The organism is Yoonia maritima, from assembly GCF_003003285.1.
GTDB lineage: Bacteria > Pseudomonadota > Alphaproteobacteria > Rhodobacterales > Rhodobacteraceae > Yoonia > Yoonia maritima.
In genome coordinates this window covers 1-57671 of the sequence record NZ_PVTP01000012.1, presented here as the reverse complement: position 1 = coordinate 57671, position 57671 = coordinate 1, and the positions used below count along the sequence as shown (strand labels likewise).

Annotated in this window: 51 protein-coding genes and 1 pseudogene (1 of these 52 running past the window's edge); 27 read left to right on the top strand and 25 right to left on the bottom strand. The window is 53.8% G+C overall.

Annotated elements, in window-relative coordinates; translation table 11 throughout:
• The 3 genes in view from CLV80_RS15305 to CLV80_RS15295 are tightly spaced (at most 57 nt apart) and all read right to left on the bottom strand, a layout consistent with a single transcriptional unit that may run on beyond the window.
• Positions 1-464, bottom strand: the 5' portion of a protein-coding gene (locus CLV80_RS15305) for a branched-chain amino acid ABC transporter permease (protein ID WP_106358814.1). 448 nt of this gene lie to the left of the window's left edge; 464 of the gene's 912 nt are visible here — the first part of the coding sequence; its start codon is at positions 462-464; the stop codon falls past the left edge of the window.
• 1 nt (position 465) lies between these two features.
• Positions 466-1332: a branched-chain amino acid ABC transporter permease gene (locus tag CLV80_RS15300; RefSeq protein ID WP_106358813.1), complete on the bottom strand. Its 867-nt coding sequence runs from the start codon at positions 1330-1332 to the stop codon at positions 466-468.
• A 57-nt stretch (positions 1333-1389) separates the two neighbouring features.
• Positions 1390-2607, bottom strand: a complete 1218-nt coding sequence (locus CLV80_RS15295) for an amino acid ABC transporter substrate-binding protein (RefSeq protein ID WP_106358812.1) — start codon at positions 2605-2607, stop codon at positions 1390-1392.
• A 157-nt stretch (positions 2608-2764) separates the two neighbouring features.
• Here CLV80_RS15295 and CLV80_RS15290 point away from each other — a divergent pair, with 157 nt between their 5' ends.
• From CLV80_RS15290 to CLV80_RS15275, 5 genes are all read left to right on the top strand, one after another.
• Complete coding sequence (locus CLV80_RS15290; RefSeq protein ID WP_165793398.1) at positions 2765-3643, top strand: helix-turn-helix domain-containing protein; 879 nt, start codon at positions 2765-2767, stop codon at positions 3641-3643.
• Between the two features lie 189 nt (positions 3644-3832).
• Positions 3833-3997: a hypothetical protein gene (locus tag CLV80_RS18505; RefSeq protein WP_165793397.1), complete on the top strand. Its 165-nt coding sequence runs from the start codon at positions 3833-3835 to the stop codon at positions 3995-3997.
• Positions 3997-4167, top strand: coding sequence for a hemin uptake protein HemP (gene hemP / locus CLV80_RS15285; protein ID WP_106358810.1), 171 nt, complete (start codon positions 3997-3999; stop codon positions 4165-4167). The genes CLV80_RS18505 and hemP overlap by 1 nt, the downstream gene beginning before the upstream one ends.
• 72 nt (positions 4168-4239) lie before the next feature.
• A complete protein-coding gene (locus tag CLV80_RS15280) occupies positions 4240-5502 on the top strand; it encodes an imelysin family protein (RefSeq protein ID WP_106358809.1) in 1263 nt (420 codons plus the stop codon).
• Positions 5503-5574: 72 nt separating this feature from the next.
• Positions 5575-5826, top strand: a complete 252-nt coding sequence (locus CLV80_RS15275) for a DUF1289 domain-containing protein (RefSeq protein WP_106358808.1) — start codon at positions 5575-5577, stop codon at positions 5824-5826.
• A gap of 10 nt (positions 5827-5836) precedes the next feature.
• Here CLV80_RS15275 and CLV80_RS15270 read toward each other — a convergent pair whose 3' ends face one another.
• Together CLV80_RS15270 and CLV80_RS15265 are read right to left on the bottom strand one after the other, a co-directional pair.
• Positions 5837-6307, bottom strand: a complete 471-nt coding sequence (locus CLV80_RS15270; protein ID WP_106358807.1) for a Dps family protein — start codon at positions 6305-6307, stop codon at positions 5837-5839.
• 109 nt (positions 6308-6416) lie between these two features.
• Positions 6417-6872 carry a hypothetical protein gene (locus tag CLV80_RS15265; protein WP_243394595.1) on the bottom strand — a complete coding sequence of 152 codons (456 nt, stop codon included), beginning with the start codon at positions 6870-6872 and terminating at the stop codon, positions 6417-6419.
• Between CLV80_RS15265 and CLV80_RS15260 the strand changes: the two genes are divergently transcribed.
• From CLV80_RS15260 to CLV80_RS15235, 6 genes are all read left to right on the top strand, one after another.
• Complete coding sequence (locus CLV80_RS15260) at positions 6871-8463, top strand: di-heme oxidoreductase family protein (protein WP_106358806.1); 1593 nt, start codon at positions 6871-6873, stop codon at positions 8461-8463. The genes CLV80_RS15265 and CLV80_RS15260 overlap by 2 nt on opposite strands.
• On the top strand, positions 8460-9476 hold the full coding sequence (locus CLV80_RS15255) for an imelysin family protein (RefSeq protein ID WP_106358805.1): 1017 nt from the start codon (positions 8460-8462) through the stop codon (positions 9474-9476). The genes CLV80_RS15260 and CLV80_RS15255 overlap by 4 nt, the downstream gene beginning before the upstream one ends.
• 1 nt (position 9477) lies before the next feature.
• Entirely contained in the window at positions 9478-10554 is a 1077-nt protein-coding gene (locus CLV80_RS15250; protein ID WP_106358804.1) for a DUF1513 domain-containing protein, read from the top strand.
• A 124-nt stretch (positions 10555-10678) separates the two neighbouring features.
• On the top strand, positions 10679-11332 hold the full coding sequence (locus tag CLV80_RS15245) for a protein-L-isoaspartate O-methyltransferase family protein (RefSeq protein ID WP_106358803.1): 654 nt from the start codon (positions 10679-10681) through the stop codon (positions 11330-11332).
• Positions 11333-11384: 52 nt separating this feature from the next.
• The gene (locus CLV80_RS15240) at positions 11385-12758 is read left to right on the top strand and encodes a TolC family outer membrane protein (protein WP_106358802.1); all 1374 of its coding nucleotides are present in this window, start codon (positions 11385-11387) and stop codon (positions 12756-12758) included.
• Between the two features lie 67 nt (positions 12759-12825).
• Entirely contained in the window at positions 12826-13443 is a 618-nt protein-coding gene (locus tag CLV80_RS15235; RefSeq protein WP_106358801.1) for a hypothetical protein, read from the top strand.
• Here the strand turns inward: CLV80_RS15235 and CLV80_RS15230 are convergent.
• Together CLV80_RS15230 and CLV80_RS15225 are read right to left on the bottom strand one after the other, a co-directional pair.
• Positions 13440-14891 carry a cobyric acid synthase gene (locus CLV80_RS15230; RefSeq protein ID WP_106358800.1) on the bottom strand — a complete coding sequence of 484 codons (1452 nt, stop codon included), beginning with the start codon at positions 14889-14891 and terminating at the stop codon, positions 13440-13442. The two genes, CLV80_RS15235 and CLV80_RS15230, sit on opposite strands and share 4 nt — an antisense overlap.
• A 117-nt stretch (positions 14892-15008) precedes the next feature.
• Positions 15009-15332: a DUF6280 family protein gene (locus tag CLV80_RS15225; protein ID WP_008230719.1), complete on the bottom strand. Its 324-nt coding sequence runs from the start codon at positions 15330-15332 to the stop codon at positions 15009-15011.
• A 225-nt stretch (positions 15333-15557) separates the two neighbouring features.
• Here CLV80_RS15225 and efp point away from each other — a divergent pair, with 225 nt between their 5' ends.
• Positions 15558-16121: an elongation factor P gene (gene efp, locus CLV80_RS15220; RefSeq protein ID WP_106358799.1), complete on the top strand. Its 564-nt coding sequence runs from the start codon at positions 15558-15560 to the stop codon at positions 16119-16121.
• 85 nt (positions 16122-16206) lie between these two features.
• Here efp and CLV80_RS15215 read toward each other — a convergent pair whose 3' ends face one another.
• The 3 genes from CLV80_RS15215 to CLV80_RS15205 all read right to left on the bottom strand — a co-directional run bounded on the left by CLV80_RS15215 (position 16207) and on the right by CLV80_RS15205 (position 19554).
• On the bottom strand, positions 16207-16824 hold the full coding sequence (locus CLV80_RS15215) for a hypothetical protein (RefSeq protein WP_106358798.1): 618 nt from the start codon (positions 16822-16824) through the stop codon (positions 16207-16209).
• 215 nt (positions 16825-17039) lie between these two features.
• Entirely contained in the window at positions 17040-17771 is a 732-nt protein-coding gene (gene ygfZ / locus CLV80_RS15210; RefSeq protein ID WP_106358797.1) for a CAF17-like 4Fe-4S cluster assembly/insertion protein YgfZ, read from the bottom strand.
• Positions 17764-19554: an ABC transporter ATP-binding protein gene (locus CLV80_RS15205; RefSeq protein WP_106358796.1), complete on the bottom strand. Its 1791-nt coding sequence runs from the start codon at positions 19552-19554 to the stop codon at positions 17764-17766. The genes ygfZ and CLV80_RS15205 overlap by 8 nt, the downstream gene beginning before the upstream one ends.
• 127 nt (positions 19555-19681) lie before the next feature.
• Between CLV80_RS15205 and CLV80_RS15200 the strand changes: the two genes are divergently transcribed.
• Positions 19682-20881 (top strand): pyridoxal-phosphate-dependent aminotransferase family protein, encoded by a 1200-nt coding sequence (locus CLV80_RS15200; protein ID WP_106358795.1) that lies wholly within the window; start codon positions 19682-19684, stop codon positions 20879-20881.
• A 290-nt stretch (positions 20882-21171) separates the two neighbouring features.
• On the top strand, positions 21172-24672 hold the full coding sequence (dnaE, locus tag CLV80_RS15195; protein ID WP_106358794.1) for a DNA polymerase III subunit alpha: 3501 nt from the start codon (positions 21172-21174) through the stop codon (positions 24670-24672).
• On the opposite strand, the gene CLV80_RS15190 is transcribed toward dnaE, so the two are convergent.
• Positions 24669-24974 carry a hypothetical protein gene (locus CLV80_RS15190; protein ID WP_106358793.1) on the bottom strand — a complete coding sequence of 102 codons (306 nt, stop codon included), beginning with the start codon at positions 24972-24974 and terminating at the stop codon, positions 24669-24671. The genes dnaE and CLV80_RS15190 overlap by 4 nt on opposite strands.
• A gap of 147 nt (positions 24975-25121) precedes the next feature.
• Between CLV80_RS15190 and CLV80_RS15185 the strand changes: the two genes are divergently transcribed.
• Positions 25122-26237 (top strand): Hint domain-containing protein, encoded by a 1116-nt coding sequence (locus CLV80_RS15185; RefSeq protein WP_106358792.1) that lies wholly within the window; start codon positions 25122-25124, stop codon positions 26235-26237.
• A gap of 4 nt (positions 26238-26241) precedes the next feature.
• Here CLV80_RS15185 and CLV80_RS15180 read toward each other — a convergent pair whose 3' ends face one another.
• Positions 26242-26445, bottom strand: coding sequence for a SlyX family protein (locus tag CLV80_RS15180; protein ID WP_106358791.1), 204 nt, complete (start codon positions 26443-26445; stop codon positions 26242-26244).
• Between the two features lie 147 nt (positions 26446-26592).
• Here CLV80_RS15180 and hisS point away from each other — a divergent pair, with 147 nt between their 5' ends.
• From hisS to CLV80_RS15155, 5 genes are all read left to right on the top strand, one after another.
• Complete coding sequence (hisS, locus tag CLV80_RS15175) at positions 26593-28083, top strand: histidine--tRNA ligase (RefSeq protein WP_106358790.1); 1491 nt, start codon at positions 26593-26595, stop codon at positions 28081-28083.
• On the top strand, positions 28083-29156 hold the full coding sequence (locus CLV80_RS15170; RefSeq protein ID WP_106358789.1) for an ATP phosphoribosyltransferase regulatory subunit: 1074 nt from the start codon (positions 28083-28085) through the stop codon (positions 29154-29156). The genes hisS and CLV80_RS15170 overlap by 1 nt, the downstream gene beginning before the upstream one ends.
• Positions 29156-29845 (top strand): ATP phosphoribosyltransferase, encoded by a 690-nt coding sequence (hisG, locus tag CLV80_RS15165; RefSeq protein WP_106358788.1) that lies wholly within the window; start codon positions 29156-29158, stop codon positions 29843-29845. The genes CLV80_RS15170 and hisG overlap by 1 nt, the downstream gene beginning before the upstream one ends.
• A gap of 74 nt (positions 29846-29919) precedes the next feature.
• On the top strand, positions 29920-30459 hold the full coding sequence (locus CLV80_RS15160; protein ID WP_106358787.1) for a hypothetical protein: 540 nt from the start codon (positions 29920-29922) through the stop codon (positions 30457-30459).
• A 43-nt stretch (positions 30460-30502) separates the two neighbouring features.
• Positions 30503-31891, top strand: coding sequence for a pyridoxal phosphate-dependent decarboxylase family protein (locus CLV80_RS15155; RefSeq protein ID WP_106358786.1), 1389 nt, complete (start codon positions 30503-30505; stop codon positions 31889-31891).
• A gap of 3 nt (positions 31892-31894) precedes the next feature.
• Here the strand turns inward: CLV80_RS15155 and CLV80_RS15150 are convergent, their stop codons facing one another.
• The gene (locus CLV80_RS15150) at positions 31895-32326 is read right to left on the bottom strand and encodes a DUF1489 family protein (protein WP_106358785.1); all 432 of its coding nucleotides are present in this window, start codon (positions 32324-32326) and stop codon (positions 31895-31897) included.
• 148 nt (positions 32327-32474) lie between these two features.
• Here CLV80_RS15150 and CLV80_RS15145 point away from each other — a divergent pair, with 148 nt between their 5' ends.
• Positions 32475-34757, top strand: coding sequence for an adenosylcobalamin-dependent ribonucleoside-diphosphate reductase (locus tag CLV80_RS15145; RefSeq protein WP_106358784.1), 2283 nt, complete (start codon positions 32475-32477; stop codon positions 34755-34757).
• 728 nt (positions 34758-35485) lie between these two features.
• On the opposite strand, the gene CLV80_RS15140 is transcribed toward CLV80_RS15145, so the two are convergent.
• Entirely contained in the window at positions 35486-36760 is a 1275-nt protein-coding gene (locus CLV80_RS15140; RefSeq protein ID WP_106358783.1) for a ribulose-bisphosphate carboxylase large subunit family protein, read from the bottom strand.
• Positions 36757-38097, bottom strand: coding sequence for a four-carbon acid sugar kinase family protein (locus tag CLV80_RS15135; RefSeq protein ID WP_243394594.1), 1341 nt, complete (start codon positions 38095-38097; stop codon positions 36757-36759). The genes CLV80_RS15140 and CLV80_RS15135 overlap by 4 nt, the downstream gene beginning before the upstream one ends.
• A gap of 128 nt (positions 38098-38225) precedes the next feature.
• Here CLV80_RS15135 and CLV80_RS15130 point away from each other — a divergent pair, with 128 nt between their 5' ends.
• Both CLV80_RS15130 and nanR read left to right on the top strand, forming a co-directional pair.
• Positions 38226-39053, top strand: coding sequence for a phosphogluconate dehydrogenase C-terminal domain-containing protein (locus CLV80_RS15130; protein WP_106358781.1), 828 nt, complete (start codon positions 38226-38228; stop codon positions 39051-39053).
• Between the two features lie 95 nt (positions 39054-39148).
• Complete coding sequence (gene nanR, locus CLV80_RS15125; protein ID WP_243394593.1) at positions 39149-39865, top strand: transcriptional regulator NanR; 717 nt, start codon at positions 39149-39151, stop codon at positions 39863-39865.
• Here nanR and CLV80_RS15120 read toward each other — a convergent pair.
• The 6 genes from CLV80_RS15120 to CLV80_RS15095 all read right to left on the bottom strand — a co-directional run bounded on the left by CLV80_RS15120 (position 39843) and on the right by CLV80_RS15095 (position 46891).
• Positions 39843-41597 (bottom strand): D-apionate lactonase family protein, encoded by a 1755-nt coding sequence (locus CLV80_RS15120; RefSeq protein WP_207766599.1) that lies wholly within the window; start codon positions 41595-41597, stop codon positions 39843-39845. The two genes, nanR and CLV80_RS15120, sit on opposite strands and share 23 nt — an antisense overlap.
• Positions 41594-42610: a Gfo/Idh/MocA family protein gene (locus tag CLV80_RS15115; protein WP_106358779.1), complete on the bottom strand. Its 1017-nt coding sequence runs from the start codon at positions 42608-42610 to the stop codon at positions 41594-41596. The genes CLV80_RS15120 and CLV80_RS15115 overlap by 4 nt, the downstream gene beginning before the upstream one ends.
• Before the next feature lie 10 nt (positions 42611-42620).
• Entirely contained in the window at positions 42621-43685 is a 1065-nt protein-coding gene (locus CLV80_RS15110; protein ID WP_106358778.1) for an ABC transporter permease, read from the bottom strand.
• Positions 43686-45224 (bottom strand): sugar ABC transporter ATP-binding protein, encoded by a 1539-nt coding sequence (locus tag CLV80_RS15105; protein ID WP_106358777.1) that lies wholly within the window; start codon positions 45222-45224, stop codon positions 43686-43688.
• A 2-nt stretch (positions 45225-45226) separates the two neighbouring features.
• Positions 45227-45874, bottom strand: a complete 648-nt coding sequence (locus CLV80_RS15100; RefSeq protein WP_106358776.1) for a DUF2291 family protein — start codon at positions 45872-45874, stop codon at positions 45227-45229.
• Between the two features lie 69 nt (positions 45875-45943).
• A complete protein-coding gene (locus CLV80_RS15095) occupies positions 45944-46891 on the bottom strand; it encodes a D-ribose ABC transporter substrate-binding protein (RefSeq protein WP_106358775.1) in 948 nt (315 codons plus the stop codon).
• A gap of 503 nt (positions 46892-47394) precedes the next feature.
• On the opposite strand from CLV80_RS15095, the gene CLV80_RS15090 reads away from it, so the two are divergent.
• From CLV80_RS15090 to CLV80_RS15080, 3 genes are all read left to right on the top strand, one after another.
• On the top strand, positions 47395-48552 hold the full coding sequence (locus CLV80_RS15090; protein WP_133169784.1) for a hypothetical protein: 1158 nt from the start codon (positions 47395-47397) through the stop codon (positions 48550-48552).
• 72 nt (positions 48553-48624) lie between these two features.
• The gene (locus CLV80_RS15085) at positions 48625-48831 is read left to right on the top strand and encodes a hypothetical protein (RefSeq protein ID WP_106358773.1); all 207 of its coding nucleotides are present in this window, start codon (positions 48625-48627) and stop codon (positions 48829-48831) included.
• 185 nt (positions 48832-49016) lie between these two features.
• Positions 49017-52436, top strand: a complete 3420-nt coding sequence (locus CLV80_RS15080; RefSeq protein WP_106358772.1) for an AAA domain-containing protein — start codon at positions 49017-49019, stop codon at positions 52434-52436.
• 374 nt (positions 52437-52810) lie between these two features.
• On the opposite strand, the gene CLV80_RS15075 is transcribed toward CLV80_RS15080, so the two are convergent.
• From CLV80_RS15075 to CLV80_RS15065, 3 genes are read right to left on the bottom strand one after another with little or no spacing between them, the layout of a single operon-like run.
• A complete protein-coding gene (locus CLV80_RS15075) occupies positions 52811-53710 on the bottom strand; it encodes a plasmid partitioning protein RepB C-terminal domain-containing protein (protein WP_106358771.1) in 900 nt (299 codons plus the stop codon).
• Positions 53701-54606 carry a plasmid partitioning protein RepB C-terminal domain-containing protein gene (locus tag CLV80_RS15070; protein WP_106358770.1) on the bottom strand — a complete coding sequence of 302 codons (906 nt, stop codon included), beginning with the start codon at positions 54604-54606 and terminating at the stop codon, positions 53701-53703. Before CLV80_RS15070 ends, CLV80_RS15075 begins: the two co-directional genes overlap by 10 nt.
• Positions 54606-56162, bottom strand: a complete 1557-nt coding sequence (locus CLV80_RS15065; RefSeq protein ID WP_279338303.1) for a recombinase family protein — start codon at positions 56160-56162, stop codon at positions 54606-54608. Before CLV80_RS15065 ends, CLV80_RS15070 begins: the two co-directional genes overlap by 1 nt.
• Positions 56163-56249: 87 nt before the next feature.
• On the opposite strand from CLV80_RS15065, the gene CLV80_RS15060 reads away from it, so the two are divergent.
• The gene (locus CLV80_RS15060) at positions 56250-56630 is read left to right on the top strand and encodes a hypothetical protein (RefSeq protein WP_207766598.1); all 381 of its coding nucleotides are present in this window, start codon (positions 56250-56252) and stop codon (positions 56628-56630) included.
• A gap of 478 nt (positions 56631-57108) precedes the next feature.
• Here the strand turns inward: CLV80_RS15060 and CLV80_RS15055 are convergent.
• Positions 57109-57519, bottom strand: a pseudogene (locus CLV80_RS15055) (IS66 family transposase); the annotation flags it as partial.
• Positions 57520-57671 lie beyond the last annotated feature (152 nt).

The window sequence follows — 57671 nt, the reverse complement described above, 5'->3', positions numbered from 1 at the left end:
GCGGCACCTAGTGCTAGCATTTGCCAATAGATATCGCGTGCCGAGATATCGAGGAAGATATAGCGACCCAGCGTGCCTGTAACGTTAACTTCGTACCAGGTGATCAGCTGCCTAACGAGTTCCGCCAAGCCAAAGCTGAAGATCACGAAATAGACGCCCTGAAGGCGCAGCGTTGACAGGCCAACCAAGGCTGCCATCGTGGCGCCAATGCCGCCAGCGCACAGCAGAACAGCCCAATAGGGTAGCGCCTCGTTCAGGACGGCCATGCAATATGCACCTGTCCCGTAAAACGCGACCGTTGCAAGCGACACATAATGCGTGTGTCCAGAAAACAGCGCCCAAGCAGAGGCGAGGGTCACATAAGTCGCAGCACCGATAAGCAGGCCAAGCCCATAGGCCGAGACGAAATTGGGCGCAAAAGCCAGCGCAACGAGAGCGAGGAGAGGAATGATGAGTTTGGTCATATCAGCGTGCTCCGAACAGGCCTTGCGGGCGCCACAAAAGGACGACCAAGAAGATTGCAAATGTGGCTGCTAGGGTCAGGCCGGGATCAATTGCGGTTGCGACGAATGTCTCAAGCAATCCCAATGCGATGCCTGCAACCAACGCGCCTTTAACATTTCCAACCCCGCCCATGATGACAATCACGAGGGCCTTCATGGTGAACACGACGCCGTCAGTAGCCGAGAACGTTTGATACATAGCAATGGATGCACCCGCGACGACAGCAAGCGCTGTTCCCAACGCAAACCCTTGTCGCGCGACCTTGTTCACATCGATACCAACAAGCGGTGCAGAGCCGGGTGTTAACGCGACTGCACGCATGATCAGGCCCCAGCGTGTTTTTGCGAGCGCTAGAACCAATGCGCCGCCAGCAACAACACATATGCCAAATGCAATCAGCCGGTTCAGTGCGACAGACACGCCAAGAACATTCACGCCCCGATCGAGGTAGGAAATTGAGGTGAAATTTGCGCCGAACAACATCAGCAAAATGCCCTGGATCAGGAACAGCAGCCCAAAGGTGGCAAGGATACTATCGACCTCGAGTCGGCCGCGCGCACCTGACCGCTTAACCAATGGGCGCATCATACCCTGATAGAGGAACCACCCAAGCGCATAGCCCGCAGGCGCGATCAGTATCATCGCGATGAGTGGAGATAATCCGAGCTGTTGAAATACTGCAACGAGGACGAATGCGCCAACGAGGGTAAGCTCGCCATAGGCCAAATTCATGATCCTAGCGATCCCGTATTGTAGTGTTAGACCAAGCGCGAGAAGGGCATAAGTGCTGCCCAGCACAAGGCCGAGGATGAGTGTCGTTAAGATCATGATGTCTCTGCTTTTTATGGTGTGTGCGGCGGCGTTATCCGCCGCACGACGATCAATTTACCATTCAGGCTTTGGAATGATGGGGGTAGATGCGCCTTCGGCATCTGCAGGGTTGATCGCGCGGAACGCCCCACCTTGCCACTGACCTACCCACCACAAATCGCGCAGTTGGTTATCCTCAAGCTTCACCTCGCCTATGACTGTGTCAAAGGTGCCTGTCGAAATTTCGGTGGCCAAGGCTTCATGGTCGAGCCCGACACGTTCGATGGCCTGTGCCAGCATTTCAAGCGATGCATAGGTGATTGCAGATGCCCAGCTATCAGGTGGGTTGCCCACGAATTCGGTATGTCGCGCAAAGTATTCCTGAATCGCAGGGCTGTCGGCATTCACACCACCGATTGCCATGACACCTTCGGCTTTGCCGTCTGCGATCCCCGGATAGATCGGGAACGCGCCACCAACCGAGATGTAGAACGCTTTGGGGTTATAGCCCATTGATTGCGCGGTTTTGGTCATCCCAAAGCTGCCCGGTGGATAAGAAAATGCAACAAAACTGTCCGCGCCTGATCCTTGGGCTTCGCTCATGATTGCAGCAAAATCGGATGTACCAAGCGGGTAGCTTTCGTCATAGACCAGTTCAAAACCGGCCTCTTCAAATGCTGGCCGTGCACCGGAAATGAGGTCGATGCCAAAACCATCAGCAACAGACACCACGGCAACCTTATCGTTGATCGTACCAGCATCGCGTGCCGTTGACAGCACATCAACCAAGCCCGCAGCATAATCGTGGCCACCGCCAAGCATCCAGAAGCTCCGGTCCCAGCGCGCAGCGAATTCGGGCGCTTTGTCGGTGACTGCAGTGACTGCCAGTTGTGGATAGCCAAAACGCGCCATCAGGGGTGCGATAGCAAGGTTCGCGCCTGTTCCCCAAGGCGGCAGGATCAGATCGACCTCATCTTGCGAGGCAAGGCGCTCGATTGTGCGAACCAGATCTTCGTTCGACGAACGGTTATCGTATTCGACGACTTCGATCATGCGTCGTGAACCGTCGGGCATGGTCAGGCCGCCGGACTTGTTCACTGTATCTACCCAAAGCTCATAGTTTGGGATTGTCGTGATACCAGCGCCAGTCGCGTTGGGGCCAGTGCGAGCAACGGCATAGCCGATGGAAATTGTGTCATCTTGAGCGACTGCAGGCACAGCTGGCAGTGTAATTGCCGAAGCCACAGTAAAAGACAGTGCACAGATGGATGTGCGCCGCGTAAAACGTTTCATGGTATCCTCCCTAATGGTCCGGATTGCGCCGAACCTTTGTCTGTCCACCGCGCTTCTCCCGTGGCTTTGGCGGACCTGAGTGTAAGCATAGGCCGACAAACTGGTCGCCATAAATGCATATATGCGATCAATAATTGTACTTTTGATTGGTATTGCGATGCATAACGATGTTATTTGGGGCGAAATGTCTTTGCGTCCATCATATCCACGTCGTGAACAACCCAGCGTGAATCGTATCGAAAGCCCACTCACACGGTCTGGATACGCGTTGACTGACGGTTGGTCGCATTTGTTGCTGCTATACTCTGGTGCTGCGCAGGTAATTGACGGAGATGCGTTTGTCGGACCGCGTTTGGTTTGGTTGTCGGATGGAAGAGGGGAACTTGTCGTGGACAGCGGCGCTAGGGGCAGGCTGTTGTCAATGCCTCATGTATCGTTATTGCAAGCGCTGCCCGTGACGCCGCTTGGTGATCAAATGCGACAAATCATCAGTCGGGACCTTTCCGCCCCGTTAGAGGAAGAGGACAGGTTGTATACGTTGATTGAAGGGTTTTCGCGTGAACGAACAGAAGCGGGTCCCGGTGCCGACATCGCGCAGGCGCATTACCTTGGTTTGATCTTGGTGCAAGTATGGCGTCAGGCCCGCGCGGATATCGTGTCACACGTGCGGTCCCCGCAGGGCTTGGCCGAAAGGTTCGTTTTACTTGCATCGCAACGTGTTCGCGAGCATTGGACCGTAGATCGCTATGCATCTTCGCTGAATGTAAGCCGTGATCGGCTGGGTGTCGCAGTAAAGCGCGCAACTGGTGTATCGCCGCAAGCGTATCTTCATCGTGCCCTAACACGCGAGGCAATGGAGCTGCTGGCGAATACAGGCGCAACTGTAGCGCAAATCGCGTTTCGGCTTGGGTTTGGCGATCCAGCTTATTTTACGCGGTTTTTTAAACGACAAGTTGGTGAAAACCCTGGGGCATTTCGCAAAGAGAACCGGATTCAGGACGATGGTTCAACAGGTTCGTTTGCTGCTTGGCCTTAGGTGCTGATGTGTATCGGACTTGGTTTGGTTGGCATTGATCGACTGTTTTCCCCTTTTGTTGCTTTGATAATATGTAATCCGAGTAAAAAAGTCGGATTGACTTTGTTGATTAAATTGCTCAGGTAATAAGCATCTTATCCTTGGGCTGTCCAAGGATGCCGAAAGGCGACCCGCCAGAAGGACCTTGCGATGCAACAGGGAACACAACAGACAACCGAAAAAGCCGCTGATCGTGGTGCAAGTCGCCCCGCTCGGACAGAGTTTGTCGATGTGATGTATCAGCCTGCCACGTTCGAAGGTCTTAGCCTTGAGTGGGTTTTTGATCGGTTTGAGCGTCAAGGAGGACATGCGTAATGTCTGTACATCCGCTTCCACGCACAACTAAGCCAGCAGAACCACAGCAACTGCCAACATATTCAGCGTCCGATTTGACGCAAAATGGCGACCGTGCGCTGATCACGCTTGGCGACCAGACTTATACGCTGCGGATTACGCGGGCAGGTAAATTGATTTTGACCAAATAAGCCCCGCATTCCGTTCCGGACCGCAGCCAACGTTATCCTCATCACTGTATGTTTTACTAAAGGAACGACTACATGAAACGTATCTACCTGCTTTCAACTGCGCTGGGCCTTAGCCTTGCAACGCCTGCGCTGGCTGTTGAAAAGGCTGATGTCCTGAATACTTATGCAGATATTGCTGCGGCCAACTATGACGATGCATTGATCACTGCCAAGACGTTGCAAGCGACTGTAGACGCGTTGATTGCAGACCCATCCGCAGAGGCATTGCAAGCTGCGAAATCCGCTTGGCTCGCGTCGCGCGTTCCTTACCAGCAGACCGAAGTTTTCCGTTTCGGCAACGCGATTGTTGATGACTGGGAAGGCAAAGTGAATGCTTGGCCGCTTGATGAAGGTCTGATCGACTATGTTGATACGTCCTACGGCGGTGCAACGGACGAAAACGCATTTGCTGCGCTGAACGTTGTTGCGAACCCATCCTTCACGTTGTCCGGTACTGAAGTTGACGCGGCTGCGATCACACCTGAGCTGCTGGCAGAGACGCTGCACGAGGCTGATGGTGTCGAATCTAACGTTGCAACGGGTTACCACGCGATTGAATTTCTGCTGTGGGGCCAAGACCTGAACGGTCACGGCACTGGTGCGGGTAGCCGTCCTTGGACAGATTACGCCGCTGGCGATGACTGCACGGGCGGCAACTGTGACCGTCGCGGTGAATACCTGAAAGCAGCGACTGACCTGTTGGTGTCCGATCTTGAGTGGATGGCTGCACAGTGGGTTGATGGTGGTGCAGCGCGCGCAGAACTGACCGAAACCGAAGCAACTGGTATCTCTGCTATCCTGACCGGCATGGGTTCACTTTCATACGGTGAGCAAGCTGGTGAGCGTATGCGCCTTGGCCTGATGCTGAACGATCCAGAAGAAGAGCACGATTGCTTTTCTGACAACACACATAACAGCCATTATTACGACGGTTTGGGGGTGCAAAACGTTTATCGCGGTGAATACATCCGCGTAGACGGTACTTTGGTCACTGGTCCGTCACTGTCTGATCTGGTTGCAGAAACAGACGTAGGTCTGGACACCGAAGTGCAAACCAAACTGTCCACAACAATGCTTGCACTTGGCCGTATCAAGTCAGCTGCCGAAGCTGGTTTTGCTTATGATCAAATGCTTGAGCGTGGAAACGAAGCAGGTGAAGCACTGGTCATGGGGGGCGTGAACGGCTTGATCGATCAGACACGTTCGTTTGAACGCGTAGTCGCGGCGCTTGGTGTTGATCAGATTGCATTCGAAGGCTCTGACAGCCTTGACGATCCAGAAGCGGTTTTCGAATAGAAACCGGTTACTAATCACATTAAACTGGGGCGGCATTCCAAAGGGGTGCCGCCCTTTTCCGTCGGAGCCAACATGCCAAAGACCCCAAGCCCCTGCATTGACGTGTGCAAATTCAAGCGCGAAGGCCACTGTATTGGTTGTTCGATGACCAAGGCGCAAAAGTCCATCTTTAAGAAGTTAAAGAAAGACAGCCAGCGCGAAGGTTTCGTGACCATGCTGATGGCGCAGCAAGAGGTCATGGGGAAATACGCAGGTTGGCGCATTGCCTATGCGAAAAAGTGCAAGAAAAAAGGCGCCGAAGCGCCTTTTGAACTCGTTAACTGAACAAAAATACTTAAGCGAGGTGCGAACGTAGGAACCACGCGAACTTTTCGTGTGTTTGACCGCGTGCGATGCACAGGTCTTCGGTCAGTGTGTCGCCGTGTGATGCAGCCAGTTCACCGCAACCTGCCAATGTAGCAGCCAGCGTTTCCTGCGCGTCGAGCATCATTTTGATCATTTCCTTGTCGGTGGCTTTGCCTTCGAATTCGGAAACTTTGGACCGTTTGATCATGCCAGCAAGCGTACCTTCGGCGTGCGCGTCAATTGCTTTGATGCGCTCTGCGAGGTCGTCTTGGGCGACAAAATGGTCTTCGTACATTTTCTGGAAAAGGTCGTGCAGCGGGCCGAATGCCATGCCGGTGACGTTCCAGTGAAAGTTTTGCGCAAGCATCGTCGTGACCGCAGTTTCGGCGACTGTCTGGTTCAGTGCTTCTGCGATTGCTGCTTTTGCGTCGGTGCTAAGAGTGATGGCAGTCTGTGTCATGTCAGTTCTTCCTGCGATTCAAAATAAATGCTGGCTGGCGAAAAGCTGGCTTGCTTATCGCCTTATTTATAGCAGTTTTTGTAAAAGCCAAGAACTTTTTAGAATAATTCTAAACTTGAGAGAATTGCTCGGAAATTCCCCGGATCAGAAAACCTATGTGACGTTGGTGTTCACGCGGTACGCGTGATCGAACGAGGAATGAAAAACTATCGCCGTCGCCGCGCTTAATCGCGCTGAGAGCCTGCACAAGCCAAGCTTCATCAAATGAAATTTCTTCGGTTCCGGGCCGAAAGAACGTGGTTTTGCGACTCGTTACTTGGCGCAAGCATTTGATCAAGGCGCGGGCATGGGCATCGCGCACGGTTTCAGGTTGGGTGGAAAGCAGTGCACAAGCCTTGAACAAGTCCATCTGGGCCGCTACCCGGCATTCCAATGCAATCACGCGAAGCGCATTCAGAACGTCACGCCATTGTGCTGCCATATCTGGTGGGCTTTGGGGCTGACGCGCTGGTTCTTCGGACAACGGTCGTGCCACCATGTCGCAGCTCAGGATCGGTTTTGCCATGAAAAGTGACTCGCGCTTTTTGAATTCCGACTATAACTATCAGAAATATCCGAGCTTAGAAAGATATCTTGTGCGCCGTTCTGTTATTAATCTTGGCTTCGCGCTGATTTGTGCACCCGTTGCGGCCGTTTCGGGGGTGTTGGATGAGCCACATCTGAACATCATTCCCCGTACCGAAGCTGAAACTGCCCGAATCCAAGCTGTCACGGAACCGACAACGGATTTCAGCGCCGCCGCCCGGTTCGAAGAAAAATCTGCGGGCGCTGCCACTGTCCGCGCGCGGCGGGATGCAGATGCGTTTTCGCAATCCTCGGCGAATATCAGTTTTGAGGATGAGCTGACTTTTAAGGTTGGTAACGGTTTCTTTCGCAAGCTGTGGGTGTCATCGCCATCATCGACGCTTGCCTCTGACGGTTTGGGGCCGCTGTATAACGCGCGGTCCTGTCAGCGCTGCCACCTAAAGGACGGCCGTGGGCATACGCCCGAAAATGCATCTGATAGCGCGGTTTCTCTGTTCTTGCGTGTTTCCATTCCGGGCGGCTACGACGACAAAATTGCAGACATCGAAGACTACATCGCAACGCTTCCTGACCCGACTTACGGTGAGCAGCTACAGGATTTCGCCGTGCAAGGGCATCCGGCGGAATACCGGTTAGAAGTGACCTATGCCGAAGAAACCGTAACGCTGGCAGGTGGAGAAACCGTCAGCCTGCGCCATCCGACGTATCGCGCGGCTGACCTTGGCTATGGCCCACTTCACCCCGACGCGATGTTAAGCCCACGTGTCGCACCCCAAATGATCGGCCTTGGTTTGCTAGAGGCGATCCCAGCCGCAGATATCTTGGCAAATGCTGATCCTGACGATGCCGATGGTGACGGGATTTCTGGTCGTGCGAACATCGTTTGGTCTGTTGAATTTGATCAGCCCATGCTTGGCCGCTTTGGTCTGAAGGCGGGAGCGCCGACAGTTCGCCACCAATCCGCTGCAGCGTTTTCTGGTGACATTGGTATCTCATCACCTTTGTTCCCAAACGGGGCAGGGGAATGCACGGTTGCCCAAGTCGACTGTCTGGCTGGTCCGCATGGTGACGGTGATGCGCGCGTGACCGAAGTTGATGACCAGGGGCTTGATCTTGTGACCTTCTATAGTCGCAATTTGGGTGTGCCCGCCCGCCGGGATGTCGATGACCCGCGGGTTCTGCACGGCAAAGAACTGTTTTACCAAACCGGCTGTATCTCATGTCACCAGCCCAGCTTCGTAACGCATCGGCTGGAAGACCGACCTGAACAAAGCTTTCAACTGATATGGCCCTATTCGGACCTCTTGTTGCATGACATGGGCGAAGGGTTGGCTGATCACCGGCCAGAAGCCCGTGCGACAGGAACTGAATGGCGAACCCCGCCGCTTTGGGGTGTTGGTTTGACAGAGCAAGTCAGCGGCCACACATATTTCTTGCACGACGGCCGCGCGCGTAGCCTGCTAGAGGCAATTCTCTGGCATGGGGGTGAAGCGCAGCCTATGCGTGACGCAGTTGCCGCGATGCAAAAACAAGACCGCGACGATCTAATCACATTCTTGGAGAGCTTATGAGACCTCTATTCTTTTCCTTTGCAATGATATTGGCTGCAGTTCCGGCAGTGGCGCAGCCCATTTCGGAACTGACAGCGGACGCCGTGAATAACCACGTATTGCCAGGGTTTTCGCGTTTGGCGGCACAGTCACAGGTGTTAGCCGATGTTGCTCAATCCGATTGTGTATCTGGGTCGCCGCAGTTGCAGGCAGCCTATGGGGATGCGTTTGACGCATGGATTGGCGTAAGCCATCTGCGCTTTGGCCCAAGCGAGCGCGATGATCGCGCCTATGCGCTTGCGTTTTGGCCCGACAGCCGGGCGGTAACGCCAAAGACGCTTGCTGCAATGATCGCGTCAGAGGACGACATTGCGCAAAACCTTGATGATTATGCTGACGTATCTATTGCCGCCCGCGGATTTTATGCGCTTGAATTTCTGCTATACGACGACGTAATTGCGGTCGCAGGAACTGATGCATATCGGTGTACGCTTATTCGCACGGTGACCGGCGATATCGCGGCCCTGACAGATGCGATTTATGATGACTGGACCAGCGGTTATGCCGATCAGCTGTTGCACCCTTCGCCCGAAGCGACCTACCACACCGAAGAAGAAGCGGCCCAAGAGATGTTCAAAGCCGTTTCGACAGGGTTAGAATTTGTCGGCGATACGCGTTTAGGGCGTCCGTTGGGAACATTTGATCGTCCGCGTGCAACCCGTGCCGAAGCGCGGCGCTCGGGTAGATCTGCCCGCCATGTTGAGCTGTCACTCGTAGCATTGCGTGACCTTGCGATGCGATTGGCAGGCGACGATGTCGCGCTTGCCACCAATCTAAACAATGCATTTGATCGCGCGCAATCGCGTGTTGAACAACTTGACGATCCTGTCTTTGCAGGCGTGGATGACCCTATGACACGGTTTGAAATAGAGGTGGTGCAGCAAAATGTGAGCGCGATCAGAACTGTCGTGCGCAATGAACTGGGCCCTAAACTGGGGGTAATCGCGGGTTTCAACGCCTTGGACGGAGATTAACATGACGAGCAGGCGCCAGTTTTTAGCAGGGCTGCTGGCGACGGGGCTTGTCCCGACGCCCACTTGGGCCGATGCGGGGTCGCCACAGTTTCTATCGGCGGCGGCGCTGAGTGATGGCCGTTATGTCCTTTGCGGCATTGGTGCAGACCAAGACATATTATTCCAAATTCCATTGCCGGCACGTGGCCATGCCGCCGCAGCACATCCAACCCGACCAGAGGCCGTCGCGTTCGCACGTCGGCCCGGGACTTTTGCAATTGTGATTGATTGCTTGTCTGGAACGCCAAAGGCGACAATGACAGCGCCAGAAGGTCGCCATTTCTACGGACACGGTGCTTTTTCATCTGATGGTCAGTGGTTATTCACAACCGAAAATGACTATGAGGCCGGACAGGGGCGGGTTGGTGTCTGGGATGTGCTGGCAGGCTATGTCCGGGTTGAAGAGTTTGCGAGCGGTGGCGTTGGTCCACACGATATCAAACGATTGCCTGGCACAGAAACTCTTGTGATTGCGAACGGCGGTATTGATACGCATCCTGATAGCGGGCGTACAAAACTAAATATCGCGACAATGGCCCCTAATTTATCATACGTTCATAATGGTCAGCTTATCGAAACAGTCGCGCTTAATCCAAGTTTACACAAAAATTCGATCCGTCATCTTGATGTGTCAGCGTCAGGCGTCGTTGCGTTTGGTATGCAGTGGCAGGGCGATGGGGATGTCGCGATTCTTGCCGGGATGCACCAGATGGGCGGGGCGGTCGAATTGCTTGCTGCACATGCTGATCAATTGCGCGATATGCGCGGATATGTTGGTAGTATTTCTTTTTCACCAGATGCGACGTTGGTTGCAACGACTTCGCCTGTGGGTGGGGTTGTCCAGATTTATGATGTAGATGGCAAAACCCTGATGCACCGTATTACTGTCGCTGATGCAGGCGGCGTTGCTGCGTGCGATGCTGGTTTTATTATCACTACCGGTTTTGGTGAGTTGGGGGAGATTAATCAAGGCGCACTGCAGCTTGCCAAAGTCGCGGAACTGGCATGGGATAACCATATTGTTCCCGTCGGTGTCTAAAGGTCGCTATAAGTTTGTCGGCGACTGCTTGCTTTGAAGCCAGTCCATGACTAGATCAAACGTTGCCGCGCAAGCCCTTCTGTGGCATGAAGCAGAAAATAAACTGAACGAAAGAGTTTAGATCGTGACAGACTATGCATCCCGCCGCACAATGATGGTCGACACTCAGGTGCGCCCTTCTGACGTAACAAAGTTCCCAATCATTGACGCGATGCTATCTGTTCCGCGCGAACAATTTGTCCCTAACAGTCAACGTGAAGCAGCCTATGTTGGGGAAAACCTTGATATTGGCGGCGGTCGTGTTCTGCTTGAGCCGCGTACATTGGGGAAAATGCTAGATGTGTTGGATATTCAGCCACAGCATGTTGCGTTGGATTTAGGATGCGGTCTTGGGTACTCTGCAGCGATCTTGGCAAACATGTGTGACTTTGTTGTTGCGGTAGAAGATGACGAAGCGCGCGCTGAAGAGGCACAAAGCCTGCTTTCAGAACTGGGTATCGACAACGCAGCAATTATGGCTGGTCCATTGGCCGAAGGTTCCAAAAAGTCGGGCCCTTACGATGTTATTATGATTGAAGGCGGCGTTCAGACAGTGCCTGACGCCGTGCTTGCGCAATTGCGCGAAGGTGGCCGCATTGCGTGCGTTTTCGCCGAGGGAAACCTAGGTGTCGTTCGCGTGGGTCACAAGTTGGATGGTGTTATCAACTGGCGCTTTGCGTTTAACGCGAGCGCGCCCGTTTTGACTGGTTTTGAAAAAGAAGCAGAATTCGCGCTCTAACGCGTTCATATCATATGCGCGGCGCTAACTAAAAAAAGTGAGTGAGAAAAAGATGAACAAACGCAAAGGGTTCGCTGCTATCGCGGTAGTCGTCTCGATGATTTCCGGAGCGGCAGCGCAGGCAGAGACACTGTCAGATGCGCTAACGGCGGCATATACTAACTCTGGCTTGCTTGAGCAAAATCGCGCTTTACTGCGCGCCGCGGATGAAAATGTGGCACAGGCGGTGGCAGCTACTTTGCCAGTTATTAACTGGTCAATGTCGGCGTCCAGTTCAATCAATAACGCGTTGCCCGCGTCACAGCGTGAGGCGACGAACACAGCGCTTGCTGCAATTAGTGGTAGCCTGACGCTCTATGATGGTGGTTCAAACCGTCTTGCTGTTGATGCCCAAAAGGAATTGGTTCTTAGTACGCGTCAAACGTTACGCGATGTTGAACAAGATGTTCTTTTGCGCGCCGTGCAGGCCTATATGGATGTGCGTCGCAACCAAGAATTCGTGCAATTGCGCGAAAGCAACGTGCGGGTGATTACGCAAGAATTCCGCGCGGCCCAAGACCGGTTCGAGGTTGGCGAAGTCACACGGACTGATGTCGCGTCTGCTGAGGCGCGTCTTGCTGCTGCACGTAGCTTGCTTGCTGCCGCACAGGGTGCTCTGGTGCAATCGATCGAAGAATACCGTGCTGCGGTTGGTCGTGCACCGTCGAACCTCGCAACTGTTTCTCCTGCGCCTGTATCCCAAAGCGTAAACGAGGCAAAAGATTTCGCTGTCCGCAATCACCCCAGCGTTCTTGAGGTTCAGCACTCAGTTGCAGCGGCCGAGTTGAATATTCGCCGTGGTGAAACTGCTGTGATTCCGACAGTGTCACTGAGCGGATCAATATCAACAAACCAAGATTCTGTTGAAGCTGGCCAGATTGGCATTGATGTTGGTGGGCCGATCTATGCCGGTGGCCAAATTGCCAGCGTGATGCGCCAGTTGATTGCAAGCCGTGATGCGTCACGTGCTGGCTTGCACCTTACGATGACATCGGTCGAACAACAGGTTGGAAATGCATATGCGTCGCTTCAAATTGCGCGCGCGGCTCGTCAAGCGTCTGATCGTCAGATCAGTGCAGCGCGTGTTGCGTTCGAGGGGGTCCGCGAAGAGGCGACACTTGGCTCACGTACCACTCTTGAAGTTCTAAACGCAGAGCAAGAACTGTTGGATGCGGAAGCAAGCCGCATTTCGGGTCAAGCTGACGAAGTTATCGCGTCATATGCTGTGTTGTCAGCGATGGGCCTTTTGACGGCGGAGCACCTGAATCTGCCTGTGCAGCAGTACGACCCGTCCGCCTATTATAACATGGTCAAAGATTCACCGCCGCTTTTGTCTGAGCAGGGCCGGTCATTGGATCGGGTGCTGCGCGCAATCGGCGAGGAATAACCAAGCTGTTGTTTAGATCCGCCTTTTGGATTAATCTTTAAGGCGGATACATAGCGAGGAATGCACCATGTCTAGCACAGCACGAACGGGCGACATTGACGACGCTTTGCTAAGATCTGTGCGCAATCTCATCTCTGTGCGTACCGGCGAGACACCCCCGCCTGCGCCCGAGCGTTTGATACTTACTCCTGCGCTGCGGGTGGACGTGGAACAACCCTCTGCAGAGCCTGAAATGGTTGAAGAACCTGCGTTTCGTCACGCTGATGAAGTCAGTAAAATTTTGGTGCTGGAGCCTGCTAAGCGGACTGATCGCGCTGGGTTAGAAGCCACAATTGCCGAGTTGGAAGCCGCTGTTACGTCTCAGTCAGAGGACTTTGAAGCTGACGAAGGTGAGAACTTTGACGATACAGCGTGGGCTGCAAGTGCATTCCAGTCTCGCATCCTCGATTCGTCGGAAATTCTAAACGGTCCGCCGATTATCCGCGAAATAGCAGAGGATGAGCGGGAAACTGCTGATCTGGAGGTGCCGAATGCGGGAATTGATGAAGACGCCCTACGCGCCCTTGTCGTCGAAATTGTGCATCAGGAACTGAGCGGTGAGTTGGGTGAGCGTATCACCCGTAACGTGCGCAAATTGGTGCGTCGCGAAATTAATCGCGTGCTTGTCAGTAAAGGGCTAGATTAAACCGGCCCAGCCAAAGCGATAAGCTGGCTAATATCCATATGCGTTTCAAGATGCTCTGCGAGCGCGTCAAGCGTTGCATCGACGCTGTCCGCATATCGATGATCAGTCAGCGGTTTGCCAAGGCGTGATAAGAACGCCGCGCGAAAACTGTCGGCTTCGAATAATCCATGCAAATAGCAGCCCATAACCTGACCGCTTGTGTTGCTGGCCCCTTCACCGCGCCCGTCAAGCGATAGCCACGCGCGTTCGCAATCTGGGCCAGTTGTCTCACCTATGTGAATTTCATAGCCGCTGACCGCATCGCCTGTAGGCTGGTAGGTTGCCGTTGATCGCGCGAGCCGTTTTTGTGGTTTCATCACAGTCTGTACGTTGAGCAGTCCCAGCCCTTCAACGCGGCATGGTGTGCCTTCAATGCCGTCTTCGTCGATGATCGATGTGCCTAGCATCTGATAGCCGCCACAGATACCCAAAACATGCCCGCCACGACGGACATGAGCGGTTAGGTCAATATCCCATCCTTGGGAGCGAAAATGAGCCAAGTCAGCAATAGTGGATTTCGATCCGGGAATGATGATCAGATCGGCGTCTCCGGGGAGCGGTTGGCCGGGGTTGATAATTTCGACGCTGATGCCTGGGGTGGCGGATAGCGGATCAAGGTCGTCAAAGTTTGCGATACGATTGAGGCGGGGAACCGCAACCTTAATGTCTCCGCCGGTACGGCTTGCGATGTCCATCACGTCTTCGGCTGGTAGCCGCCAGGCATCTGCAAACCAAGGAACAACACCAAGGCTGGCCCAGCCGGTGCGTTGTGCAATGATGTTTAGGCCTTCGGCAAACAGTGTGGTGTCGCCGCGGAACTTGTTAATTGCAAAAGCTTTGATTAGCTCGTTGTCGGGATCTGATAGAACAGCATGGGTGCCGACGAGCTGCGCAATGACACCGCCACGATCAATATCGCCGACCAGTACGACCGGCACATTGGCGGCCTCTGCAAAGCCCATGTTTGCAATGTCGCCAGCGCGCAAGTTTACTTCGGCAGGGCTGCCGGCCCCTTCGATGATCACAAGGTCGCGGCCCACGCCAATACGCCGAAAGCTGTCGAGCACGGCAGGCATTAGCTGCGCTTTTTGTTTTCCATAGTCGCGCGCCTTTAGCGTGGCAAATCGCTGGCCTTGTACGATGACCTGTGCGCCCGTGTCTGTCTCTGGCTTAAGCAGTACGGGGTTCATATCCACAAGGGGCTCTAGGCCGCAGGCGCGGGCCTGTAGCGCCTGTGCGCGGCCTATTTCGCCGCCATCGGCAGTAACGGCTGCATTGTTCGACATGTTTTGCGGTTTAAAGGGGGCTACCGACAGTCCGCGCTTTACGCAGGCACGCGCAATTCCAGCGACCAACATGGATTTCCCAACGTTGGACCCTGCACCTTGGATCATAATCGCTTTGGTCATCGCGCCTCGCTTTCGCGGCGACAATAAGGGCGCATACAGGCAGGCGAAAGTACAAATGAAAACGCAGCCCCAAAGAGCCGCGCTTTCATAAAACCATTACATTGGTCTGTGCATTGCTTACGCAGCGCGTGCTTCCTGCTCGGCCGCGTTGCGACGTTCGCTTTCTTCACGAGACAGGGCAACTGATGTACGTACACCCTTGCCAACGAATTCCATCAGGCCACCAACAACACGTTCGTTCGGGTCAATACCCGCGCAAGACAACACTTCGCGTCCGTCGCGTGAACGTGCCCAGCGGGCGATTTGTTCGGGGCCATTGCCATATTTTTTGTCATCAGCGATGGCGTCATCAAGTGCAGCAAGCACCACAGCAGCAAATAACTTACGAGCACGGTTGCCTTGTTCATTGTTAAACGCAGTACCGTCGACGAAATCTCTCATCATGCTTCCTTCTTTTTGCTCTTGTAGTCCCCGAGTGACGGGCAATATGCATGTTTGAACCCGATTCGGGGGTTCTCTTTTGGAATGGCAGCTATGCGATTCTTGCATAGCTTGATGTCATGCTCGCGCCGCATTCCATGATCTTGCCAGCTCACTACTGTGGATATATAGGCTTGGGGCAACGATAATCAACCTTGCCCCTTTAACGCGGAATGAACACAGCCCATGCCCAAAATAAACGGTAACGAAATTCGTCCCGGTAACGTTCTTGAACACGAGGGTGGTCTTTGGGCCGCCGTTAAAATCGACCATGTTAAACCTGGTAAGGGCGGTGCATTTGCACAAGTGGAACTGAAGAACTTGCGCGATGGTCGTAAACTGAATGAACGTTTCCGTTCTGCGGATAAAGTGGAACGTGTGACGCTGGAACAAAAAGACCAGCAGTTCTTGTTCGAGGCAGACGAGATGCTGACGTTCATGGATACACAGACCTACGACCAGATCGCATTGCCAGCAGATATTCTGGGCGATCGTCGCCCGTTCTTGCAGGATGGTATGACCGTTAAAATCGAATACTACGGTGAAGAAGCGCTGAACGTCACCCTGCCACAGAAAGTCGTCTGCAAAGTCGCCGAGACCGAGCCTGTCGTAAAAGGCCAAACCGCGGCGAACAGCTTTAAGCCCGCAACATTGGACAACGGCGTTCGCGTTATGATCCCACCGTTTGTTGGCCAAGACGAAAATATCGTCGTGAATACTGAGATTTTTGAATACGTTGAACGCGCCTAAGCTGCATTTGCATTCTTGATCCTAAGGCCGCCTTTCGGGCGGCCTTTTGCGTTCTTTGGTAAGAACGGATTACTTCTTAGGCGTTCTATTCTTCGACGGTCAGGATCACGCCGCCAACATCAACTGTTGCTCCGCTCGCTGGCTCAATTGTCCCTGAAACATATCCGGACACGCTCTCTTCGCCAAATACGCCTTCAAAGTCACTTTGCAGATCAATATCGGTGTTGGCGTCGATGCCGAACATGTCGACAGGCGCATTCAGCGTCCCAGTTAGTTCGGTCAAAATCTGAGGATCACTTGAAGTCGCTGTGCGATCAATGAACCCATTTTCAAAAGTTAGCGTTCCATCAACAGAAGGGAGTTCTTTGCTTTGGTCAGACACATCTTCTGCGTAAACAAAATCATTGACGGTGCCCGTTACGCTATCTGTTTCGAATGCGACATCGATCTGCGTCTGCCCCATAAGGGCCCGAGTATTGGAGGTGTCAACAAGCGCAAGAACACCCAAATAAGATGCGGTTCCCATCGTGGGAATGTCTGCTGTTTCAAGTACAACGTCATTTTCAGTTACCTCTGTAAGCCGGTCAACCTCGGCAGAAATATCTGAATAGCTGGTACCCGACCCATCATCACCAAATTCACATGCGCTCAACGTGGAGACGGCAATTAGCAGAAATGCTTTGGCGGGGCTGACTATATGCAAATACTTGATCCATTCTAATATGAGGATGTGGTTTTCTGGCTTTGTCTAAGCTTTCCAATTGGGTAGAACAGGCTTGAGGACCGGTCCACCTGTTATCTTTTTTGTGGCTGGGATCAGTGGTTATTCGCTCATAGCGATAGCTTCGCTTCGTTAGAAAAGCGAAATCGGGCCCTGTTTTGCCCAATGCATTTGCATTCTGTAATGGCGCTGAGAAGTTAAGCTGCGACCACGGCTGTGCCAGCGCACAGCGTACCCGTTGCACGATCAAAACGAAGGTATGCAATTGCATGCCCGTTTGATTGTGTGAAAAGTGTACCTACGGCTTTGTTGTCGGCGTTTTCAATCGGTGTCCCGATTGGTGCTGACCCGGTTATCGACACCTTTGAGAGACCTTTGCGCAACGTCGTTTTGTGCTTCATACGTGCGATGATTTCTTGGCCGACGTAGCAGCCCTTTTTGAAATCGACCCCATTCAAGGGTTCAAATCCTGCCTCAAGAATATAACTGTCTGCGGTGAGTTCGATACCTGTTTCTGGGATCAAGTGTTCGACGCGCAGCGCATCCCAGTCAGTATCGTCACTGACGTTAGTGTCGCCATATAGCCGCCAGCCCATTTGTGAATGGCGTGGGTCGGACACAGCGCCAGAGGGGGCAGTCCCGGTGCCGCGCGATACGATTAGGTCGGTCTCTTCAATGACCACGGCCGCACGCAACCTGTACATCATTAGCCGCTGTGCCAGTGTCGGCGCATGTGATGTCGCAACATCGATTAGCAGGCGGTCAGATTTGCCAATTACAAAGAAGTCAGCAATGTATTTACCTTGTGGGGTCAAAAGTGCCGCGTAGATGATAGTGTCGGCGGCCTTTTCTACATCGTTTGTGATTAAACCTTGCAGGAATGATATACGGTCATCACCGCTTATGGATAAAACAGTCCGGTCAGTCATTGTCGCCGCCTTCAGATTGCGAGAATTGCAGATTGTATAGATCGGCATAGATGCCACCACGTTCAAGAAGCTCGTCATGTGTCCCTTGGTCCACAACGCGCCCATGATCCATGACCACGATGGAATCCGCATTGCGGACAGTGGATAGGCGGTGAGCGATGACCAGCGTGGTGCGTCCAGTCGAAAGCTGCTCTAGCGCTGCCTGTACAATCGCCTCTGACTTGGTGTCGAGCGCGCTGGTGGCTTCGTCAAGTAGCAAGATTGGGGTGTCGCGAAGCAATGCGCGCGCGATAGCAACACGTTGGCGCTGGCCACCCGAAAGATTGGAACCACGCGGGCCAGCAGGGCTATCAAGCCCATCTGGCAGCATCGGTAAAAAATCGCTGACATGCGCGGCATCCAGAACCGATTTTAGGTGATCTTCTGAAATGTCTTCACGACCAAGCAAGATGTTGTCGCGCAGGGTTTCATCAAAGAGCGCTGCGTCTTGGTTCACCACTGAAAAGAGGCCGCGTAGATCAGATAGAGCAAAGTTCTTCGTCTCGGTTCCGTCGATGGTAATCGCGCCGGATGACGGTTCAACAAGGCGGGTCAGAACATTAAAGATCGTGCTTTTCCCCGCACCAGAGGCACCCACTAGCGCAGTGGTTTTACCTGCCTTAGCAGTGAAACCTGTACCGCGCAGCACAGGCAGTTCACCATAGTTCATTTCGACCTGATCAAGGATGATTTCCGGGGAACGTGTCACAATTTCCTTTGGCTGTGGGGGCGAAAGGATTGTTGGCTTTAGGTTCAATACCTCTTGAAGCCGTTCTACGCTGGCGGCAGCCATCTGCCATTGCCCGCTCATTTGGCCAAGGCGGCGCAGTGGGTCAAAGGCCAGCGACATGGATGTAAAGAAAGCCATAAACTGACCGTTGGTCTTTTCACCTGAAATAATCTCGGCTCCGCCGTAAATCATCACACCGAAAAAACCCAAGCCCGTCATAATATCAATCAACGCGGGAACCGCGGCTTGCCCGGTGGCAGTGCGCATATTCGCGGTGACGCCTTCCTTAATCAGCCCGTCATAGCGGTCGGCTTGGTAATTCTCTAATGCGTTCAGTTTGATCGGGTTGATCCCGTGAAATACTTCGTCCAAACGGGTTGATACTCGGCCTGCAATCTCTCGGGCGTTGCGGGCACGGCGGCGAATATAGGCCTGCACAAGCAACGAAGGAAGCACCAGCAATGGAATGCCAATGATGGCAATTAACGTCCACCGCCAGTCGATCCACAGTGCGACGCCAAACAGCCCGATCAGTGAAATCAGATCACGACCCAAGGCCGTGACGATGCTGCTCCAGACTGAATTGATCGAAGTGACGTCACCTTGCACCCGTTCAATCAGCTGACCGGGCGGGTGGATTTGGTAAAAGCCGCTATCAAGGGTCATCATGTGCCTTAGCAGATGTTTGCGCATGCTTGCAGAGGTCAACTGCACAACCAATGTCATCAACAATCGCTGCCCAGCAGAGGTGATTGCCCTGACGATGAAAATGGCCAAAATACCAAATGCAACGAAATAGAGCGCACTGTCATCAGCCGCTGCGAACACGTCATCAAACATCGGCTGAACCATCCGCGACAAAAGCGCGAGCATTGACCCCTCGATCGCCATCAGGATTAGCGCGGCAACCAACAGCCATTTGTGCGGGCGCAGGTAGTCTTTCCATAGCCACCAAAACAGGGAAAACGCTGATTGGGATTTGCTCTTGTCTGTCGGGGGAATAGGCGCGGGCATCGCGGATCTTTCGGTTCAGGTTTCCAACGGTCTAATCTTAAACAGGGGGGCGGGGCAAGTTCACTACGCTTGACCTTGGGTATCTCAGGCGTACTGTCCTCTAGTAACCACTATCGAAAGCATTCCCATGTCCTTGTCTAATGGTCGCCCATATCTGGCGATTCCCGGCCCGTCTGTCATTCCAGATGTGGTTCTGCAGGCGATGCATCGCGCTTCGCCAAATATCTACGAAGGCGAATTACACGACCTGACGCGTAGCCTAATCCCTGATTTGAAGTCCGTCGCAATGACAGACCACAATGTCGCGATCTATATCGGCAACGGCCATGCCGCATGGGAGGCCGCATTATCGAACGCCATCGGCCCCGGTGATACGGTGCTTGTTCTTGCTACGGGTCGCTTCGGCATAGGTTGGGGGGAAATTGCTACGGGTCTTGGGGCAAAGGTCGAGGTCATCGATTGCGGCGTACAGTCCCCGATTGATTTGGCACGGGCCGAGGAAAGGCTCGCTGCGGATACAGCAGGGCAGATCAAAGCTGTGCTCGCTGTGCATGTCGATACATCAACTAGCGTCAAAAGCGACGTTGCAGGCTTGCGCGGTGTCTTGGACCGTACTGGCCACCCGGCACTGTTAATGGCCGACTGTATCGCCTCTTTGGGATGTGATCGGTTCGAGATGGACGCATGGGGCGTCGACATCATGGTCGCCGCTTGTCAAAAAGGGTTGATGACACCGGCCGGGATCAGTTTTGTTTTCTTCAACGACAAAGCTGACGATGCGCAGTCCGCACGCGTCTCCCGCTACTGGGATTGGCGACCACGGGTAGACCCTGCCGTTTACTATCAGTATTTCGCAGGAACCGCGCCAACGCATCACCTTTACGGCCTACGCGCCGCGCTGGACCTGATCAAAGCCGAAGGGCTCGACGCTGTATTCGCACGCCACGCAAAGCTGGCACAGACTGTCTGGGCGGCAATCGATGTCTGGGGCTCTGACGGGCCGATGTCATTGAACGTGCCAAACGCGGAACATCGGTCGCATGCCGTAACATCTATCGCGATCGGTTCGTCAGTTGGCCAAGACCTGCGCGAATGGACCGAAACCAAATGCGGGCTGACGCTCGGGATCGGGTTGGGTCGCGAACCAGAGGACGCATATTTCCGGATTGGTCACATGGGCCACGTCAGTGGGCATATGATAATGGGGGCTCTCGGAACGATCGACGCGGGGCTGAAAGCACTCAACATCCCACACGGACGAGGCGCGCTTGAAGCCGCGTCTGAAGTGGTTGCCGGTACAACAGAGCGTAGGACAAATGATGGCTGATTGTTTCTCTTTCCCATGCGTGACCTGCGAGACCGTAGTTCAGCTTCTCTATGTAATCTGATTTGGCGTTAGAAGTGCGCCACAGCATGCATATGTCAGAGTGGAAGCTAAGTGTCTCCAAATTGTTTAGTGCCACGCGCGTGCTTCTAAGGTTTGAGGTGTGACTCTACCGTTGCTATGATTTGTGATGCGTGGGGATTAGTAGGGACCGTGCGTGACTGCTGAACTGGATACCCAATACATATCCTTTGTTATCTTGTGCGCGGCCCAGCATCAGATAGTTTGGCCGCATGAGTACAAATCCCCGATTCATCCACCTGCGCGTCCACACCGAGTATTCCCTGCTGGAAGGCGCTGTTCCGGTTAAGAAATTGCCCGGCATGGCCGCCGCCATGGATATGCCCGCTGTTGCTGTAACTGATCGCAACAACATGTTTTGCGCGTTGGAATTTTCGGAGGGTGCTTCAAAGGCCGGTATTCAGCCGATCATCGGGTGTCAGGTTGATCTGTGCTATACGACGCCAGAGCCAGGTAAGCGCCCCGAAGATCCCGCGCCTATCGTTCTGCTTGCCCAGACTGAGGCGGGTTATATGAACCTGATGAAGCTGAACTCTTGCGAGTATTTGGATGCGGGTGGGCAGTTGCCGCAGGTCACTTTGGATGACCTAAGCCAATATCATGAAGGGTTGATTTGTCTGTCTGGTGGTCCCGATGGCCCGGTTGGTCGTTTGCTGCGTCAGGGTCAGCGTCCCAAGGCCGAAGCGCTGATGGATCGTTTGGCTGTGACTTATCCAGATCGTCTGTATGTGGAACTTCAGCGTCATCCGATTGATGGTGGTCTGCCAGAGGCAGAGCGCCTGTCAGAGCGCGGCCATGTCGAGATGGCATATGCAAAGAACCTGCCGTTGGTCGCGACCAATGATGTCTATTTTCCTAAGACGGGTCTGTATGAAGCACATGATGCACTGTTGTGTATTTCTGAAGGTGCGTATGTCGACCAACAAGAGCCGCGTCGTCGTCTGACTCCACAGCATTATTTCAAGTCTCCGCAAGAAATGGTGACGCTGTTTGCCGACCTTCCAGAGGCCATTGAGAACACGGTTGAGATTGCAAAGCGCTGTGCGTTCAAGACTTACAAACGTGATCCGATCCTTCCTAAGTTTGCTGATGACGAGGTCGCGGAATTGCGGCGTCAGGCCGAGGAAGGTCTGAAAGCCCGGCTAGCGATTATCCCGCACGCCGCTGAGGTCGCTGAATACGAAAAGCGGCTTGAGTTCGAGCTGAGTATTATTGAGGGCATGGGGTTCCCCGGCTATTTCTTGATCGTTGCTGACTTTATCAAATGGTCCAAGGATAACGGGATTCCCGTCGGTCCGGGGCGGGGGTCTGGTGCGGGGTCATTGGTGGCATATGCGTTGCTGATTACCGACCTTGACCCACTGCGCTATTCGCTTCTGTTCGAGCGGTTCTTGAACCCCGAACGTGTCTCCATGCCCGATTTCGATATCGACTTTTGTATGGACCGCCGCGAAGAAGTTATTCGCTATGTTCAGGAAAAATATGGCCGCGATAAGGTGGGGCAGATCATCACCTTTGGTGCGCTTCTGTCCAAGGCCGCCGTGCGCGATGTTGGTCGGGTTTTGCAGATGTCTTATGGGCAGGTCGACCGTCTGTCCAAGATGATCCCTGTTGAGGGGGTGAAACCTGTTTCCATTGAAAAGGCGCTCGCGGACGAGCCACGTCTACGCGAGGAAGCGCAAAACGAAGAAGTCGTTGATCGCCTTTTGAAATACGCGCAGCAGGTCGAAGGCCTTCTGCGGAACGCATCAACCCACGCTGCGGGTGTTGTTATTGGTGACCGTCCGTTGGACGAATTGGTCCCGCTGTATCAAGATCCGCGCTCTGACATGCCTGCCACCCAGTTCAACATGAAGTGGGTTGAGCAGGCCGGTCTGGTTAAGTTTGACTTTTTGGGTCTGAAGACCCTGACTGTTATTCAGAACGCCGTTGAGCTGGTCAAAAAGAATGGCCGCACGTTGAATGTGGCTGCAGATGGGACTGAATTGTATCAGGCCCCTGTTGGTTTCGAATACGATATTGGGGCAATCCCGCTGGATGACGAGGCATCCTATAAACTCTATTCCAGCGCTAAGACTGTCGCGGTGTTTCAGGTGGAGTCCAGCGGCATGATGGATGCGCTGAAGCGCATGAAGCCGACCTGTATCGAAGATATTGTTGCGCTTGTGGCGCTGTATCGCCCCGGCCCGATGGAGAACATCCCGACCTACTGCGAGGTTAAGAACGGCCAGCGCGAAATTGAATCGGTGCATGAATCCATTGACTATCTGCTGGCAGAAACCCAAGGCATCATCGTTTACCAAGAACAGGTTATGCAGATCGCGCAGGTCATGGCTGGTTACAGCCTTGGTGGTGCGGATTTGCTGCGTCGTGCGATGGGTAAAAAGATCGCCGAGGAAATGGCCAAAGAACGTCCCAAATTTGAAAAAGGGGCGATGGAAAATGGGGTCGATAAGAAAAAAGCGGCCGAGGTTTTTGACCTTCTCGAGAAATTCGCGAACTACGGTTTTAACAAATCGCACGCTGCGGCCTATGCGGTGGTATCGTACCAAACCGCATGGCTAAAGGCGAACCACCCGATCGAATTTATGGCCGGTGTAATGAACTGCGATATTCATCTGACCGATAAATTGGGTGTCTATTTCCAAGAGGTCAAAAAGGGCCTTGGTATCGAATACACTCCGCCTTGCGTGAACAGGTCACAAGCCACGTTTGACGTATTCGAAGGCAAACTTGTCTATGCGCTGGGCGCGTTAAAAAACGTCGGTGTCGAGGCGATGAAGCTGATCGTCGAAGGCCGTGGCGACAGTGAGTTCGTGAACCTTTTCGATTTCGCGCGCCGGGTTGATTTGAAGCGCGTCGGTAAACGTCCGCTGGAGATGCTTGCACGGGCAGGGGCGTTCGACGTACTTGACCGAAACCGTCGCCGCGTGATGATGAGCCTTGATGCGTTATCCGGATATTCGGGTGCAATCCACGATCAAAAGTCATCCAATCAGGTGTCGTTGTTTGGCGAGGCTGGCGATGATCTGCCCGAACCCCGGCTTGCGGGGGGCGACGATTGGTTGCCCGCAGAACGGTTGGCCGAGGAATTCAAGGCAATTGGTTTCTACCTGTCTGGTCACCCGCTTGATGACTACATGGGCGCGCTAAAGCGCAAACAGGTTCTGACACTGGACGAGGTCACAGCAAAGGCAGAGCGCGGCCCTTGCGTTGTAAAAATGGCTGGTACTGTTTCTGGCAGGCAGGAGCGCAAATCTGCACGCGGGAACCGCTTTGCCTTTGCGCAGCTGTCTGACCCGACCGGGCAATATGAGGTCACGTTGTTCTCTGATACGCTAGAGGCTGCGCGCGATTATCTTGAGACAGGTAGCCAAGTTGTGCTGTCTTGCGAAGCCACGATGGAAAGCGACCAGCTAAAGCTTCTGGGTCGTTCTGTAGCGCCGATTGATAACGTTGTTGCTGATGCGGGCGGTTCTGCGCTGCGGGTGTTTATCGACACGCCGGACGCCATCGAATCCGTGGCGAGTATCCTTGCAAACGCAATCAAAGATGGCGTGCGGGCAGGGCGGGGGCCTGTTTACTTTAACCTGATTCACCCCGATTTGCCGGGTGAGGTTGAATTAGACCTTGGTGAAGATTTTCCTGTGAACCCGCAAATCAAAGGTGCGCTGCGCAGTCTGAATGGCGTGATCGAAGTCGAAGACGCTTAGGTTTTAGTTTTTGCAAAGGGATCAATCCGCGCGATGGCGCGTTCGTTTTTGATGATGCAGTAATTCCTGCGATCACCTTCGAATTCGGGGATACTGTTCGTAATCATCGCGAGGGTAGGTGCTGCGAAAATCATGGCTTCGCCTTCGTCGCCGCCAAACTCTTGCGTTTCTTCGGGCGTAAAAAACAACCCCATCGCAACGTCAGTCGCCGGGAACACCTTTGCGCCGTGTTCTGAGATCAGCTGATCGATTCGTGATCGCAACCTTTGGGCGGTTTCATGTGGAAAAGTGACGACAACCAATAGTTTTTCCCCCTTGTCAATTGCGCCTAGGCCTAAATTGTTGAGCTGAATCCTGTACTTTGGTACAATTATTAACTCTTGGGTCTGTAAACGACGGAAAAACATTGTACGTCATGTCGTGAAAATTGTGAAGTAATGGATTAAAAGATGCCGTTCCTATTTGATTGGTCTACATTTTCGAGTCCGAATGGGTCGACTACCATCAATGATGGTGTGAACAGCACGAACTTCACGTCAAGCGCGTTCAGTTCTTCGGGGGCGAACAACCCGGGTTTCTTCTCGAACTTTGGCGGATCCATTTTTGCTCAGCGTGTTCAGGCAGGCGAGGAATCTGGTGTCCAGATGAATTTCTCAACGTCGATCAAGAACCTCAGCTTTGAAATATTCGATTTGGACGCAAACGGTAACGGTTGGGATGATCAGGTGCAGGTGCTTGCATATGATGTGGATGGCAATCTGCTCACACCGACTTTTTCAAATCTGACCGCCAACCACACGATCGTAAATGGCACAACTGTAGAGGCGAGTGGCAACGACAGTGCGGATACCGAAGGTCCCGGCGCGGCAGATTCGATAACTGTAAGCTACGATGTTCCGGTCGCGTCTGTCAGAGTCATTTTTTCTGGAAGTGACACGAGCGGCGTGCGTTCTGGTAACGTTGGTATGGGGGACTTTACCGGCGACGTGGTATGCTTTGGTCACGATACTCTCATTGAAACCGACAAAGGCAAGGTCGCCGTCCAAGACCTGCGCCAAGGTGACTTGGTCATGACGATGGATAACGGGCTTCAGCCGATCCGCTGGGTTGGGTCCCGGACTGTTGATGCCGTTGGGAAATTTGCACCAATCGTTATCTCCGAAGGTGTTGTCGGCAATACCCGTGAATTGGTTCTATCACCGCAGCACCGTGTAATGATGCAGGGCTGGCAGGCAGAGCTACTGTTTGGTGAAGCCGAAGTGCTGGTCGCCGCGAAACAGTTGGTCAACGACAAAACCATCGTCCGCCGCGAAGGCGGTGAGGTGACTTATTACCATATCCTGTTTGATCGCCACGAAGTGGTTTATGCAGACGACGCCCCATGTGAAAGCTTTCACCCGGGTCATGTCGGCATCAACGGAATGGACGAAGCGCAAAGCGCAGAGATATTTGCGCTATTTCCAGAGCTGGAAGACGATGTTCTTGCCTTTGGCCCGACCGCACGTTTGGCAGCCAAAGCCAGCGAAGGCGCGTTGTTAGGGTCTTGGGCGCTGCGCGCTGCCTAGTAACCTACCAATGTGGGGGGCGCTGGTCGGCGAGCGGCACGGTGCCACCTGCGTCTAATTCGCGCGACGCTTCGCGTTCCATCAGCATTGCCAACCGCCGCATGGCAAGCGCCAGTTCGGTTTCTTGTCGCGCGACGATATCTGACAGTTCTTCGACTGTGCGTGTCAGATGGGCGATTTGTTCTTCTAGGTGCAATGTATCGGTCATGTTGCTGCATTAGCGGAACAAGGCTGGCCTGCATAGTCCGGGATTTTCCCAAAACCACACGCTGCGGCAGTTTTTCTATGACTGCATTGCTCCTGTGACGTAGCCGCGTTAAACGGCGACCTATTATCCGCGAAGATAGGACCCAATATGGCCAAGGTTAAAAAGCAGCCCCGCCCAAAGGCGCAGACACCAAAAGGTTTCTGCGACTATTTTGGTGCAGAGGTGGCAGAACGCACCGAAATGCTGACCAAGATTGCCGGAGTCTATCATCGTTACGGCTTTGACGCGCTGGAAACATCGGCTGTTGAAACGGTCGAAGCATTGGGCAAATTTCTGCCCGACGTTGATCGCCCGAACGAAGGCGTGTTCGCGTGGGAAGAAGACAACGACTGGCTTGCCCTGCGCTATGATCTGACAGCCCCATTGGCGCGTGTCGCGGCGCAGTATCGCAATGATCTACCGTCCCCTTATCGCCGCTATGCGATGGGCCCGGTTTGGCGTAACGAAAAGCCTGGTCCGGGCCGGTTCCGTCAGTTCTATCAGTGTGATGCTGATACTGTTGGCGCGTCCAGCGTCGCAGCTGATGCTGAAATCTGCGCGATGCTGTCTGATACCCTAGAGGTCGTAGGCATTCCGCGCGGCGATTACGTTGTGCGCGTGAATAACCGCAAGGTGCTGAACGGTGTGATGGAAGTCGCGGGCGTCTTGGACCCAAGCGACCCAGATCGTTTTGCATCCGAGCGCGGCATCGTTCTGCGGGCGATTGATAAGCTGGATCGCCTTGGCGTTGATGGCGTGCGTGCGTTGCTGGGCGAAGGCCGAAAAGATGACAGTGGCGACTTTACCAAAGGTGCTGGCCTTTCTGCTGAACAGGCTGAAATCGTCATGGGCTTTATGGATGCCAAACGCGACACAGGCACGGCGACTGTCGCCCGCCTGCGCGAACTGGTGACTGGTTCCAAGGTCGGCGGTGACGGTGTTGCCGAGCTTGAGACGATAGCCGAATTGCTGGACGCTGGCGGCTACAGTTCAGACCGCATTGAGATTGACCCTTCCGTCGTGCGTGGTCTTGGCTATTACACCGGTCCGGTGTTCGAGGCTGAATTGACGTTCGAAGTCACCGATGAAAAGGGGCGTCCGCGCAACTTTGGTTCGGTGTCCGGCGGTGGTCGTTATGACGATCTTGTTAAACGCTTTACCGGCCAAGAAGTGCCTGCAACGGGCGTATCCATCGGCGTTGACCGTCTGTTGGCCGCACTGCGCGCCAAGGGTCGTTTGGACACCGTTGCTGCTGGTCCCGTCGTTGTGACAGTGATGGATCGTGCGCGTATGGCTGACTATCAGGCGATGGTGGCAGAACTGCGTAACAACGGTATACGTGCAGAGGTTTATCTGGGTAACCCCAAGAACTTTGGCAATCAGTTGAAGTATGCGGACAAGCGCAATTCGCCTGCCGCTGTGATTGCGGGTGGCGATGAATTCGACGCGGGTAAGGTCCAAATCAAGGATCTGATCCTTGGAGCAGAGATCGCCAAGAACGCCACCCTTGAGGAATGGAAAGACCGCCCGAGCCAGTACGAAGTGCCGCGCGATCAAATGGTCGCGAAATTGCGCGAGATTTTGGACAGTCAAAGCTAATGCCAAATTCACCTGAAACTCGGGCCGAGGCCCGCCGCCTGCGCGATCTGTTTGCCGCCCAAGGTGCGCAAGTGATCGAAGCGGATGTGCTGCAATCGGCAGAAACGCTGCTTGATCTTTATGGCGAAGACATTCGTGCGCGCGCTTACCTAACATCTGATCCGCTACGCGGTGAAATGGTGCTGCGCCCAGATTTTACTGTGCCAGTTGTGCAAATGCATATGGAAAGCCACGCTGACCCCGCGCGCTATGCCTATGCGGGCAAGGTGTTCCGTAAGCAAGAAAACGACGAAACCCGTGCGAATGAATACATGCAGGTCGGCTACGAGGTATTCGACGGGCAGAACCCTGCCGCCGCAGATGCCGAAGTCTTTGCCGTGATCGCCGAAGGTCTGGCTAGGCTGCCAGTACGTGCTGCGACTGGCGATATTGGCATTCTGACAGCCGCTGTGCGTGGTTTGCAGACCACTGATGCTCGCAAGGCGGCGTTGTTACGCCATATCTGGCGGCCGCATCGTTTTAAGACACTGCTCAAGCGTTATGCGGGCGGTAAGGTTCCAGCGACGCGCACTGCGTTGCTTGCGGCTGATGATCCGTTTGCAAATGCGGGTTCCGATATCGGTTTGCGCAGCCGTGCCGAAGTTGAGGCCCGGATCGCTGCATTGCGTGACGATGCAGAACAGCCACCGATTTCTTCGGATGAGGTGATGCTGATTGATGCGATTTTGGATTTGCGTGAAACGACGCCCAATGTCCTGAGCCACTTACGAGACATCGCAGTGGATATGCCGGCGATTTCGGATGCCGTCGCCCGGATGGAAGCACGCGTGAATGCATTGGATGCACGTGGCGTTGATGTCGATAACCTTGAATTTGAAGGCAGCTATGGCCGGACGTCGTTGGAATATTACGATGGGTTCGTATTCGGGTTCTACGCAACAAAACGCCCTGATCTGCCGCCAGTCGCGACAGGTGGCCGTTATGATGCGCTGACCGCCCGATTGGGCGAGGGGCGTGCGGTACCGGCGGTCGGCGGTGTGATCCGTCCTGACTTAGCCTTGGGGGGTGCGTGATGCTAAAGCTTGGTGTGCCGTCAAAAGGACGGCTAATGGAAAAGACGTTCGACTGGTTCGGAAGCCGGGGCGTGACCCTGCGCAAGTCTGGATTAGATCGCGAATACGCGGGTGCCGTCGAAGGTATCGAAGGCGTTGAACTGGTGCTTTTGTCTGCCGGTGAGATCCCACGTGAATTGGCATCTGGGAACATCCATCTTGGGGTTACGGGGTCTGACCTTGTCCGTGAAAAGCTGGCGAATTGGGACAGCCAAGTTGGTGAACTTGCACCGATGGGTTTTGGTGGTGCCGATCTGATTATCGCTGTGCCGCAGGCTTGGGTCGATGTCGATACGCTCGACGATCTAGACGCCGCCGCCGCTGCGTTTCGTGCAAAGCATGGGTTCCGTTTGCGGATTGCGACCAAATACCACCGTCTTGTCCGTGAGTTTTTACGCGAACACGGCGTTGCTGATTACCAGTTGATTGACAGCCAAGGCGCGACCGAAGGTACCGTCAAAAACGAGACTGCAGAGGCAATCGCGGATATCACCTCGACGGGCGATACGCTGCGTGCCAATGGTCTAAAAGTCCTTGATGATGGCTTGATCCACGCCTCCCAGGCGACCCTGTTTCGTGGACGTCGTAAGGACTGGACCGATGAGCAGCGTAAGACACTAAAAGCCCTGCAGACGATGTTAGCGATTTAATATGGATCGTTCTTAATTTGGTCAGGATGTATTGCTAGGGTGCTAGCATTACATTTGAATTTTGGGGCCACCTTATGAAATTCGCTTTTGCCGTTTTTACATTACTGCCAATAGCTGCGCATGCCGACACTGAATACTGGGATTACAAAGACTGGCGTGTCATAGTCGAAACCGTCGATACCGGAGAAGATACGCGTATCGACTGCACCGCGTTGACAGGTGGCGATGGCATGCCGTCTTTGCGCATTGAAGTGTCAAATGGTGACGCATTGCCGCCAGCATACTATCCCGCGCCGGCATTATACGAAACTGCGCCGCGCGGTTACGATACGCTGATGAAAGACAGGCAGCGCGTGCTGTTTGAATTTGACCCAGACAACGTGACCGAAGGTTTTGTGACCGCCGGGTTCGATGACGACGGCATTCGGTTTGCTTATGCGCAAGCACATCAAGACGATAGTCTTTGGCTGTTACAAACCATGCGTCAGGCAGGCCAGCTTTGGATCACGCTGGATGGTGAAGTCGTCTATGGCGCGTCGCTCGCTGGCTTTACCGCCGCCTACGGAAAGATCGCAGAGCAATGCGGGTTTTCGACGGCTGGGGTGATCAACTAACCAAAGGGTTGTTCCCGCCTGTGCGGTATGGCTAAGTGCTGCGATGACACATGATGAATTGTTAGAATGGTCGCGTCGCGCGGCTGAATGGGCGCTTGATTATCACAACGGATTGCGTGATCGACCTGTAAGGGCGCAAGTTGCCTATGGGGATACGGCGGCAAAGCTGCCAGCTGTCGCCCCTGACGCGCCTGAACCAATGGAACAGATTTTTGCGGACTTTGAGGCGACCGTGCCTAACGCAATCACGCATTGGCAGCACCCAAGGTTCTTTGCTTATTTCCCTGCAAATGCATCACCTGCATCAATGTTGGCCGAGCAGCTAACCAGTGCTATCGCAGCCCAAGCCATGCTTTGGCAGACTTCGCCTGCCGCGACCGAGATCGAACAGGTCATGGTCGGTTGGTTGCGTGCGGCTTTGGGGCTTTCGGATCATTTTACGGGGACGATCCATGACAGTGCGACCACTGCAACATTATCGGCGGTGCTTACCATGCGTGATCGGGCGACAGGATGGCGTTCGGTCGAAGACGGACTGTTTGGTGGACCGCGGTTGCGGATATACGCATCGGCGCAGACGCATTCGTCGGTAGATAAGGCTGCGCGCGTTGCAGGCATCGGGCAGGCCAATTTAGTCAAGGTGCCGACACGTGCCGATTATGGCATGGACCCTGATGCGCTTGATGCTGCGATCCGCGCGGACATAGCCGCAGGACATAAACCTGCCGGGGTCGTTTTGTGTACTGGCGGAACGTCGATCGGCGCATGTGATCCGATTACTGAATGTTTGGCTGTCGCAAAGCGGCACGATCTTTACACCCATGTAGACGCGGCTTGGGCTGGGTCCGCGATGATCTGCGCAGAGTTTCGCGATCTATGGGGGGGCGTTGATCGCGCTGATAGCGTTGTGTTCAATCCACACAAATGGCTGGGTGTGCAGTTTGATTGTGCGGTTCAGTTTCTTGCAGATCCCGCGCCTCAGATTAGGTCACTTGGATTACGGCCAGAGTATCTGCAGACCTTGGGGCAGGACGAGATCGTGAACTTCAACGAATGGACCGTACCATTAGGGCGACGGTTTCGTGCGTTGAAGGTTTGGTTCGTGTTGCGGGCCTATGGGTTGGATGGGCTGCGTCAGCGCATTAGAAATCATGTAGCTTGGGCAGGGGAACTGGCCGAAGCGATCAAGCAAATCGAAGGCTGTGAAATTGTGACGGGGCCAATTTTGTCACTGTTCACGTTTCAATTTGGTGATGATGCTAAGACCGAAGCTTTGCTTGAACGCATAAATGATGATGGTCGCGTATATTTGACGCAAACACGTCACGAAGGGCGGTTTGTGATCCGAGTGCAAGTAGGGCAGTTCGACTGTACCCGCGACGATGTGATGACAGTTGCAGAAGTGGTGTCACAAATTTCCAGAAATTTGTGACGTCTAACGCACACCAATATCTGCGAGTGCCCTGGATAGTTCGGGGGGCAATGCTTCTTCGTCTTGTTGCCCAGCAGTTAGGTCCTCTGGGGCATCGTCAGCGGGCAGATAGCGCCAGCCCTGAAACGCGCGGCGCGGGGTTGCAGCAACGCGGATTAAGCCGGGTTTACTGACGATAGCGCAACGGCGGATACCGTCTTCGCCAATGACTTCATCGAGGCGGATGATGGGCTGGCGGCATTGGATCACACCTTTGATCACCCAATAGATTGACCCACCGTTAAGTATTTCGGCCTCGCGCTTGGGCCACATGCGGGTTATGTGCCGGGGATACCCATCGGCAGACTGCGCGTGACGCGTGTCTTGCCATGCAGCCAATCCCGCGACATCATCAGTGCCAACAGACAGCTTTACTATATTTACGCATTTTGTCACATTTGACCCCTAGATGTGGTATCATCATCCCGATATAGACCGGTTCTCACGATTCTGAAAGTAGGGCCGCTGCCCTTGCTTTCAATCATTCACCGCTTATGCTTTGCAGCCTCGCTGCAGCCCATCAGAATCAAACAAGGATCATCCCATGACCGCTTTTGCCGCCCCGATTGCCGAACAAATCTGGGATATGAAGTACCGCTTCAAGCAGGCAGATGGAACGCCAATCGATCAAACGGTCGAAGATACATGGCGTCGTATCGCTAAATCTTTGGCTGTGGTCGAAAAAGACCCGGCGGTTTGGGAAGAAAAATTCTATGGCGCGTTGTCAGATTTTAAATATCTGCCCGCTGGCCGGATCACTGCAGGTGCAGGTACAGCGCGTTCTGTGACGCTGTTTAACTGTTTCGTCATGGGCACTGTGCCTGACAACATGGGTGGCATCTTTGACATGCTGAAAGAAGCTGCACTGACCATGCAGCAGGGCGGGGGGATCGGTTACGATTTTAGCACCATTCGCCCCAAAGGCGCATCGGTAATGGGTGTGGCTGCGGATGCCTCTGGCCCGCTGTCGTTCATGGACGTCTGGGATGCGATGTGCCGCACGATCATGTCAGCAGGTTCGCGTCGTGGTGCGATGATGGCGACCATGCGTTGCGATCACCCTGATGTCGAAGACTTCATCACGGCAAAATCAGACGCAGCCCGTCTGCGCATGTTCAACATGTCCGTACTTATTACTGATCCTTTCATGGACGCGGTTAAGGCGGACGGACCTTGGGATTTGGTGTTCAACGGAAAGACATATCGCACCGTTCAAGCCCGCGAATTGTGGGATGCCATCATGCAGTCGACCTATAATTATGCCGAACCCGGCGTGATCTTTATCGACCGCATCAATCAGATGAACAACCTGAGCTACTGCGAAACCATCGCCGCGACGAACCCATGTGGTGAGCAACCTTTGCCACCTTACGGCGCGTGTCTGCTTGGCTCGATTAATATGGCCCGCCTTGTCAGTAATCCTTTTGAAGCCGGTGCTGCGCTTGACCCGGATGCGATGACTGATCTGGTCGCGACCGCCGTGCGCATGATGGATAACGTTGTTGATACATCGCGCTTCCCGCTTGAGGCACAAGCGCAAGAGGCAGCCGCCAAGCGCCGTATCGGGCTGGGCGTCACTGGTTTGGCCGATGCGCTGCTAATGGTTGGCCTGCGCTATGGATCAGAAGAGGCGGCGCGTCAGACGGACGAATGGATGCACGCGATTGCCCGCGCCGCATATCTGGCGTCGGTGGATTTGGCGAAGGAAAAGGGTGCGTTCCCGCTGTTCGACGCTGACAAGTTCTTGGCAAGCGGCGCAATGCAGGACATGGATGATGATGTTTGTGATGCTATTCGTCAAAATGGCATACGAAATGCGCTGCTCACCTCAATCGCGCCAACCGGTACCATCAGCCTTTATGCTGGCAACGTATCATCCGGGATCGAACCCGTGTTTGCCTATGCTTATACCCGTAAGGTTCTGCAAAAAGATGGGTCGCGAACTGAGGAAGAGGTCGTCGATTACGCCGTTCAACTGTGGCGTGACCTAAAAGGCGACGCGCCTTTGCCAGACTATTTTGTGAACGCGCAGACGCTTGCGCCACTTGACCATGTACGCATGCAGGCCGCAGCGCAAAAATGGATCGACAGCTCGATCTCAAAGACGATCAACTGCCCCGAAGACATCAGCTTTGACGATTTCAAAGAGGTCTACATGGCTGCTTGGGATCAGGGCTGTAAAGGCTGCACGACCTATCGCCCGAACGATGTGACAGGTTCGGTTCTGTCCGTGTCATCCGAAGCATCGCCGTCTGAGGTTCCAGAGCAAGTGCGTGAAGGCGACGAAGGATCTGAGATCATCTATATGTCAGAGCCTCTGGACCGCCCGAACGAGCTAGAAGGTGCGACTTACAAACTGAAATGGCCAGATTCTGAGCATGCGATCTATATTACGATCAATGATCTGGTCATCGCTGGTCATCGTCGTCCGTTTGAAGTGTTTATCAACTCCAAAAACATGGAACATTTCGCGTGGACCGTGGCCCTGACCCGGATGATCAGCGCAGTATTCCGCCGCGGCGGTGATGTGTCATTCGTTGTTGAAGAATTGAAAGCGGTCTTTGATCCGCGCGGAGGTGCATGGATGCAGGGCAAATATGTACCCTCAATCCTCGCAGCGATCGGCGGCGTAATCGAAAAGCACATGATCGCAACCGGCTTTCTAGCTGGCGAAGGCATGGGGCTAAAAAGCGACCCTCAAGCTGACGTAGTGTCTTTGAATAGCAAACCACGCGGAAAGTCCTGCGGATCGTGCGGTTCTTACGACTTGCGCATGGTCGAGGGCTGCATGACCTGCGGGTCGTGTGGACATTCGAAGTGCGGCTAGTTGTGGGACACACCATTTGTCAGTGTCTTTTATTCTGACCACCAATTAGTGGCCACCGGCCGGGTCAGAATAGCCAATTTGCAAGCATAAGAAGTCTATCGGGCGGAAACGCCCGATTTTCTTGTTTTTAGCGCCTGAAGCATAATGCCCGAGGTTCGACTCTGTCCTAGGGGATATGGTTCGGAAGGAATGCCGTCCAAAACCGAATTTGAAGAAATTCCTGTCCAGTTTGGAATTCTCCAGGGCTGGGGGGTAAGTTTATTGCTGCTCGAAGAATGTGAAGCTGTTAAAGCCTGAGTGTTGGGGCGTCCGGAACAGCGTAGCTTCCATGAGATCAACGCTTTGAGTGGCACGGTCTTGTCTGCTGTCAGGCAATGAGTCGTCTCAGGGACAAGCAAACCCCGATGAGCCTTGAGCTGAGAAGATCTTTCGGGGGCGGAAACGCAAAAGGGGCGGCCAAAGGCCACCCTATTTCATCTTCGTTTTATTTCCGGCTTACAGGCTGCTTGCTGTTCGTGCGCGTAGCGCGGCCTCTATCCGCGTATAGCTTAGCTGAAATTCAGGCAGTTAGAAGCCTGCAGAGTAAACAGAATTGACGCCGCGGCCACCTTAAGAGGAGCGACGAGTATCGCGCAGGTCTTGCCATGTGTGCATTCGTATGAACTCCAACCTGGCCAGAGCACCTATCGGAGGGCGGCGTTCGAGTTATACTCATTTCGGGCTACGGCTTAGAGATCAGAAAGCGTTAGGTGGGGTTTTTGAAAGGTCTCGATCGCTTTTCTGAGCGGGGAATTGGGCTTGGCAAAATCTTCGAGTGGGATGCCCAAGCGCGCGGCTTCAGCGGCGTCTCTTAAACTTTTGACTCCGTCCGAAACGCCGCCGGGATGGCTCATTATTCCGCCGCCTGCGCAATAAATAAAGTCGTCATTGCCAAGCAACTTTCGTGCCGGATCAACTTGCCAAATGGTTTGCCCCGATGAATACACTGGCATGGCGGTATGGGCCGAACCACCATTTTTAGAAATGGGTTGTTGTACGGATCTGGCCGCGCGGGCGACGGTGTTATCGCTTTCGGTAAATTTGTTCGCGAGGCCGTTAACGTGCAGATGATCGGCCCCAGCAAGACGCCAGAGTTTCTGCATCACCCCAAAGTCGATGCCAATGTCAGGCGACCGCGAGAATATACCCCAACCTGCGCGGTGCCCGTGGATTAAGACCTTGCTTCGATCACGCACGGCGCGCAGTCCTGTCTGCCCGACAGAATTTACGCATACCATAGCGCAGGTCGCACCAGCACGGTCCATCATGTCGAGATTACGCCACATCTGGTCTATCTCGTCGGTGATGTTCACCGCATATAGAACCTTTTTTCCGGTTCGATCTGAGTGATTATTGATGACACGCATGACGGCGTTCAGGCGATCTTCGAACGGGCAGTCAGGGCCGTTGGCCTGAAGTTCATCGTCCTTTATAAAATCGATGCCCGCAGTCACGAGTGTGCTTACGAGGTCAGCGGTTTCGTCAGGCGTAAAACCGATGCTGGGTTTGATGATCGTGCCAATCAACGGCCCCTTGTCGTGGCCCATAAATGCGCGGGTTCCCTCGGCACCAAATTGCGGGCCGGGATGATCGCGGGCAAACTGCTCTGGCAAATCGACGTCAATCAATCTGATGGCTGACAGCTCTGCTAGTTCGAACAGGTTGCCCGCAAGGGTGGACATCAACGTGGGCAGGGACGTTCCAAAATTGCCGATTGGCCAACTAATGGTGACAAGGCCTCGCTCGTATTTTTCGCCTGTTTTGCGGCTTGGCAATGACGGTGTTTTCGAGGCTCCGGTTAGTGTCACGCTTTCAACGCGCGCGCCTGATCGCTCTCGCAGTTCATCGGTTTCACTGACGAGTCGAACAAAGGTGCCGGTTGACTGTTCACCTGCCAATACGGCGGCCGCGTGGGCAAGCCCCGAAGGGGTTTCGATGTCATAGGTTGCCGTAATGCGGGTCATCGTTGTCCTCCTCCGTCGCGAATCCAGCCAAAATAATCGGGGCTGCCCATCTGGCCACCCTTTAGCGCAAGCTCCAAACCATCCATCGGCCCGTCCGCGTGACCCTTGCATAACGATGCGCCTGGAATTGTCGGGGCCAGCGCTGACAGCGCGAAAATGCCAAGCTGTTTAGTGGCGTAGCCTGACGTATCCCCGCCAGAAATAACAGCGCGGCGGATGCCGCTTCTGGTCAGGATACGATCCAGAATTTCGCCCAAGGCTTGACCGATTTTTCGGTTCACTTTTGCCATGTCGGCATCCGAGTTTTTAACGGCGCCATGCAGGCTTGCAACGGCGGGATCATCGGGCCCTTCGGCGGTGAATATCAAGGGGTCGCGCCCCGCCTCAATCGCGGCAAGGGCGTCCTGCACGATGCGATCAATCTCAGCGGACAGTGCATTGGCGTCCCCGACTGCCTGTGTGGCGTCAAAGCGGACTGTTTCAAACCCGTTTGCGCGTGACCATGAAATCTGCTCGGCGGTGGTTGGTGATACTGAGCCTGACACAGCGACCATGCCATCGGCACGGCCTGCACCCTTGGGTGGGGCGGCCTGTTTCAACGCGTCCGTTTCGGTCCAGTGACGCACCAGCGCGTATTCAACACCCTGGGAGCCGACAACAAACCTGTTCGCATCGCGGCCTTCCCAGATCATCCGCCCAGCCGAGGTTTCGCTGGCGGCATCTTGGCTGTCGAGAGTGACCACTTGAACGGCATCGGGACGCGATGGCAGGCGCTTGCCTGCCCAAAGTTCTGCGTCGATCTTGTCTGATTGGGCCGCGATATGACGTGCGACATCGGATTCAGACATAGGCGTTACGGGGTGGCGTGCCATGACGGGATGTCGGTCAAGTCGGTAAACCTGATCACCAAGTCCCGCAAACAGATGGCCAAATACCTGAAATCTCTTCATCTGCGGCGCTGCGATCAGGACCGGAACCATCTGTGGTTCCGTCAAGTCTGCGCCAATTTCGATGGCCCGTCCGATTGATCCAATGTCGGGCGAAGAATCCAAGGTTGAGCAAACTTTATAATGAAGAATAGCTGGGTCAAGCGCGAGAAGCGCTGCGAACGCAGGTGTTAGGGACTCGGTGATTTCATCAGGAGAACTCGCCCGTGCGGTTGAAGCGACACCAACCGCGCGCAGATCAGGGTACTGTGCAAGCTGCGCTTGCGTGGGCACATCCAAATACAGCATCGCGGGGATGCCCGAGAAAGTAAGAACCTCCATCACTGCGGCGGCACCGGTGAAATCATCACCATACCACGCAACAAGAAATCCGTCGGGGAGAGAATTCATCTTCAGTTCCTTTTCAGGCGTCGACCATAAATCGGGCTCTTGACACTCTGGCATACTTAGTAACTTATTATACCAGTTGTCAATTCGGATATCTGAGCGACCGATTGACATAAAATTGGAGGTGTCGTGTGACAAAACTAGCTTTGTTTGGTGCGGGTGGGAAAATGGGCGTTCGGCTGTCCAGAAACCTCGCTACGTCGGAATTTGAAACGTTTCATGTCGAGGTTTCGCCACAAGGTCAGGCGAGATTGAAGGAAGAACTTGGGTTCGATTGCCAAGACCCAGATGCCGCCCTTAAGGACGTTAATGTTGTTGTTCTTGCGGTTCCGGATACGGCCATCAAACAGGTGGCTGCTTCGATCATAGACAAGGTTCCATCGGGCGCGATGATCGTGTGCCTTGATGCCGCTGCGCCCTTCGCGGGGCACCTGCCGGACCGCGATGATGTGACCTATTTCGTCAGCCACCCGTGTCACCCTCCGATCTTCAATGACGAAGAAACGATGGAAGGTCGAAAAGATTATTTTGGCGGAATTGCAGCCCAACAAGGCATTGTAAACGCACTAATGCAGGGCCCCGAGAGCGATTACGACCTTGGAGAGAGAGTCGGCAAAACCATTTTCGCTCCCGTCGCGCGGTCGCACCGTGTGACAGTTGATCAAATGGCTCTCCTTGAGCCCGGATTGTCGGAAACGGTCTGTGCGTCCCTGCTTGACGTGATGAAAGAAGCGATGGACGAGGTCGTTGCACGCGGCGTACCAAAAGAGGCCGCCCGTGATTTTCTTCTGGGCCATATGAACATTCTTGGTGCCGTCATTTTCGGAGAAATCGACGGAGTCTTTTCAGACGCTTGCAACAAGGCAATCGAATTCGGAAAACCTGTTCTGATGCGCGATGACTGGAAACGTGTATTTGAACCAGATGAGATCGCTGCAAGCATTGAAAGGATCACCTAGCCTTGCAATTCTGATCCGCTTATAGCACCAGTTGACAAGTTTCGATTTGCGGGTGCATGCAGCACCCGCACACCTAACGGATCAGGATGCGCAATATGGATGACTCTGACGGCAAAATTATCCGCATGAAATTGTCGGATCAGGTGTTTGAGCGCTTGCGGGAGCTCGTCGCGAGCGGCGAACTTGCGGCGGGCGACGTTGTCCCATCGGAACGTGTCCTGATGGAACGCTTTGGTGTTGGTCGGCCCGCGGTGCGAGAAGCCCTGCAAGCGATGCAAAGCAAGGGTCTGATTACGATCACGCACGGGGGGCGTAGCCGTGTTAACGCATTGACCGCGGGTATTGCGTTCAATCAAGTCGATGACATCGCAAAACTGTTGCTCTCCAGCGAACCGTCTAATGTCGACCACCTCAAACAGGTGCGCCATCTGCTTGAATTGGGGACGGTGCGGATTGCTGCGCAGAAGTGCCGTGCAGCAGATGCAGATGCTTTGGTGACGCTAATCGAAAAGCAGCGCGCCGATCTTGGCAATGCCGAGGCGTTTATGAAATCCGACATCGCGTTTCACACGCGTCTGGCGTTGATCACAGCGAACCCGCTGATCCATTCCATCACCGAGATGATGCTAACGTGGTTGTTTGAATACCATTCGTCGTTGCTGCTTTGGTCGGGACAGGAACAAAAGACGCTGGACGAACACGTAGCGATTGTTAACTTCTTACGCGCCAATGACGATGAGGGCGCGGTCCGCGCGATGGACGATCACCTCAATCGTGCAAACTCTAGGTTTACGTCGTCTCCGGCGCGTTAGCGGCAGTGATTGACCACGCGTAGGGGGCAAATGATTGCTGCGCTTTCGCTGTTAGGTTTGCTTTCAAATCCAAATTCCCGATGCGTGCTTCGGCGCAACCGTGGGCAACCTGCGCACTTTGGACTTTCTGTCCTGCACACTTGGCCAAGCCATTGAGTGCGGACGAAATAGGCCACTGCCCGTCGTCGCCGATCACCCCACGCGGGCCGTAAACGGCAGCAGGTGTCCAAACAGACAGTCCTACCGGCGCGAGGGCGCAGGCTAAGCCCACGGCATAAGCAGCACCAAAAATGCCGCGATGGCGCGGATCATAATGGGCCATGCAAATTCGTTCATTGTCGGGGTTCGGGATAGTGCGCGTACCGTATGGGTTTTGGCGCATGGCAATCGTTGCGGGACCGATCCGGTATTCCATATCGCCGAAAATCGCACGGGCGCTGCGGGTGATATGGGGGATCGACTCTAGGGTTTCCATCACAGAGACATCGTCGGCTGAATGCACGATTGGGCATAATCCGTGGCTTATGAAATCCAGATGTTCGAGGGGCGGTCGTTTGCGATTCAGCTCGGGGAAGAAACTCACCATGCCGCCGCCACGCGTCACGTCAGGAAACGCGTGGGATGCAGCGGTGTGGACGTCGGCCAACGGCGGGCAGTCAGGCCATTCGGATCCAGGTGGCGTGGATTGGCGATCAACTGACGGGCAGACAAGGACACTGTCTGGTGCAAAGCCAGCGTCGCGCATTTGCGCGGCCAGCATGGTCAATTCTGTGGCAGGGTCAGCGTTGAAAAGGCAGATCAATTCGAGATCGAAAACCTGATCGGGGCAGGCATGCTGCGCTGCTGCGAATGCTTCGAATTGCGCGGTTGTATCGCCAAGTTCTGCATCAAAATGACAGAGCAACCGCTGGGGATTCACAACTGCAATGTCACTGGGTTTATCGGCCAATCGCAACGCATCTTGCGCGCCAATAACCAGTGCCATTTCTGGGAAGGTGGCATTAGCTTCACCCGTTTCGACCGGCGATGCGGGACTGGTCGCGCTAGGTACCCAAGTAAGCGCAACCGATTGTGACAGGCGCGCGCCATCGGCGATTGTATAGGGCCAAGCCAAGTCTAGCGGACGGTTATACGTCTTGAAGGATGCATCACCCCATTGCCGCTGATCTTCCATCTCAAAAATGTCGCCATGAAACGCACAGCACAGCTTGGCACTGCCAACTTGATTGGTTAGGGCTGCGATATCCATAAAGGGCCGCCAAGGGTCGATCAGGTCAGGAAACGAGCTGTCCTCGCTCGATCCGTCGCTGTGTTTAACGCGGACTGGCTGACCTGCTACATCCGCGATCGGGTGCAGAACGGTGAACCCAGCACGGTTCGTTTCAAACGATCCCAACGCGTCGCCCGTTGCTGACATGACAAGACTTTCAGGGCCGACATCAATGGACACACGCACGGCCAGTTTCGCATCGTTATTGCTGAATACGGCATCATAGGTAATCCCCAAAGCCGTGTCGGTTTGGGTGATCTGTAAATTGTGGAGCGCCGGCACAAACGTGCCCCAATCGCGATCTCTGACCAGAAACGCGATGTTGCGAATGGCTTCGTGGCCCTGCAACGCGATGTGCCGCAACGCGCCGTCTTCGAGCGTGAAAGACCACGGACCAACCCCGTAGTGTTGCCCCTCAACAGGGGGCTGGTCGGTCCCGAACAGGGTAACGGCGTCACTCATACGTCTGCAAGTGACACCGTGCACCCTTGTTCTGCGGCCATATAGGCAGCTTCGACCAGTGCCAGTGTCTTGAGGTTGTCAGCGCCGGATGTTTCCGGCTGACGTCCTGAGTTGATGCAATCAACGAAGTGCTGCTGAATGGTCAGCACACTTTCTTGAATATTGTGCCACGGCTTTTGCGCCCACGGCAGAAGTGGCGGGGAGACGTCAGTTTGCGTCTCACCTTCTGTCTGCACTGTAAGCTGATACCCGGCATCAAGGCGCAATGTGCCGAGCGTGCCGTCAATTTCCAGCAAGGATTGCGGGAAGGTCTCGGGTGTTCGCTGCGTGGCATAAGAACAATCAACAACGCTCGTGGCGCCATTCTCATGGGTCAACATCATCGTCGCGACGTCTTCGCCGTTTATGTTGGGGTTTATGCGCCGTGTGGTCGCCGCGATCTGCGTGGCATCGCCAAAGAAGGCACGCGAGATGTCGAGGATATGAATCCCGAGGTCTTCGATTATGAACCGTTTGCCTTCCGCCAGATATGGCTGGCCTGAAAACACGTCGTATCCGGACCGGAAACTCACGCGGCCAAAAAAGGGCTCTCCGATGGTGCCGGATTTAACGATGTTCAAAGCTGCTTGTATGGGTGATTGCCAGCGAAAATTCTCATGCAGCATAAGGGTTTTTCCGACCGTCTGTGCAGCATTAACCATGGCGCGGGCGTCGGCCATATTTTCAGCGAAAGGTTTTTGGCAGATGATATGAACGCCCGCTTTAGCGGCTATTTCCACCAAAGCACGGTGCGATCCGACGGTGGTCGCAATATCGACGAAATCAAAACCACCCTCATCGAACATCTTCGCGGCATCGGTGTAGCGGCGTTCAACACCAAAAGCACTGCCGCTGGCGTTCAGTCGTTCTGCGTCTTGATCACACAACGCGACGATTTCAACACCGTCAATGTCGCGCCAAGCCTCTAGTTGGTTCTGTGCGAAAAACCCGCACCCGATAACTGCGCCTTTCATGGCCTCTCCCTTAGCTGTCGATTGCCGATTGTGCCTGCAGCGCAACGCGGGCCTGCACCTTTTGTTGGGCTTGGTCGATAACCACTGCTGCGATGATAACGAGGCCTTTGATAACGGTCTGCCAGAATGAGGACACGCCCATCATGACCAACCCGTCCGACAGGACGCCAATAACGAATGCACCGATGATTGTGCCACCAATACGGCCACGACCACCCGACATTGAAGTGCCCCCAAGGACCGCCGCAGCAATCGCATTAAGTTCAAATGTGTTGCCTGTGGCAGGGTGAGCAGCGACTAATTGCGACGAGATAATTAGCCCGACCAAAGCAGCGCAAAAACCAGAGAAGATATAGACAAAATACTTGGTGCGGTTGACCTTGATGCCAGACAGACCAGCGGCGCGTTCATTGCCACCTACCGCATAGATATGACGGCCGAGTGGTGTGCGCGTAGCGATGTAGGCCGCCAAAAGCCCGACAGCGATCAGCATGACAATAGACACAGGCACGCCCAGTATTTCACCGGCACCGATCCAACGGAACGTATCTGACCCGTATTCTGGATTGCCGTTCAGGTTTGGAAACGTCCGCCCGTCAGAGCTGAGCATCGCAGCCCCACGTGCAACGTAAAGCGTCCCGAGTGTGGCGATAAAGGGGGCCACATTTAGCTTGGTTATCAGGAACCCGTTAATCGCACCGATGAACACACCCACGGCAATGACAAGCAAACAAATCTCGAGCGTGTTGAACTGAATGGACCATCCTAGCCCGATATCGATACCGTTTAGCACCAGATATCCCGCCACCATGCCACACAGTCCGACAATTGAGCCGACGGACAGGTCAATGCCGCCCGACACGATGACGAAGGTCATTCCGATCGCCAAAAAGGCATTCAGCGCCACGTGCTTGGACATGATCACCATATTCGCGGTCGACAGAAAGTTCGGCGCGTTGAAGGCAAAGAAAGCAAACACCAAGATCAGGGCGATGAATGTTCGCGCCTTTAGCAAGATCAAAAGGACATCGGGGCTTGATGGCGACGATGGGGCAGAAAGTGATTGATCGGCCATTTAGACGTGCTCCTTATTGCGGCTCGAGGTGGCATGGCCAATGGCCGATGCCTCGACCAATGCGCCGTTCGTTGCTTCTTTTCGGTTGAATTCGCCGGTGACACGTCCGTTGGACATCACCAAGATGCGGTCGGACAGGGACATGACTTCGTCGAGGTCCGAGGTCACGAAAATGATCCCCAGACCATCGGCGGCGAGCTTGCGCATGACGCGAAAGACTTCGGCCTTGGCGCCAATGTCGATCCCGCGCGAGGGTTCATCCATCAGCAAGACCTTGGGGTCGGTCATCAACGCCTTTGAGATGACGACCTTTTGTTGGTTCCCACCTGAAAGTGACGAGACGGCGTGTTCCGCCGAGGCGATTTTGACAGTCATGCGTTTAACAAATTCCGCGACTGTTTGACGTTCGCGGGTCAGGCTCATGTAAAGACCGCGGGTGAATTTCTTGAGGCTCGACAGCGTCATGTTCTCGCGGATTGATAGAATTTCAACCAATCCATCATTCTTACGATCTTCTGGTATAAGTGCGAGCCCACGGCCAATACGGCCTGCGACAGTCTTTTCCTTGAGGGGAACACCGTTTACGTACATCTTGCCCCGCGCGTGCGGGTGACGGCCAATGACGCATTCGAGGAACTCGGATCGTCCCGCCCCCATAAGCCCATACACCCCAAGAATCTCGCCCTGTTTCAGGGAGAGTGAAACATCATCGACCAACAGCCCACCTGCTGGGCTGCCAAGCGAGACATGTTCGGCGCGAAACACTTCATCGCCAAACGGGTGATCAATTTCTTTGGCAAAATCCTTGCCGCTTTCACCGATCATATTGCGCACGATCCAATCGACATCGACGCCTTTCATGGATCGCGCCCCTGTAATGACGCCGTCACGCAGAACGGTGATGTAGTCCCCGATGCGGATCAACTCCTCTAGCCGGTGCGAGATATAGACGATGCCAACGCCGTTGGCCTTCAAATCTGCGATGACGCGAAACAGGATTTCCACCTCAGCAGCGGACAGTGCCGAGGTTGGCTCATCAAGGATAAGGATACGGGCGTCGTGGGCCAAAGATTTTGCGATTTCAACGATCTGTTGCTGACCGACCCGCAAATCGCCGACCAGATCGTCAGGGTCGATGTCCTGCTCAAGACGTTCCATCAATGCGCGGGTCTGTTCCCGTTGCGCGGCCTTGTCGATGTCCACGCGGCCACGGGTTTTTTCACGGGCGATGAAAATGTTCTCAGCAACAGTCAGGTTCGGGAAAAGGTTCAGTTCTTGAAAGACAATCCCGATCCCGTGGCGGCTCGCTTCTTCTGTGGTTTTGAACGTGACTGGTTTGTCGTCGATCAAAATTTTTCCACTGGTCAGCTGTTCCACGCCCGAGATGACCTTCATCATCGTTGATTTGCCAGCGCCGTTTTCCCCGACAAGGACGTTGACCGCACCCATGTGCAGGTCAAAATCCGCAGCACTCAGTGCAACTGTGCCAGGGTAGATTTTGGTGCCGTTTCGTATGGAAAGACCGATAGGGTGTTTCATCGTCACTCCCCGACGGTCATGGCGGTGGGGACCACTTCGAGCGTACTGTCCATGTCTTTGAAGGTGAACATTCCTTCAAACGTTACGGTTTGACCGACAAGATCACCCTTTGGGATCGTCAGTCGTTCATGGGCCATCGCGTTCAGACCATTGCCAAGCTTAGCAAATTCGATCTGGTCGCGGAAATCACTGAAAAGCAGGAATGGCATCGCATCGCGCAGCGTGGTGCCGCGAACGATTGGACCAAGCTGCAAGGTCACATCAATTTCGCTGTCGCCGTCGGTATCAAGATGGAGCTTGGCCGCACGGTTTTCGGTTTTGGCTTCGATAATCGTGCCAGTGCCAGAGATCGCAAAGTTCCACGGGTTCGCTTCGCCTTCGGGGCGCAAACCATGCGCGTCGCCAGCGTCGTCAACGTCTTGCGCGAGTGCGCTTCGTAATTCATCAAGCGGGACCAGATGCGCTGTGACTGTCGGCATCACATCGGTGTCCCAGATTTCGCGGGCATAGATTGCCATGCGTTCTTCATCCGTCAACGCGGCTTCGGCTTCGCTTGCATCATTCGGGTCAACGTTCTTTACGACTTTGCAGGCCGCAGTTGCCGTTAATGCGCTCAGTGCAATGGCGGAAAACAGAATAGTGTGACGCATGGGTCCCCCAGTTCATCAGGAATGAACCCGGCCATGAAGCCGGGTTCGTGTATTTTGAAGTGTAGCGGTTTACCCGCTAAGGGCGAATGTTTCGAGATCAGCCGCATTGTCCGCGTTGATCAGCACACAATCCATCAGCTGCTTTTCTTCGAGCCCTGTTGAGCCGGTTTTGATGTACATGTCGGCCTGCTCAACTGCGATCTGCGCCTGACGATATGCTGGTTGAAGAACAGTCGCCTTGATGCCACCAGCAAGAATGCTGTCGCGCACGTCGTTGGACCCGTCAAAGCCCACAACAATCACATCGGCACGTCCTGCGGCCTCCAAGGCAGCCCAAGCGCCCATTGCCATCGTGTCATTGCCACAGATAACGCCCTTGATGTCAGGGTTTGCCTGCAAGATGGATTCCATCTTTTCAAAGGCTTCTGTCTGAGACCAGTTCGCAGATTGCTGCGCAACCATAACCAGATCAGGATATTGGTCGATAATGTCGTGATAGCCAGAAGACCGGATGCCGGCGTTTGTATCTGCTTCACGACCAACCAGTTCAACGTAGTTGCCTTCTTCCTCCATGATCCGAACGAACTCTTCGGCACCCAACTGGGCACCTTGGTAGTTGTTCGAAACGATCTGGCTAACGGCAATGCCGGTTTCTTTGATTTCGCGGTCAATCAGGAACGACGGAATGCCCGCGTCCTTGGCTCGCTGAACGGCAGCGACAGTTGCGTCTGCACCAGCGTTGTCCAGAATAATTGCAACTGCGCCACGTGCGATCGCTGTATCAAACAGCTCAGATTGTTTGTTTGGATCATCGTCGTGAACAAGCACAATCGTTTCGTAGCCCAGCTCGATCGCGCGTTCTTCCGCGCCAACGGCCTCCGCCTTGAAAAACGGGTTGTCATGGCTTGGCGTTATTATCGCGATAAGGCCTTTGCCTTGTGCAAAGCCCATCTGTGCACTGGCGAGCGTTACGACACCCGCGAGCCCCGACATAAAAATACGACGGTTGGTTTTCATTGGTAGTCCTCCCTTTGTCTCAGCCAGCTGAGCGCAAGACTGATTGAATGCTACCATTTCGACCGCAAGTCATATTGTCAACAGGTATGATGAGTATGTCAAAATGTGAACCCAATTGCTCTTGGGCAAGCTCGCTCCTTGTATTACGATCCGTCGCGCGATGCTGGCAGAACTCGCGTCGCCCGTCGGTCGGCATAGTGCTCTACAATTAAGTGAAGATCGCGTCGTTCGGTTCGGCGGCCTTGCCCGAAAGCCAAAGTGGCTGGTTCCTATATGACTTTGCCGCGCGGTTAACTAGAGCTCAAATTTCGAGAGACGCTTTGGCGGGTATGATGGTTTCAGCGCCGACTGCAGTTGATGCACACTCGATCAGATCATTTTCGGGGAACACTGAGGCCTTTTGGTTGAGTGACTGTGATGCGTATGCATTGTCCCGAGCCAGTGAACGGTTAGGGTGCGCAATTGAAGATATCAGGTCGGCAAAGTATCTTGATCGATCGGAATTGGCACGCTTAGCTGATGTCGGGTTCGCAGCATTGCTAAAAGGGCCCGACAATCTGCGAGCCACGCTGGTAGATTTAGTGAAACAACGCGGTCGATCCGGCACAAGACGGGTATTTGGTGTTTTCTTCAACCTTATGGAAGGAAAAATGGGGCAAGCTATGCCTGCAGTTCGCCGTGTGTTGAGGGAAGTCATCCTTGAGAATTTTGTCATAAATCCAGGTGACATGCTGCTCGGCAAACTTTGTTCGGAACGACGCTTTCACTCTCTTCAGTCTGCAGCTGATCAAACGGGGGTACATCCTACAAAAGTTGCGAGTGTGCTAACCGCCGCCGGTCTCATGGCTCGAGATATTGAGGGAAAATTTACACAAATTGAAGCTAAGCGCGCTGAAGCGATGTTAAGAAGGCTGTCATCTGCGGTTCTCACCAGAGACGCACTCAAATTCCTTGGGCTGCCATGGCGGCATTTGATGAGTTTGCAAAACGCTGAGGTGATTTCACCAATTAATCCAGCTTGCGGGGGACAGTACATGTATTGTCGGCACGAACTTAGCAGTCTCCGCGATGCGATGTGTCAGAATGGTCACGATATTGGATTGGAAAGGGCCGGTTTGGTGCCAATATATAAAGCGGCTAATCAGTCGGTGTGCGGCGTCGCTGAGGTTGTAAAGCTTCTTATTTCAGGTCGCTTGAAGAAAGTCGGACTTGCGCACGGTGTTCCGAGCTTTGACGCCATTCGGGTAGATCCAGCAGAGGTTTTTGAAGCTCTTCCGCGCTATGATGCGGTTGCTAAGGCAATGACGCGAGATGATCTGCTGAAGCAATTCGGCGTATGTGGCGCGACGGTCGCATTCTTGCTTCGGGAGGGGTGCTTTGACGAGTTTCGAGCTCGCTGCCCAAAGTCGCGCAAGATCCGTTCATATGTCACCAAAACCAGTGTTGATCAGTTCTCACATGAATACGTTAGTCTTAGGAACCTTGCCCGTGAGCAACAAGTTTCGGGACGCGTTCTTAGTTATAGATTGAAGAACACAGAGATTCTTGAATTGCCAGTTCCTTCGAACTGTCGCGGCCGATTTTTTAGGCGATCAGATGTGTTAGCCCTATTGGGGGCACCAAAGCCAGAAAGCTTGAGAAAGGATCGGCGCACTAATTGAAGCACCTTGTTCGTTCTAATTTACGCGTAGAACCGTCTCAAAGAAGACCGCGACATCACTTGGAGAAAAACGATGACTAACAGCGACGATTTGGTTGAAGCGATTGAGGTTATGGCGCGAGCTGTCGGTGCCCACGCGATTTGCAAATATAAGTTTGATCGGTTGCGGATCGAGTTTCCAAAACTGCCCGATAATGATCAACAAGCGAAGGCTCTTTACGTGATTGCTGATCTAGTCGAGGAGGCCGCCGAAAACCTTCAAGGGCAAGAAGATTTGTGAACTGTCTGTTCCTTCCAAATGTTGCAGCCGATGTTTCCGCCGCGCCGAGGCGAACTTGGGAAATGTTCCAACTGAAAATATACGCGTCTCATCGCGTTGCCGATCGCATTGGCATGTGTTTGTATTGATGAATTAAATTGCGCAGAGCCATCACCTGGTTCTAGCGAAAACAGTGATTGAGCATTATGAAGCAAGAATTGCAAAAGACCCTGAAATATTGGCGAGCGTCTCTTGCTGATGGCGCATTGGGGCAGGGTCGCTTCAAGCAGCGTGATCGGAAGAACTTTATTGAACTGTCCAAAGACACCCTGGGCAATGGTATTTTGCCAAGGAATCAGGTCAAAAAAGTCTTTGAGGGAGAGAAACCTGATACCAAGCTGATGTCGGTCCGACTTTGGCCGATGGTCACCGCCCGCATGAAGTCCCATGGTGCGACGCTATCGAATGGTTTTTCCGAACTCGTTGCTCCTGTCGTTACCGAGGCGTCAGTTGATCGAGATGGAAATATTCGACCATCACGAAATGTGCTTGCGCGGGACCTACTTACGCCGTTGCCGAATGATGAGTTTTCGCTAGGCAGCATTGAGGATTTCGATACGTTCTTGTCGGCTACACCATTCTCGCCGGACGAAAACTCTCCGATCTGGTCACAATATTTGAGTCACTGCCGCGAAATGCTTGATGCCGTGTCACCAGGGTGGCCAGCAAACGACGACAACTACGTCTCTGCAGGTGTCGGATTCATTGAGGTAGCAGGAGATGCAGCTGCCACCATCGCGCAGGTCATCAAATTATATGATAGTCTCATCGAAGATAAACCAGAGACACCGCTCTTAGGACAATTGGCGGTTCCGTCGTCAGCGCAAAAAGAACTTTCTACACAGACCGAGGCGAACTTCGCCAATCGCCTTGGCCATGCCAACGATGCGTTTCCTCTGGCGGACCATCAACGTCAAGTTCTCTCGTATCTTTCAACCGGCATAGATGGAGATGTCCTTGCTGTTAACGGTCCACCGGGAACGGGCAAGACGACGATGCTTTTGTCCGCTATCGCTAATGCCTGGGTCCGCGCGGCACTTGAAGAAGGCAAGCCACCGATCATCGTCGCAGCGTCGAGTAACAATCAGGCTGTGACAAATATCATCGATGCGTTCGGGAAGGACTTTGCTGAAGGTGTTGGACCGTTTGCGGGGCGGTGGCTGCCTGACATAAAGAGCTACGGTTTGTTTTTGCCGGCGCGTTCCAAAGAAGCGGAAGCTGCTTTGAAGTATCAGACAGAGCGCTTCTTTCGTGAGCTTGAAAGTCATGTCTATTATGAACGTGCCAAAGAGGCGTATCTGACCTCTGGCAAAACGGCCTTTCCTGATCTTGAAAATGCAGATGTCGCAAGCATCGTTTCTCAATTGCACAAACTGATTTCCGCCGAGGTTTCCAAACTTTCTAATGCGGACAGGGCGCGTAAATGGGTTGAAAAAGCAGCGGCTAAAGTCGCTGACCTGCTGGGTAAAGACCCGGTGACCACTTCGGCCCAGCTTGAAAATGTCGCGCATGATAGCGAGGCAACGCATAAACGCCACAAATCTTGGGAGTCCTGCTGGATCAAATACCAAGCTGATGAACCCTTCTTGCTCTCTTTGTTCAGCTTTCTTCCTCCTGTTGCACGAAAAAGAGTAATGAAGGCACGTGTTGCGCTTGAAGATGCTGGCTGTACGCTCGACCTTTCCGGCAGAAGTTCGGTTGCAAGCATCGGCACCTCGCTGCGAGAGGCTCTGCGCTCGGCTAAAGACGTGGCCGTTGCCGCTCGTCATGCCTATGAGGAGGCAAAGGCTGCGATGAAGGAACTGGATCAAGCCCAGGATGATTGGGCCGGCAAAATCGAAAATCTGGGTGCGCCACCAATGCCAGCTTCAGACGCACTGACCGTTGATCGGTTTGCAGATTGCCACACGCGCTTTCACCTCTTTCGGCTTGCCTGCCACTATTGGGAGGGACGCTGGCTGCTCGAAATGGAGGAGAACCTCGATGAGATTGCCGGAGCACACCGAAAGACCGGGTTAAAGACAGTCGAGCCACGCTGGCACCGTCGCATGATGCTGACACCCTGCGCCGTTTCTACCCTTGCAAGCCTGCCAGGCAATATGTCATATGGCCTCAAATCCGGTGGCGACTGGAAGACCGGATATTTGTACGACTTCATCGACTTACTGATTGTCGACGAAGCGGGGCAAGTCCTGCCCGAAGTGGCGGCGCCATCATTTGCATTGGCAAAGCAGGCTCTGGTTATTGGTGATACCCAACAGATTGAGCCGATATCATCTGTTTCCAGTTCAGTTGATATTGGAAATCTGCAGAACTTGGGATTTCTGAAAGACGCCTATACCGAAGCCGATCTTACCGAAGTCTCAGGCACGGGTATGCGCAGTGCTGATGGCAATGTGATGCGATTAGCGCAGCAGGCGTGCTCTTTTGAGCCGTATCCGGACCTGGAACGTGGACTATACCTGTTTGAGCATCGACGCTGCTATGACGAAATTATCAGCTTCTGTAACACGCTTTGCTACAAGGGGATGCTACAGCCCAAGCGGGGTAGCGCGACTGAAGAGCGCGTTGTCCCGGCAATGGGTTATCTACATATCGACGGTATGGCATTGAGTTATGGCGGCAGCCGCGCCAACACGACCGAAGCTGCAACGATTGCGGACTGGCTGGCAGCGAACCGCCAAGATCTTGAACAACAATATGAAAAGAAACTGGAAGACATCGTTGGTGTTGTCACGCCGTTTGGACGCCAGGTACGAGAAATCAAAGGCGCATGTGCTGCTCTGGGTATTAGCCCGAAAATGACGGTCGGCACCGTGCACTCTTTGCAAGGTGCCGAGCGACCGATCATCATATTCTCGCCCGTTTACTCGAAACACGCTGACGGGCAATTCATCGACATGTCACCAAGCATGTTGAATGTGACCGTCTCTCGTGCAAAAGACAGCTTCCTTGTGTTTGGGGATATGGACGTTTTCTCCTCGGCCGCCAAAGGTACACCCCGCGCGGTGTTGGCCGAGGTTCTCTTCTCTCCAAATGGCTCAGCGCTGGAGTTTGCAGCTCGACCACGACCGGACCTTCAAGTTTCGGATCAATCGTTAATGACATTACGGGATGCGGCAGAGCATGACAGCTTCCTGATCGAGGCGCTGTCGTCATCAGCGCGCGAATTCACCATCGTCAGTCCTTGGGTCATTGCTTCGACAATGAAACGCGCTGGTCTGCTAGATGCGTTCCAGAAAGCGACAAATAGGGGGGCTGAGATCGACGTGTTTGTTGATCCGCTCCTTAATCAGTCACGGAATGATGATGGCACAACACAGCTCGACATCGCAAAGACTGTGCTGGCAGAAGTTGGTGTCCGCATTCACGAAGTGCGCCAACTCCATAGCAAGATCGTCATCGTGGATGCCAATCAACTTTGTATCGGTTCATACAACTGGCTGAGTGCAGACCGAAAGGGACGTTACGCCCGCCATGAAACATCAATCGCCTACAGTGGATCGCATCTTCAGGGCGAGATCGATGTGATCAAGGGAAGCCTAGGTGGCCGTGAAAAGCGCTAGTGCGTTTCTCTCTTCTTTCATTATCTATATCAAATATCCGTTTCTGAAGCTGCACCCGTACTCGAGTTCGCTGGGATTTTGATCGACACACTCAACCTATGGGCGGTTAACATAACACCCGTTCAGCGATGTTCCCGGTTCGTTACGACTTAGCGCTTCAACCAACAGCTGTCTGCGCGCGCCGATACAAAGTAGCGCGCGTAGACTGGTTGATGCCGCTTCGCCGGGCGTCTGGCCCGGCATGATGGGCCCCGACGGGGTCGCCGTCCTTTCCATCTCCGCACTCGATCCGCCCCACAGTGCGGCGTCTCCTGCGGTCCCCGCGCTTGATGGGTCCGGGTCCCCCTAAAACCGTTTCAATCAACCGAGAAAAATCATGAAGTGAAGGCCTCTTTCTCGGTGATCTTTTCAAATGCGGGTAAGAACGCGTCGTGGTGTAGCGACAAGTAACGTGTGATCCGCTCGCAGCGCATCAGTTTCGCGATGTACCCACGGGTCAGGACTAAATTGAGATGATCGGCTCCGTAGCTATCTTCGACAATGCGGACCTCGCGTTCCAGGTTGGCAGACTCGCGCTCCATAAGCTCCAGCTGCTCGCGTGAAATACCTTTGATCTTTTTCGGCGTTGCGGCCGACACCAACTGGTTTTCGGGTGTCGCGGCCAGAAGTGATCGGGCATAGTTGATCGTGAACTTGTTCATGGCGACCATGAGTTGCGCCGCTTCAATCTGCCTGATCGGCTTCATTTTCTTCAGAATCTGAAACCCGTTCAAAGCCACTTGTTTATCTTTCAACAGTTCTGCCGCCTCATCGCAAATACCATCCAGCAGCTGGCGTTTCTGCTTCAGGGTCTTGATGTTGACGTTAAGTGCGTTCGCCAGACGGGCCTCCGGTACACCAAGAGAGAGGGCTCTCAGGATCATCTTGTGTTCTTGTATCGTAGCAAGGCGACTGATGCGTTTGTTGTAAGTGAAGGCTTCATCGTCGGTGGAGACAAGACATCGCGCATGCGTCTGACCCTGATCTTTCAAAACCTGAAGGCGCAGATGCCCATCAAGCAATGTATATTGACCAGTGTCGTAAGGATCGCGGGACACGACAATAGGTTCAACAAGGCCAATTTCCAGAACAGATGCTGCGATCTGTTTGAATTTAATACTGGCCTTCTTTTGCGGGGTGACCACATAGAGTGGCGCGATCTCCTCAAATGGAAGCGTTACCAGCTCCTGTTCAAAAGCAGCTGCAACTGTCCGTTCTTCCCGGGTCACCGACATGCGGACGCCTCTTCGGACTGCGGTAGGCGGTCTGCAACTTGCTTTGGCAGACTGCCCAACCCTTCGGCGCGAAGCAATGTGACGAAGTTTTCGTCAGCCATCAGCGTCTTGAGCGCTTGGGTCAGGAACAGCAGTTCGCTGCGCGTTGCACTTGCCTTTCTCAATAACACCTTCTTTTTCTCGACATCGTTTTCATAGGTCTTGAGCAGCGTCTCGACAGAAAGGCTCTTGCGTGGCCGTTCGACAGTGGTCGCGCGACCCTTGCCGTGTTTCTGGCGCGCTTCAACAAGGCGCTTGGCTGCCAGGAGTCTTCCGCCGCGCAGGAGCTTTTTCTCATAAGCCTGCCGGAGAACACGTTGCAGGTCGACGTCATCCGCGTCCGCAATGTCAACGGCGACACTGACTGGGATCTTACCGCTCTCCACTGCTCGCAGGAGGCGATGTTCATGACATTCCAGAAGCTTTAGTACGCCATGGACATACTTTTTGGACAGCTGTGTCTTGGCTGCGATTTCAGCTTCAGAGTATCCCCTTTCCTTGAGGCGCCCAATATCTCGGAGCAAATCCAGCGAATGGTGCTGCCTGCGTGCCAGATTTTCTACCAGGCTCATTACAAGGCAGTCTTCGCTGCTGGCATTGATGACGATCGCCGGGATTTCAGATTGGCCAAGAACCTTGAATGCCTCCAGTCGGCCCTGGCCGCAGACCAATTCGTATACCGGTTTGTCTCCGTCTTCAGTCTCACGCGCAGCAACCGTAATAGGTCTTTTCAACCCAAGCTCCGCAATGTTCGCAGTGATCTCATCGAACACCTTTTTGTTCCTGAGCCTTGGGTTGACCACAGTGATAGCATCGACGGGAACAAGAACAGTGTGCTCAACTGGTGCGTAATTCATCAGGCTACCTCCAGTATTGGCGCACGTACGGCCATGTCGAAGAAATGCGCCAGATTTTCGAAGCGGAATGCATCAAGGGACAAACCGTTGTTTTCAGCCAAGCGTAACTTTGATTTGGTCATGTCAAAGGTGGGCAGCAAGTAGTAGTCGAGGGGTGCAGTATTGGCCTGTCCCATCCTGACGACGATGGACAAGTCCGGAAGTTGGCCGGCGCTCAGGCGAATGTTCCAGCGATACGCGCCCGCGCCTGTTTGCATGCAGCGTGCGATGACAATGGAAACGGTGAACTCGTCATTGATGATGAGAGTATCTGCATTGTGATCACGAACGACGTCGCCGCCAACGGCTTCGACCCCGGCGATGATGTCCCTGACGATGTCGGAATGCAGGCTGTGCAATCGTCTGTTGATCTCAATGTATCGGTAATCTCTGTCAGGCTTGAAGCCGACGAGGCTGTAGGCGCGCAACAGGCTACCAAATCTGTTCTGGTAGGCACCGCTTGACGGAAGTTTTGGCGCTTCATTGATGACAAAGCCCGAGAGGTAGCCGTTTTCTTCCAAAACCTCCTTTAGCCGATCAAGCATTTCATCGTCGGACAACACATGGGAGCGGGCTGCAATGATTGCTCCGGCAGCGTTGAACAGGTTAGCGTCAACAATTGCTTCAAAGGCACCAACAGCGCGGACCCAGTTTTCCGGATCGTTCTGGACATGGCGTTTCTTGAGTTTGAAAGAGTGGCGGTTCCAGAGATTATTCCCGATGTATTTTTCGTTGGTCAGAATTTGACGCACGACCGCTGGCGACCAGTCCCGATCCAGATCGGTTCGAATACCGCGCCGGTTCAGGTCTGATGCGATCTCAGCTTCAGACCAACTATCATTCACAAACCTCAAGAAGATCTGGTTTACTATAGCGACTTCATCAGCCGGACCCGGAACAAGTGTAACCCGGTCGGTTTGAATACTCTTGTGCTCACCTCGCGACAGAATGCCCTTGGCATGACCAGCTTCATCGATCAACATGCGCCGCAACCCGAACCCAGGTGCGCCGCCTTGTCGATAGCCCAACTCAATCAGTCGGCGCTGTCCTGCAAAGACCTTTTGCGACAGCTCGCGACTGTATTCGCCAGCCATCGCGCGTTTGACGCCTTTCACAATGGTGGAAACGGGGCTTCCGTCATTTTCGAATTGCTCGGCGCAATACTCGACTGAAATGCCGGCACGCTTGCAGATATACTCATAATAGGCGCTTTCATCCGCATCCTGAAAACGGCCCCAGCGACTGACATCATAGACGAGAACTGTTTTGAAATCGGTCTCACCTGCTTCGATGTCGTAGATGAGTTGCGAAAGACCGGCTCGACCTTGAATGCTCAATCCGCTTTTGCCAGCATCCGAATAGGTTTGGATTATCTTGTAGCCGCGTTCTTCGGCATATCGCTGGATGGCGTCGGCCTGGTTTTCGGTTGAGTATCGCTGGTGCTCGGTCGACATACGAACGTACTGGGCTGCGTTCCGGCGTTTGTCTCCGTCTGAATTGTTATTTGGCCAACTCAATGACGTGGCCCTCCATATTCAAATTCGTAATTTTGCGCAGCTGTTCTGCGATTCCTTTCACGAACTTATCGGAAAGGAGACGGAAACATGTTTCATAAAAAGGGCAACATCTTTCATAGAGGCAGTCAGGATCTGGTTTCGGCTGTAGAATATCGAGAGGCAGTTAGGTCTGCGCTAACCTATGAACTGGGAGGCGCGGGCCGGGCGGCGAAAGCAACGATAAAGTGGACAGGAGTAAGCGAAAGGACCGCAAAGAACTGGATAGCCGGTTCATACGGACCAAGTGGTGAGCATTTGATTGGTTTGATGAAGCACTCGGATAGTGTGATGGACGTGGTTTTGGAGCTAGCTGGGCGTCATGAGACTTTGGCAATGCAGCGCGTTGAGATCGTGAGACGGGAACTCAGAGAGGTATTGAAGGTATTGGACACGATCTGTGCCGCTGACGATGCTTCAAGTGAAACCTAGCGACATACAAAGCATATTTCGGTTTGTATGCCTTGTATCAAGAAACCGAGTTTTCTCATTGATCGATTGAAAGGATTTGGGTTCTTCGAGCAGTCAGTGTTGGGCAAGGCCGAGAGGAATTTTCGGGCGCGAAGACGTATCATTTGGTTGCGATCTATTGAGAGTTGCCGTGGGTTGGGGGTTGCAGCACTCATTTGTTAGATGAGTTGCAGGTTATGTGTCGGTAAATGGCAAGTTAGATGTCGACGCTATCAGAAAGCCCCACAAAACAAGGCGCGTCCAGCAGCAAAAAGTGTCACCTTATGTGTCGTTCCAGACCATTCTGTCTGTCGGACCGGCCATAGTTATGCCAAATCCCCGGTTTCGGTTTGCCACGAAACCGGGAAAGTCATGCCAGGGTATCCCAATTCATTGAATTTGAATGGTTTTTTTACGAAACGTCTTCGAGCGCCGCTTTCCAGAATATCTATGGTCAGTTGCCCTCAAAGCCCTGTAAAATCTCAACCGTATGTTTGCCCGACCGACCCGGCGCGTAGGTAAAGGCCACCCCGGGTGGTTCCGGCCCGTTCCATGCGCGATCATCGCGGGCGAGCGCCCAAAAATAGCCCTTCTTTTTCTTACCCCGCCCAGGATCAAGGACGGGTGCTGGCGCCTCATCCATAAACAGTTTTGCGGATTGTTTGAGGTGTGCCAGCAGGGCGTTATGAACAGGCTTAAGCTCATGGGCGGCCTTGCCGACCCAGAACGCCAAAGTGGAACGATCGATATCCACGCCTTGTCGGGCATAGATTTGTGATTGGCGATACAGTGGCAAGTGATCAGCATACTTCGACACGACGACGCTGGCGATCGTGGCTTCGGTCGGCATGCCGCCTTCAATCAGACGTGACTTCCCGTACTTGCTCAGGATACCAAGTCAAAGGAGCGGAACAAATCCGCGACAGGTCCAGTTTAGCCAGTGTCAAACGGGCCGAAAGATGCGACTCTTCGACTAAGCGGATGATCTCCAGTTTCTCTGATGCAGGGTACCTCATTCGTGGT

Bases quoted from the DNA above. Each gene is read 5' to 3' on its own strand.
- CLV80_RS15300 (WP_106358813.1), bottom strand. From the start codon at position 1,332: ATGATCTTAACGACACTCATCCTCGGCCTTGTGCTGGGCAGCACTTAT.
- CLV80_RS15295 (WP_106358812.1), bottom strand. From the start codon at position 2,607: ATGAAACGTTTTACGCGGCGCACATCCATCTGTGCACTGTCTTTTACT.
- CLV80_RS15290 (WP_165793398.1), top strand. From the start codon at position 2,765: ATGCATAACGATGTTATTTGGGGCGAAATGTCTTTGCGTCCATCATAT.
- CLV80_RS18505 (WP_165793397.1), top strand. From the start codon at position 3,833: ATGCAACAGGGAACACAACAGACAACCGAAAAAGCCGCTGATCGTGGT.
- hemP (WP_106358810.1), top strand. From the start codon at position 3,997: ATGTCTGTACATCCGCTTCCACGCACAACTAAGCCAGCAGAACCACAG.
- CLV80_RS15280 (WP_106358809.1), top strand. From the start codon at position 4,240: ATGAAACGTATCTACCTGCTTTCAACTGCGCTGGGCCTTAGCCTTGCA.
- CLV80_RS15275 (WP_106358808.1), top strand. From the start codon at position 5,575: ATGCCAAAGACCCCAAGCCCCTGCATTGACGTGTGCAAATTCAAGCGC.
- CLV80_RS15270 (WP_106358807.1), bottom strand. From the start codon at position 6,307: ATGACACAGACTGCCATCACTCTTAGCACCGACGCAAAAGCAGCAATC.
- CLV80_RS15260 (WP_106358806.1), top strand. From the start codon at position 6,871: ATGAAAAGTGACTCGCGCTTTTTGAATTCCGACTATAACTATCAGAAA.
- CLV80_RS15265 (WP_243394595.1), bottom strand. From the start codon at position 6,872: ATGGCAAAACCGATCCTGAGCTGCGACATGGTGGCACGACCGTTGTCC.
- CLV80_RS15255 (WP_106358805.1), top strand. From the start codon at position 8,460: ATGAGACCTCTATTCTTTTCCTTTGCAATGATATTGGCTGCAGTTCCG.
- CLV80_RS15250 (WP_106358804.1), top strand. From the start codon at position 9,478: ATGACGAGCAGGCGCCAGTTTTTAGCAGGGCTGCTGGCGACGGGGCTT.
- CLV80_RS15240 (WP_106358802.1), top strand. From the start codon at position 11,385: ATGAACAAACGCAAAGGGTTCGCTGCTATCGCGGTAGTCGTCTCGATG.
- CLV80_RS15235 (WP_106358801.1), top strand. From the start codon at position 12,826: ATGTCTAGCACAGCACGAACGGGCGACATTGACGACGCTTTGCTAAGA.
- CLV80_RS15230 (WP_106358800.1), bottom strand. From the start codon at position 14,891: ATGACCAAAGCGATTATGATCCAAGGTGCAGGGTCCAACGTTGGGAAA.
- CLV80_RS15225 (WP_008230719.1), bottom strand. From the start codon at position 15,332: ATGAGAGATTTCGTCGACGGTACTGCGTTTAACAATGAACAAGGCAAC.
- efp (WP_106358799.1), top strand. From the start codon at position 15,558: ATGCCCAAAATAAACGGTAACGAAATTCGTCCCGGTAACGTTCTTGAA.
- ygfZ (WP_106358797.1), bottom strand. From the start codon at position 17,771: ATGACTGACCGGACTGTTTTATCCATAAGCGGTGATGACCGTATATCA.
- CLV80_RS15205 (WP_106358796.1), bottom strand. From the start codon at position 19,554: ATGCCCGCGCCTATTCCCCCGACAGACAAGAGCAAATCCCAATCAGCG.
- CLV80_RS15200 (WP_106358795.1), top strand. From the start codon at position 19,682: ATGTCCTTGTCTAATGGTCGCCCATATCTGGCGATTCCCGGCCCGTCT.
- dnaE (WP_106358794.1), top strand. From the start codon at position 21,172: ATGAGTACAAATCCCCGATTCATCCACCTGCGCGTCCACACCGAGTAT.
- CLV80_RS15185 (WP_106358792.1), top strand. From the start codon at position 25,122: ATGCCGTTCCTATTTGATTGGTCTACATTTTCGAGTCCGAATGGGTCG.
- CLV80_RS15180 (WP_106358791.1), bottom strand. From the start codon at position 26,445: ATGACCGATACATTGCACCTAGAAGAACAAATCGCCCATCTGACACGC.
- hisS (WP_106358790.1), top strand. From the start codon at position 26,593: ATGGCCAAGGTTAAAAAGCAGCCCCGCCCAAAGGCGCAGACACCAAAA.
- CLV80_RS15170 (WP_106358789.1), top strand. From the start codon at position 28,083: ATGCCAAATTCACCTGAAACTCGGGCCGAGGCCCGCCGCCTGCGCGAT.
- hisG (WP_106358788.1), top strand. From the start codon at position 29,156: ATGCTAAAGCTTGGTGTGCCGTCAAAAGGACGGCTAATGGAAAAGACG.
- CLV80_RS15160 (WP_106358787.1), top strand. From the start codon at position 29,920: ATGAAATTCGCTTTTGCCGTTTTTACATTACTGCCAATAGCTGCGCAT.
- CLV80_RS15155 (WP_106358786.1), top strand. From the start codon at position 30,503: ATGACACATGATGAATTGTTAGAATGGTCGCGTCGCGCGGCTGAATGG.
- CLV80_RS15145 (WP_106358784.1), top strand. From the start codon at position 32,475: ATGACCGCTTTTGCCGCCCCGATTGCCGAACAAATCTGGGATATGAAG.
- CLV80_RS15140 (WP_106358783.1), bottom strand. From the start codon at position 36,760: ATGACCCGCATTACGGCAACCTATGACATCGAAACCCCTTCGGGGCTT.
- CLV80_RS15135 (WP_243394594.1), bottom strand. From the start codon at position 38,097: ATGAATTCTCTCCCCGACGGATTTCTTGTTGCGTGGTATGGTGATGAT.
- nanR (WP_243394593.1), top strand. From the start codon at position 39,149: ATGGATGACTCTGACGGCAAAATTATCCGCATGAAATTGTCGGATCAG.
- CLV80_RS15120 (WP_207766599.1), bottom strand. From the start codon at position 41,597: ATGAGTGACGCCGTTACCCTGTTCGGGACCGACCAGCCCCCTGTTGAG.
- CLV80_RS15115 (WP_106358779.1), bottom strand. From the start codon at position 42,610: ATGAAAGGCGCAGTTATCGGGTGCGGGTTTTTCGCACAGAACCAACTA.
- CLV80_RS15110 (WP_106358778.1), bottom strand. From the start codon at position 43,685: ATGGCCGATCAATCACTTTCTGCCCCATCGTCGCCATCAAGCCCCGAT.
- CLV80_RS15105 (WP_106358777.1), bottom strand. From the start codon at position 45,224: ATGAAACACCCTATCGGTCTTTCCATACGAAACGGCACCAAAATCTAC.
- CLV80_RS15100 (WP_106358776.1), bottom strand. From the start codon at position 45,874: ATGCGTCACACTATTCTGTTTTCCGCCATTGCACTGAGCGCATTAACG.
- CLV80_RS15095 (WP_106358775.1), bottom strand. From the start codon at position 46,891: ATGAAAACCAACCGTCGTATTTTTATGTCGGGGCTCGCGGGTGTCGTA.
- CLV80_RS15085 (WP_106358773.1), top strand. From the start codon at position 48,625: ATGACTAACAGCGACGATTTGGTTGAAGCGATTGAGGTTATGGCGCGA.
- CLV80_RS15080 (WP_106358772.1), top strand. From the start codon at position 49,017: ATGAAGCAAGAATTGCAAAAGACCCTGAAATATTGGCGAGCGTCTCTT.
- CLV80_RS15075 (WP_106358771.1), bottom strand. From the start codon at position 53,710: ATGTCGGTGACCCGGGAAGAACGGACAGTTGCAGCTGCTTTTGAACAG.
- CLV80_RS15070 (WP_106358770.1), bottom strand. From the start codon at position 54,606: ATGAATTACGCACCAGTTGAGCACACTGTTCTTGTTCCCGTCGATGCT.
- CLV80_RS15060 (WP_207766598.1), top strand. From the start codon at position 56,250: ATGTTTCATAAAAAGGGCAACATCTTTCATAGAGGCAGTCAGGATCTG.